Below are 54,451 nucleotides of genomic sequence, written 5' to 3'. Positions count from 1 at the left end.
TGCAACAGACTCCATCACTGGAGTATCATCCAGTTAATCCGCAGTCTAATCTGCAAATAAGATTGACTCCGCGGACCTTTTTTACCCACTGTGGGCTCTATTGGTTGTAACACCGATTTTCCGATAGTCAAGGTGACCGGGCAGTCGGAGTTGAAAACGTTCATAACCGCCCCCACCACTGTATTTGCACAACTGACGAACCTTTCTTTCCATGCATGCAATCAGCCAGATTCGACTAACATTCAATCAGGATCGCCCTGATTTACACGACGACGATTCCGCAGGCATTGCTGTTCAGGAGGCTAAGCCTGCTTTACAGGCGCCACCGATGTACAAGGTGGTTTTGTTCAACGATGACTACACACCGATGGATTTCGTCGTCGAAGTGCTCGAGGTGTTTTTTAACCTGAATCGCGAGCTGGCGACCAAGGTCATGCTGGCCGTCCACACAGAAGGACGGGCAGTATGTGGAGTGTTTACCCGCGACATCGCCGAGACCAAGGCCATGCAGGTCAACCAGTACGCCAGGGAAAGCCAGCATCCGCTACTCTGTGAAATCGAGAAGGACGGTTAATCGCCGACCACTTGGGTATGAGGTGAAGCTATGTTAAACCGCGAGCTCGAAGTCACCCTCAATCTTGCCTTCAAGGAGGCTCGTTCGAAGCGTCATGAATTCATGACCGTCGAGCACCTTCTGCTGGCCCTATTGGATAATGAGGCTGCCGCCACCGTTTTGCGTGCCTGCGGCGCAAACCTCGACAAACTCAAGCATGATCTGCAGGAGTTCATCGACTCCACCACGCCATTGATCCCTCTTCATGACGAGGATCGTGAAACCCAGCCAACCCTGGGCTTCCAGCGTGTACTGCAACGTGCTGTCTTTCACGTACAGAGCTCGGGCAAACGCGAAGTGACTGGCGCTAACGTGCTGGTTGCAATCTTCAGTGAGCAAGAGAGTCAGGCAGTGTTTCTGCTGAAACAGCAGAGCGTTGCGCGCATCGATGTCGTCAACTACATCGCCCATGGCATTTCCAAAGTGCCGGGGCATGGCGATCACTCTGAAGGTGAACAAGATATGCAGGACGACGAGGGCGGTGAGTCTTCCTCTTCAGGCAATCCTCTGGATGCTTATGCCAGCAACCTCAACGAACTCGCGCGCCAGGGTCGTATCGATCCGTTGGTAGGCCGTGAGCTGGAAGTCGAGCGCGTCGCGCAGATCCTCGCGCGTCGTCGCAAAAACAATCCGCTGCTGGTGGGCGAGGCGGGCGTGGGTAAAACCGCGATTGCCGAAGGCCTGGCCAAACGCATTGTCGACAATCAGGTGCCGGATCTGCTGGCCAACAGCGTGGTGTATTCCCTCGATCTGGGGGCTTTGCTGGCCGGGACCAAATACCGCGGCGATTTCGAGAAGCGTTTCAAGGCGCTGCTCAATGAGCTGAAGAAACGTCCGCAGGCGATCCTGTTCATCGACGAGATCCACACCATCATTGGTGCGGGCGCTGCGTCCGGTGGCGTCATGGATGCTTCGAACCTGCTCAAGCCATTGCTGTCTTCGGGCGACATTCGCTGCATCGGTTCGACCACGTTCCAGGAATTCCGTGGGATCTTCGAGAAGGACCGTGCTCTGGCTCGGCGCTTCCAGAAGGTCGATGTGTCGGAACCTTCGGTGGAAGACACCATTGGCATCCTGCGTGGCCTGAAAGGGCGTTTCGAAGCGCACCACAACATCGAATACAGCGATGAAGCGCTGCGTGCCGCTGCTGAACTGGCCTCGCGTTACATCAATGACCGGCACATGCCGGACAAGGCCATCGACGTTATCGACGAGGCGGGCGCCTATCAGCGTCTGCAACCGATCGAGAAGCGGGTGAAGCGCATCGAAGTGGCTCAGGTCGAGGACATCGTCGCGAAAATCGCGCGAATTCCGCCAAAGCACGTCACCAGTTCCGACAAAGAGCTGCTGCGTAACCTTGAGCGTGACCTGAAACTCACGGTATTTGGCCAGGATGCGGCGATCGATTCTCTGTCGACCGCGATCAAACTGTCCCGTGCCGGCCTCAAGTCGCCTGACAAGCCCGTCGGTTCGTTCCTGTTCGCAGGGCCGACCGGTGTGGGTAAAACCGAGGCCGCGCGGCAATTGGCCAAGGCGTTGGGGGTCGAACTGGTTCGCTTCGACATGTCCGAGTACATGGAGCGCCACACCGTATCGCGTCTGATCGGTGCCCCTCCAGGCTATGTCGGGTTCGATCAGGGCGGTCTGCTGACCGAAGCCATCACCAAGCAGCCTCACTGCGTGCTGCTGCTCGATGAAATCGAGAAGGCGCATCCGGAAGTCTTCAACCTGCTGTTGCAGGTCATGGACCACGGTACGCTGACCGATAACAACGGGCGCAAGGCGGACTTCCGTAACGTGATCGTCATCATGACGACCAACGCCGGTGCCGAGACTGCAGCGCGTGCTTCGATCGGTTTCACCTATCAGGACCACTCGTCCGATGCGATGGAAGTGATCAAGAAGAGCTTCACGCCGGAATTCCGTAACCGTCTGGACACCATTATCCAGTTTGGTCGCCTCAGCCATGAGGTCATCAAAAGCGTGGTGGACAAGTTCCTCACCGAACTTCAGGCGCAGCTGGAAGACAAGCGTGTGCTGCTGGAAGTCACCGACGCGGCTCGCAGCTGGCTGGCGGCCGGTGGCTACGACTCGGCAATGGGCGCTCGTCCAATGGCGCGTTTGATCCAGGACAAGATCAAGCGTCCACTGGCCGAAGAGATCCTCTTTGGCGAACTGGCCGAACATGGCGGTGTGGTACACATCGACATCAAGGACGGCGAGCTGACCTTCGAGTTCGAGACCACGGCTGAAATGGCCTGACGTTAACGCGATAAAGCAAAAGGCGCCGAAAGGCGCCTTTTTGCTGTCTTGAAGAAACACACCAAACCCCTGTGGGAGCGGGCTTGCTCGCGAAAGCGGTGGGTCAGCTTGCATCAATGTTGAATGTGCCGCCGTCTTCGCGAGCAAGCCCGCTCCCACATTGGATTTAGGGTGGTCATCAAATTCCACACAAACAAAAACGCCCGGCATAGCCGGGCGTTTTGTATTGACTTGATTAGCGAGCGCGGTAGGTGATGCGCCCTTTGCTCAAGTCATAGGGCGTCAGCTCGACGCGCACTTTGTCGCCGGTAAGAATACGGATGTAGTTCTTGCGCATCTTGCCGGAGATATGCGCGGTTACGACGTGCCCATTTTCCAACTCCACACGAAACATGGTGTTGGGCAGGGTGTCGACGACAGTGCCTTCCATTTCGAAGCTGTCTTCTTTCGACATGCAGTAAAGCCCTCGGTGTCCAATGAATGGCCCGGTGCAACTGCGCCAGGCAAAAGCGGCGTGCATTGTGCCCGAAAAATGGGGTTTAAGCCAAGGGGTTCTAGCTCAGGATGACCCAACGCTGATTAATCAGCAGTTCGATAGGGCGATATTGGGTCTTGTAGCTCATTTTTTTGCAGTTTTTGATCCAGTAGCCGAGATAGACCGCTTCCAGCCCCAGGCGCCGGGCTTCGGTGATCTGCCAGAGAATCGCATAACGCCCCAGGCTGCGACGCTCCTCGCCGGGCTCGTAGAAGGTGTAGACCGCCGATAAACCGTTGGGCAGCAAGTCGGTGACGGCCACTGCCAGCAGTCGGCCTTCGAGACGAAATTCGTAGAAGCGGGAGAACGGCAAGTCACGCACCAGGAAGGTCGAAAACTGGTCGCGGCTTGGCGGATACATATCGCCATCGGCGTGACGTTGTTCGATGTAGCGCTGATAGAGGCAGAAGTACTCTTCGCTGAACTTTGGCCTGGCCGGACGCACCTGCAAGTCGGCATTGCGTTTGACGATGCGTTTCTGCTGACGGTTGGGGGTAAATTGCCCCACAGGAATGCGCGCCGGTACACACGCATTGCAATGCTGGCAATGGGGCCGGTAGAGATGATCGCCACTGCGACGAAAACCCATTTCCGACAGGTCTGCATAGACATGCACATCCATGGGCTGGCTAGGGTCGAGAAACAGCGTCGTGGCCTGCTCCTCGGGCAGATAACTGCAAGAGTGGGGCTGAGTGGCATAGAACTTCAAACGCGCCAACTCGGTCATGATCAACCCTCGGGATAAGCTTTTTGATTAGGGGGCGTTCTCAATTCGTTTCCCCGCATTAAGTGTAAGCCACGCGCGCAAAAGTCGCTCAGCAAACCCAAGTGGCACTGCTGGGGTGATCCAGGTGCCGCGCAAGGTAGCCGGCAAATTCACGGCGGGGAATCGCTCGAGCACCCAAACTGTGCAGATGATCGGTAGGCATCTGGCAGTCGATCAGCACAAAGCCTGAGTCTTTCAGGTGTCGCACCAGTGTGGCGAAGCCATATTTGGAGGCGTTGTCGGCGCGGCTGAACATCGACTCGCCGAAAAACAACTGCCCCATAGCCAGGCCGTAGAGCCCGCCGACCAGCACGCCATCGTCCCAGACCTCCACCGAGTGGGCGTAACCACGCCTGTGCAGTTCGACATAGGCGTCCTGCATCGCTTGGGTGATCCAGGTGCCGTCAGCGTACTCGCGCGGCGCGGCGCAGGCGCGGATGACCGCGGCAAAATCCCGATCGAAGGTCACTTGATAGCGCTGTTGGCGCAGCAGTTTGTTCAAGCTGCGGGAGACATGCAGTTCGTCGGGAAACAGTACCGTGCGCGGATCCGGCGACCACCAGAGAATCGGCTGGCCCTCCGAAAACCACGGAAAGCAGCCGTGACGATAGGCTTGAATCAAACGATCGGCGGACAAATCGCCACCCGCGGCCAGGAGCCCGTTGGGGTCGCGCATGGCTTTTTCCAGCGGCGGGAAGGTCAGGGTGTTGCGTTGTAACCAAGTCAGCATGGCATCCGGGCTTGCAGAAGGGGAGGGCGGTAGCGGGCCGTTGAACCCGCCTTGTAGGAGGTTAACCGTCAAACGGTGGGGATGTCATCGAGATACTTCTCGGCATCCAGCGCGGCCATGCAGCCGGCCCCGGCGGACGTCACCGCCTGGCGGTAAATATGATCGGCCACATCACCGGCGGCGAACACGCCTTCGATGTCGGTGGCAGTGGCGTCACCTTCGCTGCCGCCCTTGACCAGCAAGTAGCCGTCACGCATTTTCAGTTGGCCCTGAAACAGATCGGTGTTGGGTTTGTGGCCGATGGCAATGAATACACCGGCCAGCGGCAATTCATTGGTTTCGCCCGTATGGCTGTGCCGCAGGCGGGCGCCGGTCACACCGCTGGCGTCGCCCAGCACTTCGTCCAGATTCTGGTTCCAGTGCAGGCGGATATTGCCGTTGGCGGCTTTTTCGAAGAGCTTGTCCTGGAGGATCTTCTCCGAGCGCAGTTTGTCGCGACGGTGAATCAGGTGGACTTCCTTGGCAATGTTCGACAGGTACAGCGCTTCTTCCACGGCCGTGTTACCGCCGCCGACCACCGCGACCACCTGGTTGCGGTAGAAGAAGCCATCACAGGTGGCACAGGCCGAAACTCCTTTGCCGGCAAAGGCTTCTTCCGATGGCAGCCCCAGATATTGGGCCGAAGCGCCGGTGGCGATAATCAGCGCATCGCAGGTGTAGGTGCCGCTGTCGCCGATGAGTTCGAACGGGCGCTGTTGCAACTTGGCCGTATGGATGTGGTCGTAAACGATCTCTGTGTCGAAGCGTTCGGCGTGTTTTTGCATGCGTTCCATCAGTACCGGGCCGGTCAGGCCTTCGACGTCGCCAGGCCAGTTGTCGACTTCGACGGTGGTGGTCAGCTGGCCACCTGCCTGTATACCGGTGATGACAACGGGTTTGAGGTTGGCGCGAGCGGCATAAACGGCTGCGCTGTAACCGGCAGGGCCGGAACCCAGAATGATCAGGCGGGAATGCTTCGCTTCACTCATAAAAACACCTCATAAGCCTTTGTCACAAAAGAGAATGCATGCTCAAATTGGACTGCGCGTACTGTGCTGTTGGCTATGCTGCACCCAAGGGTCTCAAGCATGGCATCGGGCGAACAAACCCGTACAATGCCCGCTTGTAACAGTGTTTGTATCAAAAAAGCGGTGCGTGCCGTATTTCGAAAAACCGGGGCGCAGTGTTAAAAGTAGTCCCAGTTGCGCCTGTTAACTTTTTTACCTGCCTGGATTGGGCAGTTTTTATAGTCATTCAACAGATGGACGCGCCATGGGCGCAGGAAAAGAAGCGTTTTGAAGAAATCCACCGCAGCACCTAAAACAGTCGTCCCGCTCTGGCGCCAGCAATTGCACTACCGGCTCAAGGAAGGTGCATTGATCGCCATCGGCGCCTTGTGCCTGTTCCTGATGATGGCTTTGTTGACCTACGGCAAAGACGATCCGGGCTGGAGCCATAACAGCAAGATCGACGATGTGCAGAACTTCGGCGGGCCTGCCGGCTCTTACAGCGCCGACATCCTGTTCATGGTCCTGGGTTACTTCGCCTACATTTTCCCGTTGCTGCTGGCGATCAAGGCGTATCAGATCTTCCGCCAGCGCCACGAGCCGTGGCAGTGGAGCGGCTGGCTGTTCTCCTGGCGCCTGATCGGCCTGGTGTTTCTGGTGCTGTCGGGTGCAGCGCTGGCCCACATCCATTTCCATGCGGCGACCGGTCTGCCGGCCGGCGCTGGTGGTGCTTTGGGCGAAAGCCTCGGCGATCTGGCCCGGAACGCGCTGAACATCCAGGGCAGCACGTTGTTATTCATCGCGCTGTTCCTGTTCGGCCTGACAGTGTTCACCGACCTGTCGTGGTTCAAGGTGATGGACGTCACCGGCAAGATAACCCTTGATCTGTTCGAACTGTTTCAGGGCGCGGCCAATCGCTGGTGGGCGGCCCGTGTCGAGCGCAAGCAACTGGTCGCCCAACTGCGTGAAGTCGACGATCGCGTGCATGACGTGGTCGCGCCGACCGTCACCGACAAACGCGAGCAGGCCAAGGTCAAGGAGCGCCTGATCGAGCGCGAGCAGGCCCTGAGCAAGCACATGTCCGAGCGTGAGAAACAGGTGCCGCCGGTAATTGCCCCGGCTCCGCCCAAACCCGCAGCGCCCAGCAAACGCGTGGAAAAAGAGAAACAGGCGCCGTTGTTCGTCGACAGCGCCGTGGAAGGCACCTTGCCGCCGATCTCGATTCTCGACCCTGCGGAAAAGAAACAACTCAATTATTCGCCTGAATCCCTGGCGGCCGTCGGCCACTTGCTGGAAATCAAGCTCAAGGAATTCGGCGTCGAAGTCTCGGTGGATTCGATTCACCCGGGCCCGGTCATTACCCGTTACGAAATCCAGCCTGCAGCCGGCGTCAAAGTCAGCCGCATCTCCAACCTGGCGAAAGACCTGGCCCGTTCCCTGGCCGTGACCAGTGTGCGTGTCGTGGAGGTAATTCCGGGCAAGACCACGGTCGGTATCGAGATCCCGAACGAAGACCGGCAGATCGTGCGCTTCTCCGAGGTCTTGTCGACCCCCGAGTACGATAACTTCAAGTCCCCGGTCACCCTGGCCCTGGGTCATGATATCGGCGGCAAACCGGTCATCACCGACCTGGCGAAAATGCCGCACTTGCTGGTGGCCGGTACGACCGGTTCCGGTAAGTCGGTGGGTGTGAACGCGATGATCCTGTCGATTCTGTTCAAATCTGGCCCTGAAGACGCCAAACTGATCATGATCGACCCGAAAATGCTTGAGCTGTCGATCTACGAAGGCATTCCGCACCTCCTGTGCCCGGTGGTCACCGACATGAAGGACGCTGCCAACGCCTTGCGCTGGAGCGTCGCCGAGATGGAACGGCGCTACAAGCTGATGGCGAAGATGGGCGTGCGTAACCTGTCGGGCTTCAACGCCAAGGTCAAGGAAGCCCAGGACGCCGGCGAGCCGTTGAGCGATCCGCTGTACAAGCGCGAAAGCATCCACGACGAAGCGCCACTGCTGCAAAAACTGCCGACCATTGTCGTGGTCGTCGACGAATTCGCCGACATGATGATGATCGTCGGCAAAAAGGTTGAGGAACTGATCGCCCGTATCGCCCAGAAGGCCCGTGCGGCCGGTATCCACTTGATCCTCGCGACCCAGCGTCCGTCGGTGGACGTGATCACCGGTCTGATCAAGGCGAACATTCCGACCCGTATGGCGTTCCAGGTATCGAGCAAGATCGATTCGCGGACCATCATCGACCAGGGCGGCGCCGAACAACTGCTGGGCCACGGTGATATGTTGTACATGCCGCCGGGCACCAGTCTGCCGATTCGTGTTCACGGCGCGTTCGTGTCCGATGACGAGGTTCACCGGGTGGTTGAGGCCTGGAAACTGCGCGGTGCACCTGAATACAACGATGACATCCTAGCCGGTGTCGAAGAACCCGGTAGCGGCTTTGAAAACGGCGGTGGTGGCGGTGACGATGATGCTGAAACCGATGCGCTCTACGACGAAGCGGTGCAGTTCGTACTGGAAAGCCGTCGCGCGTCCATCTCCGCGGTTCAGCGCAAGCTGAAAATCGGCTACAACCGCGCGGCGCGCATGATCGAAGCCATGGAGATGGCTGGGGTCGTGACGTCCATGAACACCAACGGTTCGCGTGAAGTCCTGGCCCCTGGCCCGGTGCGCGACTGATCCGGTTTTGAAAGGGGCGGTGTCTTGAGACGCCGCCCGCACTCCCACGAATGTTTATGAGGACTCCCATGCGTCTTATCCGCATGCTGTTGCTGCCGGTACTGGCTTTGACCACGCTCTCGGCCCACGCCGATGACAAGGACGTGGCACGTCTGACTCAACTGCTGGAAAAATCCCAGACCCTGACCGCGCGTTTCTCCCAGCTGACCCTCGATGGCAGTGGCACCCAGTTGCAGGAAACCGCCGGTCAAATGTCCTTGCAGCGCCCGGGCCTGTTCTACTGGCACACCGATGCGCCGCAAGAGCAGTTGATGGTGTCCGACGGCAAGAAGGTTTCCCTGTGGGACCCGGACCTGGAGCAGGTGACCATCAAGACCCTCGACCAGCGTCTGACCCAGACTCCGGCCCTGCTGTTGTCCGGTGACGTGTCCAAGATCAGCCAGAGCTTCGACATCAGCGCCAAGGAAGCCGGCGGCGTGATCGACTTCACCCTGAAGCCGAAAACCAAAGACACTTTGTTCGACAGCCTGCGTCTGTCGTTCCGCAATGGTCTGGTCAATGACATGCAGCTGATTGACAGCGTCGGTCAGCGCACCAATATCCTGTTTACTGGCGTGAAGGCCAACGAGCCGATTCCTGCGTCCAAATTCAAGTTCGACATCCCCAAGGGTGCCGACGTGATCCAGGAATAAAACGCAGGACCTGTGGGAGCGGGCTTGCTCACGAAGAGGGAGTGTCAGTCACCATCAATGTTGTCTGACACACCGCATTCGCGAGCAAGCCCGCTCCCACAGGGATCAGCGGTGTTCAAATTATTGACTGACAGGCAGTGAGGTTTCGCAAGTAGTGATGGACCTGTTTCGCAGCGCCCCGATTGCTCAGCCCTTGGCCGCACGCCTGCGCGCGACCAATCTGGACGAGTACGTTGGTCAGGAACACCTGCTCGCTCGCGGCAAGCCTTTGCGCGAAGCGCTGGAGCAGGGTGCCCTGCATTCGATGATTTTCTGGGGGCCGCCGGGGGTGGGTAAAACCACGTTGGCGCGGCTGCTCGCGGAAGTCTCCGATGCGCATTTTGAAACGGTTTCGGCGGTACTGGCCGGCGTAAAGGAAATCCGCCAGGCGGTGGAAGTCGCCAAGCAACAGGCCGGGCAGTACGGTAAACGCACCATCCTGTTCGTCGATGAAGTGCATCGCTTCAACAAGTCCCAGCAGGATGCGTTCCTGCCGTACGTTGAAGACGGCACGCTGATTTTCATCGGCGCGACCACCGAAAACCCCTCGTTCGAACTCAATAACGCGCTCCTGTCCCGGGCGCGCGTCTATGTGCTCAAAAGCCTCGACGAAGCGGCCCTGCGCAAGCTGGTGCATCGCGCGCTGACCGAAGAGCGAGGGTTGGGCAAGCGGCAACTGACCCTCAGCGATGAGGGTTTCCAGATGCTGTTGTCCGCCGCCGATGGCGATGGCCGGCGTCTGCTCAATCTGCTGGAAAACGCCTCTGACCTGGCCGAAGACAACAGCGAAATCGGCGTCGATCTGCTGCAAAGTCTGCTCGGTGATACCCGTCGACGCTTCGACAAGGGCGGCGAAGCCTTCTACGACCAGATCTCCGCGCTGCATAAATCGGTGCGCGGCTCCAATCCCGATGGCGCGCTGTATTGGTTTGCGCGGATGATCGACGGCGGTTGCGACCCGCTGTACCTGGCCCGGCGCGTGGTGCGCATGGCCAGCGAAGACATCGGCAACGCCGACCCTCGCGCTCTCAGCCTGTGCCTGGCGGCGTGGGAAGTGCAGGAGCGCCTCGGCAGCCCCGAAGGTGAATTGGCGGTGGCCCAGGCCATTACCTATCTGGCCTGCGCGCCGAAAAGCAATGCGGTGTACATGGGCTTCAAAGCCGCGATGCGCAGCGCCACCGAACACGGTTCGCTCGAAGTGCCGCTGCACTTGCGCAACGCGCCGACCAAGTTGATGAAGCAATTGGGCTATGGTGACGAGTACCGTTATGCCCACGATGAACCAGATGCCTACGCTGCGGGCGAAGACTACTTCCCGGACGAGCTCGAACCGCAACGGTTTTATCAACCAGTGCCCCGTGGCCTGGAGCTGAAGATCGGCGAAAAGCTTAACCACCTCGCGCAGCTTGATCGTCTAAGTCCACGGCAGCGGAGAAAATAGTGATTCCATTGATCGTTGCCGTTTCTGTCGGCGGTGTCGCCGGTACGCTATTGCGCTTCGCCACCGGTAACTGGATCAACGCGAATTGGCCGCGGCACTTCTATACCGCGACGCTGGCCGTTAATATCGTGGGCTGTTTGCTGATCGGCGTTTTGTACGGTCTGTTTTTGATGCGCCCGGAAGTACCGATAGAGGTGCGCGCCGGGTTGATGATCGGCTTCCTCGGGGGGCTGACGACTTTTTCATCCTTTTCACTGGATACGGTGCGCCTGCTGGAAACCGGGCAAGTGCCGCTGGCCCTGGGCTATGCGGCCATCAGCGTATTCGGCGGGCTGCTCGCCACCTGGGCTGGCCTGTCCTTGACCAAACTTTGATAACGAGAAACCGACATGCTCGATTCCAAACTGTTACGTAGCAACCTTCAGGACGTAGCGGACCGCCTGGCATCCCGTGGCTACACGCTGGATGTTGCGCGCATCGAAGCGCTGGAAGAACAGCGCAAGACCGTCCAGACCCGTACCGAGGCACTGCAGGCTGAACGTAACGCGCGCTCCAAGTCCATCGGTCAGGCCAAGCAGCGCGGCGAAGACATCGCGCCGTTGATGGCGGACGTCGAGCGCATGGCGGGTGAGTTGAGCGCCGGTAAAGTCGAGCTGGACGCGATCCAGACCGAGCTGGATTCGATCCTGCTGGGCATCCCGAACCTGCCGCACGAATCGGTGCCGGTCGGCGATGACGAAGAAGGCAACGTTGAAGTGCGCCGCTGGGGCACGCCTAAGGCCTTCGATTTCCCGGTTCAGGACCACGTGGCCCTGGGCGAGAAGTTCGGCTGGCTGGACTTCGAAACCGCCGCCAAGTTGTCCGGCGCCCGTTTCGCCCTGCTGCGCGGCCCGATCGCCCGTCTGCACCGCGCGCTGGCACAGTTCATGATCAACCTGCACATCAACGAACACGGTTACGAAGAGGCTTACACCCCGTACCTGGTGCAGGCGCCTGCGTTGCAGGGCACCGGGCAGTTGCCTAAGTTCGAAGAAGACCTGTTCAAGATCAGCCGCGAAGGCGAAGCCGATCTGTACCTGATCCCGACCGCTGAAGTGTCGCTGACCAACATCGTTGCTGGCGAGATCGTCGATTCGAAACTGCTGCCGATCAAATTCGTGGCACACACGCCGTGTTTCCGCAGCGAGGCCGGTGCATCGGGTCGCGACACTCGCGGCATGATCCGTCAGCACCAGTTCGACAAGGTCGAGATGGTCCAGATCGTTGAACCATCGACCTCGATGGAAGCGCTGGAAGGCCTGACCGCCAACGCCGAGAAAGTCCTGCAACTGCTGGAACTGCCGTATCGCACCCTGGCGCTGTGCACGGGCGACATGGGCTTCAGCGCGGTCAAGACCTACGACCTGGAAGTGTGGATTCCGAGCCAGGACAAATACCGCGAAATTTCGTCGTGCTCCAACTGCGGCGACTTCCAGGCCCGCCGCATGCAAGCGCGTTTCCGCAACCCGGAAACCGGCAAGCCTGAGCTGGTTCACACCCTGAACGGTTCCGGCCTGGCGGTCGGTCGTACCCTGGTGGCGGTGCTTGAGAACTACCAGCAGGCCGACGGTTCGATCCGTGTGCCTGAGGTGCTCAAGCCGTACATGGGTGGCCTTGAGGTCATCGGCTAAATGGACTATCTGCCGCTGTTTCATAACCTCCGCGGCAGTCGTGTATTGGTCGTCGGCGGTGGGGAGATTGCGTTGCGTAAATCCCGCCTGCTGGCCGAAGCCGGTGCGCTGCTGCGGGTGGTCGCGCCTGAAATCGAACCGCAACTGCGCGAGCTAGTGGTTGGCAGCGGTGGCGAGTGCCTGTTGCGTGGCTACGCCGAAACGGACCTGGACGGTTGCGGGCTGATTATCGCCGCCACCGACGACGAACCGCTGAACGCGCAAGTCTCCGCCGATGCCCATCGGCGTTGTGTGCCGGTCAACGTGGTGGACGCGCCGGCCCTGTGCAGCGTGATCTTCCCGGCGATCGTCGACCGTTCCCCATTGATCATTGCGGTGTCCAGCGGCGGCGATGCGCCGGTGCTGGCGCGGTTGATTCGCGCCAAGCTGGAAACCTGGATTCCTTCCACCTACGGCCAACTGGCCGGTCTGGCGGCGCGTTTCCGCACTCAGGTCAAAGGCCTGTTTCCGGATGTGCAGCAGCGCCGGGCGTTCTGGGAGGATGTATTCCAGGGCCCGATTGCCGACCGGCACCTGGCCGGGCAGGGCGCCGAGGCCGAGCGCTTGATGCTGGCGAAAATCAATGGCGAAGCACCCGTCGCTACCGGCGAAGTTTATCTGGTGGGCGCCGGGCCGGGTGACCCCGACCTGTTGACCTTCCGCGCCTTGCGTCTAATGCAGCAAGCCGATGTGGTGCTGTATGACCGTCTGGTGGCGCCGGCGATTCTGGATTTGTGCCGTCGCGATGCCGAGCGGGTCTACGTCGGCAAGCGCCGCGCCGATCACGCCGTGCCTCAGGAACAGATCAACCAGCATCTGGTGGATCTGGCCAAGGCCGGCAAACGCGTGGTGCGTTTGAAGGGCGGCGATCCGTTTATCTTCGGGCGTGGCGGTGAAGAGATCGAAGAACTGGCGGCCCATGGCATTCCGTTTCAGGTGGTGCCGGGCATTACTGCAGCCAGCGGTTGCGCGGCGTATGCCGGGATTCCGCTGACTCACCGCGATTACGCGCAGTCGGTGCGGTTCGTCACCGGGCACCTCAAGGACGGTTCCACCGATTTGCCGTGGGCCGACCTGGTCGCGCCGGCGCAAACCCTGGTGTTTTACATGGGGCTGGTGGGCTTGCCGATCATCTGCGAGCAGTTGATCAAACACGGTCGCGCAGCCGATACCCCGGCGGCGTTGATCCAGCAGGGCACCACGGTCAATCAGCGGGTGTTTACCGGCACCCTGGCCGACCTTCCACGGCTGGTGGCGGAGCATGAAGTGCATGCGCCGACGCTGGTGATCGTCGGGGAAGTGGTGCAACTGCGCGAGAAATTGGCGTGGTTTGAAGGGGCTCAGGCGCAGGTCTGAATACCGAGTGGCCTCCTTCGCGAGCAAGCCCGCTCCCACATTAGAGCGTGTTCAGCCACAGATTCATGGCCAGACACAGATCAAATGTGGGAGCGAGCTTGCTCGCGAAGAGGCCCTCAAAACCACCTCCATGCTCAGATCAGACCTCAGCTTTACGCCAAACCCCTTTCCCATTCAACCTTGCCCGATCATGAGCCGAAGTGAAATCCTGAGCCGGCCCTTTAGGCACGATCCCGGTCGGATTGATGGTCTTGTGGCTGCCGTAGTAGTGATTCTTGATGTGCTCAAAACTCACCGTTTCGGCTATCCCCGGCCACTGATAAATCTCCCGTAGCCAGTTCGACAGATTCGGATAATCGGCAATCCGTCGCAGGTTGCACTTGAAGTGCCCGAAGTACACCGCATCGAAACGAATCATCGTAGTGAACAGCCGAATATCCGCTTCCGTCAGGTATTCACCCGTCAGGTACCGATTCGCGCCCAGCAATTGCTCCAGCCGATCCAGCTCACCAAACAGTTCGTCGAACGCTTCTTCATAAGCCTGCTGCGACGTAGCAAACCCGGCGCGATAGACGCCGTTATTCACCGCTGGATAAATCCGCTCGTTCAACGCATCGATCTCGGCCCGCAATGGCGCCGGGTAGAAATCCAGGTCATTGCCGGTCAGCTTATCAAAAGCACTATTGAACATGCGGATGATCTCCGCCGATTCATTATTGACGATGCGATTTGTCTGTTTGTCCCAGAGCACCGGCACAGTGACGCGACCGGTGTAGTTAGCGGTATCGGCGGTGTAGCGTTGGTGCATGAAATTGAAGTGATCAAGCTTGTCGCCGGTCGAGCCCAGGCTCTTGTCAAAGGTCCAGCCGTTTTCCAGCATCAACCAACTGACCACCGACACATCGATCAGGTTTTCCAAGCCTTTGAGCTTACGCAGGATCAGCGTGCGATGAGCCCACGGGCAGGCGAGGGATACGTAGAGGTGATAGCGACCAGCGTCGGCGGCAAAACCACCGACACCGGTCGGGCCTGGCTTGCCGTCGGCGGTCAGCCAGTTGCGACGTTGTGCCTGTTCACGCTGGAACGTGCCGTCCTTGCTGCTTTCGTACCATTGATCCTGCCAGCGTCCTTCGACTAACAAACCCATGTTCAAAACTCCTCAACCGATAAGCGTTGGAGAGGAGTCTATGCGCATAGGTTCGAACAAAAAGCGCAAAGGTTAGGCAGTTATGATCGGTTAAATCGATCGGTCCCTTGCATCCCAATACTGCTGGGCGGTTTCGAACGCTTGCTCGCGGGTCTGGCCGAGGCCGCGCAACGCCAGGGCCATGGTCGAGATCAACGCCATTTGTGGATAGCTGTCGACTACATCGCCACGCCATACGGCTTTCAGGTGCTCCGGATCAAGGGTCGCCGGTTTGACGTGGCGCTGGGTCGACAGCTGTGGCCATTCTTCATCCCAGCTTTCGCCGCCGGTGGTGCCATACAGGTGGCTGTCGGCGTCCGGATTGATCTCGATTTCACCACCATCGCCCTTGATCACGATGGCGGTATCGCCCAGCAAACCGCTGGCATCGCGATGTACGGCCTGATAGCCGGGGTGGAAAATGCTTTGCAGACCGCAGCGAGCGCCCAACGGATTGAGAATCCGCGCCAGGGAATGGATCGGGGAGCGCAGGCCCAAGGTGTTGCGCAGGTCGATCATTCGCTGAAGTTGCGGGGCCCAGTCCACCAGTGGCATGAACGCCAGACCGCTCTTATCGAGCGCAGCGCCGACCTGCTGCCAGTTGCGGCACAGTGGAATGTTCAGCGTCTCGAGCAGTTGTTCGCTGTACAGCCGACCGGCCGTGTGTGCGCCGCCGCCATGCATGAAGATGCGCACGCCGTTCTGTGCCAGGCACTTGGCCGCCAGCAGGTACCACGGCAGGTGACGCTTCTTGCCGGCATACGTCGGCCAGTCCAGATCAACTGCCAGCGCCGGTGGATTCAGGCGTTCACGCAAGGCTTCGGTGAACCCGGCCATTTCCTCGGCGCTTTCTTCCTTATGCCGCAACAGCATCAGGAACGCGCCGAGCTGGGTGTCCTCGACCTTGTCGTCGAACACCATGCCCATGGCCTCGCGGGCTTCCTCTCGGGTCAGGTCGCGGGCGCCGCGTTTGCCTTTGCCAAGGATCCGCACGAACTGGGCGAACGGGTGCTCGGCGGGCGTTTCGAGGGTCAGTGCTGGATAGTCGGTCATAAGCAATTCGTCGGTTTGGGCAGGCCCGCCAGTTTTGCGGCGAGTTTGGCAGGGGTGCCTTTGAACAGTCGGTTCAGGTGCAGGCTGTTGCCCTTGTCGGGGCCGAGTTTCAATGCGGTGTACTTGATCAGCGGGCGGGTCGCCGGGGACAGCTGGAATTCGTCGTAGAAACTGCGCAGCAATTCGAGGATCTCCCAGTGTTCCGGGCTCAACTCGATGTCTTCTGCAGCGGCGAGGGCGGCGGCCACTTCGGCAGACCAGTCACTCAGTTCGACCAGGAAACCGTCCTTGTCCAGTTCAATGGCGCGGGCGCCGACCGTCAGGGATTTCATAGCCAACTGTTGACCTTGTCGTAGTGAATCGACAGTTCGACGAAGGCCGGGTAATCGATGGCCTTGGCCCAATCCGGGACTTCCAGAGCCCGAGCTTGAGCATCTTCGCCCAGCACGAACAGTTTCAGGCTGCGAGCCTGCAGCGTGGTGAATGGTGCGGTGCCTGGCTGCAAGGCATAAGCCGCATCGCCACTCAGCAGCAGCGCATCGTTGGCACCGATCACGCGCAGGCAACTGCTCAGGCGGTCGTTGCCGAAAGGGGAATGAGACAACACATGCAAAGTCGACATCAGAGGGTGATCACCTGGTCGTAACGGTCAATAAGGGCGGTGATTTCCTGGGCGGCCAACACCTGGGCTTCTTCAAGCGACAGACCTTTTGGGGCCAGACCACGGGCCGCGGCGCTTTCACCGCACACGAACAGGTCTTCGACACCAAACATCGGCAAGGCTTGCAGGTTGGCGCTCAGGTCTTTCTGTTGCAGCGCCTTGGCGTCCTGTTTCGCGGCGAGCTGGAACACGCCGTCATCGAGAAATAGCAGGCCGATCGGCAGATCGAAGGCACCGCCGGCCAGTACGATGTCCAACGCTTCCCGCGCATTCGGCCCGGACCACGGTGCCTGACGGCTGATAATCAGTAAGGATTTAGCCATCTCACGCGCCTCCGAAACAGATCAAGCGGTCAGCGTCCTGCACCGCATCATGCAACTGGCCGAGGCCGGACAATTCCCATGGCGCGCCTACTGCTACCGCTTCACGCTGATAGCGCTGGGCTTCTTCCTCGTTCAACACCCCACGGCGCAGGGCGGCGGCGATGCAGACCACGCCATCGAGTTGATGCTCGCTGACAAAGTTGCGCCATTGCTTGGGCAAGTCCTGCTCATCCTGAGGCGTGACCACGCTGCCGGAGGCGTTGTAGACGCCATCCTGATAGAAAAACAGCCGGACAATCTCATGCCCGCCAGCCAGCGCGGCCTGGGCGAACAGCAAGGCACGGCGCGAGGAGGGCGCATGGGCGGCGGAAAACAGCGCAATGGCAAACTTCATGACGGACTCGATCAGCAAAACTGCGGCCATGATAAAGCTTTATCGGCGGGGCGGCGAAGGGCGTTTACTCGTAGACCGAGTCGCTGCCTTCGCGAGCAAGCCCGCTCCCACACTCGATGTCTGTCGATCACAAAATCGTGATCCGCCGCAGATCCAGTATGGGAGCGGGCTTGCTCGCGAAGACGGACTTCCCGGCAACATAAATTCAGGATCTGATCACCTGATCAGCGTGGCATATACCCCAACTGCCAACGCCGCGGAATCTTCAACGACAGCAATCCCAGCACCCCCGCCAGCAGCCCGCTGACAAACAGCGCCCCGAGCCCAAGGTGATGTTCCAGCAAAGCCCCAATCACCGCGCCGGCAAACATCCCGGCCCACGGGATTAATTGCACCCGCCAGCCGTTGCGCCGTTCGCCAAGCATCCATCGCCCCAGACCACGGCCAAACCGCGACAACGCGCCGGTGACGTAAGTCAGCCCGACCGGCAGGCCATTCACTTCTTCCACGGCGGCATTGAGCATGCCCATGGCGATGATCGTCGCCAGCAGCGCCGGCAATTGCGTTTCGTAGGGCCAAGCCGCAGCGCCGCAGAGCAGGGTGGCGATGCACAGCAGCAACGGCAACGCCCGCCGGCCACCGAAACGGCTGACGATAATGCCCAGGGCGTTGCCGGCGACAAATGTGGCCACGAGGATTACCAGGCGCAGGGTCAGCCCGAGGTCGCCATCGCTGATCGCCACGGCCAGACGAGTGGTGTTGCCGCTCATGAAGGACACGAAGTCGCCGCTGGCCATGAAGCCGATGGCATCGGTCATGCCGGCGAGCACCGACAAACTGGCGACCATCGACAGGCCGATGCGGCCGCGCCATTTATGGGTATGCAAATGGCCCGGTGTGGCCCGGGTACTTAAGGGCGAAGGCAGCATCGACGAAAGCTTCCTTGAGCAGCGATGATTACTTGGTTAACCCATATAACTCGCAATACTCCAGCCAGTCCATGCCGGCCATCTCCGCGACTTCCTTATGCACCTCCAGGCGTTGGGCCTGGTAGTCCTCAGGCGTGGCGGCAGTCAGTTGCAGCGTCAGCTCCCAGGCAAACAAACCCAGGCGCTCAGCTTCGGCTTCGAACGCTTCATGCAAGCGCTCGTCGCGGTACTGCACCACTGTCACACCCTTGGCCTGGGCCAGCAGTGGATTCAGATTGTCCAGTTCGATGCGCAGTTCAGGACGCTCATCGAGAAACTTTTTCAGCGCCTGCTCGTGTTGCTGTTCGGTTGCCGCCATGGTCACTCCTTAGAAGACTGCTTTTTGCTCGCCTTGGCGGCCGCGGCCAGACACTCCAGAGCAAATTGCTCGGGGTAGGTCATCTGGATCGGCGTGGTTTCGCCTTTGACGGTTCTTTCGCCATCGAGAATGTAACGAATCCGCTTGTCGGTGACGCCAATACGTTTGGCGATCCAGGAAGGCGTCTGACCGATCTGGCTGATCAGCTTGTCGGCGTATTCAGCGGTCGGTTTGTAGTATTCGGCGTTGGGTGTCATGACCTTTCCAGAAAAATGCGCCCGGAAAAATGGGCGATGCGGCGTTAATGGCGCGACAGGGTGCGCGAATCGTTGCGCGGTGTCGCGGTATAAATGAAGTAAAGCAGAACGATACGCCGCGCCGCGGTGATACAGTCCGCTTTTTCTTGATGAGCGAACGCAATGCGAATTCTGATGGTGGCGCTGGCCGCAACCTTGCTGGCGGGCTGCGCCGGATCGGCGATGAATGACGCCCGCACCAAAACTCCGTACAAAACCCTGACCTCGGACAAACCGGAAAAAGTCGTCGCCCAGTGCGTGCAATTTGCCTGGCAGGACGAAGCGGTATTCGGTGTTGATGCGGGCGCGTATTTGCAGCCGGGCAAGAAGGGTGGCTCGACGGTCTACACCCGTTCGGCCGAGTCCTTCGTGGACGTGACCACCGACGCCTCGGGTACAGCATTGAGCTACTACGCGCAGCATGACGATTTTGTCGCCAAGCGCCGTTTGGCGGCGTTGGCGACCTGTCTCTGAGCAGTCTGCAGTTTGAGGCTCAATCCCCAGACGATCGGCCGAGGGCCATTCCAATGTGGGAGCGGGCTTGCTCGCGAAGGGGCCTTCAGGGGCGCCAAAAGCTTCGCGAGCAAGCCCGCTCCCACAGGTTGCGCGTCTTAATCAGTGTTAATGAGGCGCTTCTGGAAAAAGAAGCGCTTGTGGCCCGGCGGATAATCGGCAATGTGCCCCAACTCGCTGTAGCCGTGCTTCTTGTAAAACTCCGGCGCCTGGAAGTCGAAGGTGTCCAGCCAGATCCCCACGCATTCCTTTTCCCGCGCCAGGTCTTCGGCCATCTGCATCAGCTTCGAGCCCATCCCTTGTCCTCGGGCCAGCTCCGGCACCGACAACAACTCAATGAAAAACCACTGGTAAAACACTCGGCCATAAAGCCCGCCGAGAATCTCGTCGCTGTCATTGCGTACCAGCAAAGCAATCTGTTCCGACACCGTGGCCCCGGCCTTTGCGGCGTTGTAGGCGCGCAGTGGTGTGAGGATCGCCTCGCGCTCCTCCGGAGTGGCATTTTTCGACAATTCGATTCGCAGAGTCATAGGCAACACATCCTTATGGCAGTGAACACGGAGCCTATCCCGGTTGCGGCGATTGTTCTATCCCCCCGAAGCCCAAGGAACCCCCGGGGCTCCGGGAATGTCTAGCGTGAACAGCATCGTTGTTGAAAGCAGTCATTGAGGGCAGCCCGTGAACATTTTTGAAGCCTTGCGCGAAAGCCACGACCGTCAGCGCCGCTATGCCGATGCACTGATTCAAACCAGTGGCGACACCCCGGAACGGGTCGAGGCTTACAAACGGCTCAAATCCGAGCTTCAGGCCCACGCAACCGCTGAAGAACGCCATTTCTACATGCCGCTGATGGAGTTCGACAACGGCGTGGATCTTAGCCGCCACGCTATCTCCGAACACCACGAAATGGACGAGATGATGGAAGCGCTGGATGCGACCGAAATGTCCAGTCCATCCTGGTTGGCAACGGCGAAAAAGCTCTCGGAGAAGGTCCATCACCACCTCAAAGAGGAGGAGCAGAAGTTCTTTCAGATGGCCGGCAAGTTACTCGACGAACAACAGAAAGAAACCCTCGCCGGGCAGTATCAGAAAGAATACAAGGCGCAACTTTCCTGAGGATGAAAGCGCCGCAATGCGGTTCACTCAAGAGAGTCTTGAGTCAGTAAGAACTTGTGGCGAGGGAGCCAACACACCTTGCCGGCAAGGTGAAATGATTTGAATCCAATGCGCTCCTTGTAGAGAATCGCCATCTTTGCCTCGAAAGGATGCGCGCGATGAAGTTCGAAGGGACTTTCCAATACATGGGCACTCACAGGATCGTCTTCAACGTCTCGCAGATCACCCTCACCGACAGCGAGCGCGGACGCCTGCGCGAGCTGCATTTTGGCGAGGCGAAAAGCGCCCACTATGAGGTCAACAGCAAGGTCGTCGAGGTGTACGAATAGATGCAGGCCAAGAGCCTGGCGTGCGTGATGATGATAGGCATCTCCAAGCCGCTGACCCGGCAACAGGGCGATGCCCTCAATGCCCAACGCACCAAGGTCGCCAACCTTGCCGCCTCCGCCTTCGGTGGCGCTGCCGGTACTGTGGGCGGTTTAGCCGGACCTGCAGGCAGTGTCGCCGCAGGTACTGTTGTAACGGCGGGTGTGCGCTCGTACGTCAATGACGCTCTGCCCACCTACCATGCTGGCGACGTAATCGTCAACATCCAGGCGCAGGTCAATGGTGGGATTGGCCCACAGCGCTCTTCCGAATCCCTGATCATCAAGACCTGAGTGGGGCTGCACATGTCCGAAATTACCCAGACGGTCATCGTTGTGGCGCTGGCCTTTCTACTTGATCGGTTTCTTAAGCCGTACCCGCTGCGCAAGTGGCTAGGGGTGACGCTGGTGGTGGCAGGCGCAATCGGCTGCGTTGCAGTGAGCCAGACCCAGTTGCTGGGCTTTGACTTGGGATTGATGTCGGTTCTTGCCGTGCCGGTGGGCGCGGGGCTGTTCGTGACCAGGCGGCGGTTCGAGCAGATTGGCTGAAGGTCAGGAAGGTGTGTTGACCGGGCGGATACCTTGCTCCCGCTTGAGTGCGTAGCGCTCACAAAAATCGCAATGGTTGTCAGATTTTTGGGGCCGCTACGCAGCCCAGCGGGAGCAAGCTCCCTCGCCACAGGTTTCTCTGGCTCAAGGTTCTCTTGAGTGCACAGCATTACGACAGTCGCCGGGCTTTTCTGTTTTCGCCTAATATGGACGCTTTCTGACGAACATAAGGATGGATTGTCATGTCGAACACAGCCGAGCGGGTCAACATCATCGAGTCCCGGGTGCTGTCCCACGACTGGTATCTGCTGAAAAAAATCACCTTCGATTACTTGCGCAACAACGGCGACTGGCAGCGTCAGACTCGCGAGGTCTATGACCGCGGCAATGGCGCGGCGATTCTGCTGTTCAATCGCGAGAAGAAAACCGTCGTACTGACCCGCCAGTTCAGGCTGCCGGTGTTCGTCAACGGCCACGATGGTTTGCTGATTGAAGTGGCCGCCGGGCTGCTGGAAGGCGCTGCGCCTGAAGAGCGCATTCGTGCTGAGGCCGAAGAGGAAACCGGCTATCGCGTCCACCATGTGCAGAAGGTTTTCGAGGCTTACATGAGCCCCGGTTCAGTGACTGAAAAGCTGCATTTCTTCATCGCCGAGTACGACGCCTCTTCGAAGGTCAGTGATGGCGGCGGGCTGGAGGAAGAAACCGAAGAACTGGAAGTGCTGGAGTGGAAGTTCGACGATGCGCTGGCGGCGTTCTATCGCGGGGAGATCTGCGATGCCAAGACCATCATGCTGCTGCAGTATGCGGCGATGAAGGATGTCTTCGGAGCGGTTTGAGCTGCGGGCGGCGATTTAGGTTCCCTGTCTTTTTGTAGGGGCCGTCAGATAAACAAATCATCCATTCTGCCGGCTCCGCGACACTCGTATCCCTCCAGCGTCAGCAACTGCTCTTTCGCCTCAAGCCCACCGGCAAACCCCGTCAGTTTCCCCGAAGCACCGATCACTCGATGACACGGCGCGACAATCGAAATCGGATTCTTGCCATTAGCCGCCCCTACCGCACGAACCGCGCTGGGATTGCCGATCTGCCGGGCAATCTCGCTGTAGCTGCGAGTCTCGCCAAACGGAATGGTCAGCAACGCCTGCCACACCTTCTGCTGAAATTCCGTCCCGGCAAAATCCAGCTCCAGCTCGAAACGGTTACGTGTGCCGGCGAAGTATTCCTGCAACTGCTGTGCGGTGCGCACCAGGATCGGGTTGTCCGCTGCTTCAGTCATCGGCCCCAGCCTTACCCGACCCGGTTTGTCGTTTTCCCAGAGGATGGCCGCCAGTCGCGCGCCTTTCGCCACCAGTTTCAATTCGCCGACCGGAGACGCCAGGGTGGTGAAGGTATAGGACATGCCGGCGGACTCCGTAAAAGTACTGAACAGGGGGCCCAGCATACTGCCTCGTCGGGGAGGCGCAATACGCAATCGCAGCCATACTTGCCTACTGCTCTTGAACCGTTCCCTCTGTTTTTGAACAGAACCTAAAAACAAAAAGAGACCGACTCATGAAGTTCGAACCTTTTACCAAATCGCTCGTGGCAACCACATTGGCGCTGAGTTGCCTGACCGCCCATGCGGCCTCCGTCGCCCCGGTCGCGGCCGAAAACGGCATGGTCGTCACCGCCCAGCATCTGGCCAGCCACGTCGGCGTCGATGTGCTCAAGAATGGCGGCAACGCCGTCGATGCCGCCGTTGCGGTGGGTTATGCGCTGGCGGTGGTGTACCCCGCGGCGGGTAACTTGGGCGGCGGTGGTTTCATGACGATTCAATTGGCGGACGGGCGCAAGACCTTCCTCGACTTCCGTGAAAAAGCCCCGCTGGCCGCGACACCCGACATGTACCTCGACAAAGAGGGCAACGTCATCCCGGAGCTGAGCACCCGCGGCCACCTTGCCGTTGGCGTGCCGGGCACCGTTTCGGGCATGGAACTGGCTCTGAAGAAATACGGTACCAAACCCCGCAAGGAAGTGATCGCCCCGGCGATCAAGCTTGCCGAAGACGGTTTTGTGCTGGAGCAGGGCGATGTCGACTTGCTGGAGTACGCCACCGACGTCTTCAAGAAAGACATGCGCGACTCGGGCTCGATCTTCCTGAGCAATGGCGAGCCGATGCAGGTCGGCCAGAAACTCGTACAAAAAGACTTGAGCAAAACCCTGCGGGAAATTTCCGAGAAGGGCGCCGACGGTTTCTATAAAGGCTGGGTGGCCGACGCCATCGTCACCTCCAGTCAGGCCAACAAGGGCATCATAACTCAGGCTGACCTCGACAAATACCAGACCCGCGAACTGGCGCCGATCGAGTGCGATTACCGCGGCTATCACGTGGTCTCGGCGCCACCGCCAAGCTCCGGTGGCGTGGTGATCTGCGAGATCATGAACATCCTCGACGGCTACCCGATGAAAGACCTGGGCTTCCGCTCGGCTCAGGCGATGCACTACCAGATCGAAGCGATGCGCCACGCGTATGTGGACCGCAACAGCTACCTCGGCGACCCGGACTTCGTGAAAAATCCGATCGCTCATCTGCTGGATAAAAACTACGCGACCAAAATCCGCGAAGTCATCGATCCGCAGAAGGCCGGCGTATCCCGCGAGATCAAACCTGGCGTAGCGCCTCACGAAGGCAGCAACACCACCCATTACTCGATCGTCGACAAATGGGGCAATGCGGTGTCGGTGACTTACACCCTCAACGATTGGTTCGGCGCCGGCGTCATGGCGAGCAAAACCGGGGTCATCCTCAACGATGAAATGGACGATTTCACCTCGAAAATCGGCGTGCCGAACATGTACGGCCTGGTGCAGGGCGAAGCCAACGCCATCGCCCCCGGCAAAGCGCCGCTGTCGTCCATGAGCCCGACCATCGTCACCAAGGACGGCAAGGTCGTCATGGTCGTCGGCACGCCCGGTGGCAGCCGCATCATCACCGCAACCTTGCTGACCATCCTCAACGTGATCGACTACGGCATGAACATCCAGGAAGCGGTGGATGCGCCGCGTTTCCACCAGCAATGGCTGCCGGAAGAAACCAACCTGGAGAACTTCGCCACCAGCCCGGACACCAAGAAGATGCTCGAAAGCTGGGGGCACAAATTTGCCGGGCCGCAGGACCCGAACCATATCGCAGCTATTCTGGTAGGTGCGCCTTCGCTGGAAGGCAAGCCAGTGGGCAAGAACCGCTTCTACGGAGCGAACGATCCACGGCGTAATACCGGGTTGTCACTCGGTTACTGAAACAGGCGATCAGCGGCCACCTGAACTCCCCGGGTGGCCCCGATCTCCGATCCTCGAACGCAGCCTCGACAGCTGCTACAGACCAGAACGGGAGTTGTAATCCATCGTTTTACCGACCTATCTAAGGAAGGAAGCCATGAGCACCGCACTCCTGATCATTGATGTCCAACGCGCGCTGTGCACCGGCGAGTATGAATGCTTCGACATCAAGCGCGTCATCGATACCATCAACGATCTCAGCACCAAAGCCCGGGCCGCCGACATCCCGGTCATCCTGATCCAGCACGAAGAAGAGGGCGACCTGCTGCAATACGGCAGCGAAGGCTGGCAACTGGCCGATGGTCTGAAGACTTCACCCCAAGACCTGCGGCTGCGCAAAACCACCCCGGATTCGTTCTACCAGACCCGCTTGCATGAACATCTGCAAGAACTGGAAGCCGACCGCCTGATCATCTGCGGTCTGCAAACCGACTACTGCGTCAACGCCACCGTCCGCCAGGCGCATCAATTGGGCTACGACGTCGTGCTGGTGGCCGACGCCCATTCCACCATCGACAACGGCATGATGAGCGCCGAAGACATCATCGCCGAACACAATAAGGATCTGGCGCACCTGACCGGCTCCGTGGCGCGGATCGATGTAATGCCGGCCAGTGAAATCAAAGTCTGAAAACAATGCCAGTCCCGTGGCGAGCGAGCTTGCGCGCCTGGGGCTGGACGCAATCGCTGCGCCTATGGCATGGTCAAAAAGATAATACGCCATGCAGCGAACGGGATCAGAACGATGGAGGAGGGTGATGAGGTCGGCGCCAAGGCGTCGATGGCAACGCTGCAAGCGTTCAATCTTTGCGTATTGCACCTGGGGCGTCTTGCCCGGGATCGTGGTGCATCCCGGTTCATCACCGACGGCCTGCAGGCATTCAGCCAACTGGTGCCCTTCACTTCGGCCTGGTGGGGGGAGATGTCTGCATTAGGTGTCGATGTTTCGCCCAGAAACTGGATGCACGGGCGAATCAACCTGCCCGAGTCGTTTGCCGCCGAGTGGCACACGTGTGCGCGCAACGACAAATTCTCCCATGACACCATGAGTCGACCCGGTGAGGTCGTGCGCGACAGTGGCTTCACCGACCCCAATGAAGAAGTGAACGCCTTCGCTCGGCGCCACGATCTCTACTACCTGATGTGCATCACCTTCGAGTTACCCGAAAGCGGTTTGATGTTCTTTGTCTGTCTCTACCGAGGCGTTGATGCCTCGGCTTTCAACGACAGTGAGGCCGATCTGTTTTCGGCCTTCTGCGACCACCTGTTGCAGCTGTGGCGATTCCAGGTGCAGGACATGATCCGTTTCGACACCGGCAGCGGGGCGTCGGACTTTGGCGTCGCGCGCATGGACGGCAGCTTGCTGTACGTGGGGGCAACGCTGTGTGCCGCCATTGAGCGTGAGTTACCCGGCTGGAACGGTTCAACGCTTCCCGCGCAGGTGATCGCGCAACTGCAAAAGGCACCCTGCGTTATGCGCCTGGGCCGCTGCGCCCTGACACTGAGCCCAAACGCCGAGCACGTCATCCTGTCGCTCGAAGCCCAGTCACGCGGGGCGATGCTTGCGCCACGCGAGCGAACGGCAGCCATGCTGTTCGCCGCCGGCCATTCCTACAAGGAAATTGCAAAAATCCTGGAGTTGAGTCCTGCGACAGTGCGCACCTATCTGCGCAACTGTTACTTGCAACTGGGTGTGAAGAGCAAGGTGGAACTGGGTTCGGTGCTGCGTTCAGCGATGCCAGTCAGTTGAGCGCAATCCCTGTGGGAGCGGGCTTGCTCGCGAAAGCGGTGGGTCAGGCAACATCAATGTTGACCGTGCCGCCGTCTTCGCGAGCAAGCCCGCTCCCACAGGTTCCGCGGCTTAACTGACTGGCATGGAGGCTTGCCCGCGAAGGCACCTTTAAGACGAAGGCTTATTAAGCCGCCCATCAAGGGCAAAAGGCTCTTGCAACACCAACTCGTACAACCCATTAGCCAATTGCGGGTTCATCAACAAATTCCAGCTATGCGGCGAGACACTAGAAGGGACCAACACAAAGGGGTACACACTTAACAGGTCCGCACCGAACTGTTGCTGGCTGCGACTTGGGGTGCCCGGTACCAGCCAATTAGAGTTTGCAATGCTGTCGGGCTGCACCACATAAATCCTGGACGGGTTCAGCACTCGGGCCTGCGTAAGACGATGGGGCTTGCAATCCAGCGCGTCGAAATTTTTATGCACCGCAACTTCAAGGATGGCCGTAGAGGCATCCAGGGCTGCATAAACCGTGGCCATACCTTTAGGGTTCCAGCGCCCACCGACTTTTTCAGCCCCTACGCCCGAATTCCAGGTGGGGGCATGCTCAGCAGGATCAAGGCGCCAGAAGTGAATCTCACTGCTCAAAGGGTCTTTAGCCATCAATAGACCCCGTACTCAATGCGCGTCAGAAAGTCAGTCACCAACTCATACCCGACCGAATTTGAAATCAGGTCGATGGGCACCTCACCATCCAGACCCCGAGCAGGTTTGACCATCCACTGCTCGGCAAGCTCACGCGAACCCAGCACATCCGTTGCCTTTTCCAAGACCTCTGCATAGTTGAGCGCTCGCGTGCTTTGCTCCGCGGTCAACGCTTCATTGGGCGTTTTCAACCGCCGCGCAAGCGTGCGATCAGATGCACCAACGATTTTCGACAGCACGCCACGTTGCTTATACACCTCGCTGTTTTCGATCATGTCGAGCACCGACTGCAGCGGAAAACCGTTTTTAACGGCCCTGTAAATCTCCATACGATCATCGCTATTTTTTCCAGAAAGCAAGACCGCAACCATTGGGGGCACGCGACTCGACCCCGGCATTTTCACCTTCACCGCACGCTCGCCATTACTCAAGACGGTTACGGCAACATTGGATTCGCGTGGTTTAACCTTTCTTTTTGGGCTGGCATCTTTGACAGCCTCGTCGACTACAACATCTTTTTTCTTGGCGCTCATGGCAGCCTCCGCTGCTTTGTCATCTGGCATGAACTATAGTGCCAAATGGCAGAAAAGACCTAATCCAGCTACAACGCACCCCCTGTAGGATCGCCGCACCGCTCGCTCCTACAGAGGAATGGAGCTCACGTTTCTAAGGGGTATCGATTTTATCCAGCACCCGGTTCGCCGTGATCTCCGCCACCATGATGCTGTTTGAAATGCCCAGCAGGGCGTAGCGCGATTCACCCTCCAGATGATCCACCAACTGATGGACCATCACATCGACCGAGGCCAGCGTCTCGACCAAAAAAACCGCCAGGGTTTCGGCTGTGGCTTCTGGGTTCACGGAAAGCATAGTGCTGGGTGTACGCGCGGTAGCTTTGATGTCGGCATTCGACGGGAAGTGGAAGTTGAGGGCGCGTTCGGCGGCCTCATTGAGTTTTTTTGAGTCGAGAGATTCGTAGGGGGACGCCGGGTCTGTGACCGGCGGGTTGGGCGTTGCCTTGAACATGGGGACTAACCTCTAGTGAGGCCGCAACCATCTCGCTGCTATACGAAAGGGTGGCAGCTGTGCGCAAGTTAGCAGACCGGTAGTCACCCAAAACCCGGCGCACCCGAAGGTGCCATGCGCACAGCCACCATCAAGTGCAGGCGAAAGCCTGACTGGATAAGACATGTGCAACCGTGAATGACTAGCCGGGCTGCTAAACCCGATCACTGGGAATCAGTGATGCGAATCAAGTTACCGGCGGGGCTCCAGGCGCACAAGCCGGCGGATTCTGGTGCAGCCGTAGGCAACGGCGCAAGGTTTTGTAGCTTTCAGGACGTAACTTTGAGGTCTTTTAAACAAGCCTCTTCGATCAATGTTGACTGTGCCGCCGCCTTCGCGAGCAAGCCCGCTCCCACAGGTTCCGCCGCTACACCCGATCGGCCCCCTGTCATTTAATTACCTCACCCCTCCTCATTTGTAGAGGTCCATCCGACGCCCGCGCCCTATAGGGTATGCCTGCATATCAGAGGCTTGCGGCCGTCTGTTCGGGCCACTTCCAAAACTATAAAAATAGAGGTGAGGCAGTTGAAATTTTCCAGGCTGTTTATCGCCGTTGCGTCGACAACGGCATTTTCCTGCATGGCGCTGGTGGGGTGTCAGACACAGGGGTCGACACCGGCTGACATGGTGATGCGCAACGGCTATGTCTACACCGTCGATGGCAAGAATTCCGTGCAGCAGGCGATCGCCGTCACGGGCGGGAAAATCGTCTATGTCGGCAGCGATGAAGGCGTTGCTTCGTACATCGGCACGCAGACCCAGCTGATCGATCTGGCGGGGCGCATGTTGATGCCCGGCTTCGTCGATGCGCACATGCATCCGGGGGACGGCGGTCGCGCCATGACGTTGTGCGACCTGAAATACCAGACGATGACCCGCAAGGTTTTCCAGGAAACCATTCAGGCGTGTCTGGATGCCGACAAGGGTAAGGGCCCGGATGTCTGGCTTGAAGTGGGCAGTTGGGACCGCATGGGCATGACCGGGCTCGACGGCGATCCCGACAAGTCGACGCTGGATGCGCTCAAGACCACTCGCCCGATTCAGGTCCGTTCCACCGACTTCCATACCGTGCTGACAAACTCTCGCGGCCTGGCAGTCGCTGGCGTCAACAAGCACACGGTCAATCCGGGGGATGGCAAGTACATCCGCGACAGCGCCGGCAACCCGACCGGTATCTGTGAAGACGGTGCCGCCGATGCCATGGCCGCCGTGGTGCCGCCGGCCAGCGACGCAGAAAAACTCAAGCAGACCCGCGCGGCGCTCGACGCCATGCGTCAGCAAGGCATCACCAGTTTCTTCGATGCCTTGTCGGGGCCTGAAAATGGCAAAGCATTTACCACCCTGCAACAGTCGGGCGAACTGACTGCACGGGCCTTGCTGGCGATCAAACTCGACCCTGCCGCCGCCGCTGCAGACCCGGCGAAAACCATTGCCGAGGCCAAGGCACTGGCCAACACCTACGACCAGGGCGAAGCCAAAGTCGCGCCGGGTGTGAGCATGCGTCACGTCAAATTGTTCATGGACGGCATCATCAACGCTCCAGCGGATACCGGGGCAATGTTGGCGCCGTACTTGCGCAATGCCGGCACCGATGCCGCGCCCAAGTGGACGCCTGGCAAGAATGCCGGTGAGCTGTACTTCCCGCCGCAAGTGCTCAATCCGCTGCTGTTGCAAGCGGTGCAGGTCGGCCTCGATCCGCACCTTCACGCCACCGGGGATCGAGCGGTGCGTGACTCGTTGAACGGTATCGAATACGTGCGCCAGCAACTGCCGGGTAACGGTTTTCGTCCGGCCATTACTCACGCCGAATCGGTGGACCCCGCCGACTATTCACGCTTCAAGGCGCTCGACGTGACCGCCAACATGTCGTTTCAGTGGGCCCAGCAGGCGCCGTCCACGGTCGACGGCACCAGCGATCATCTCGGCCCGGCGCGTTTTGCCCGCATGGAGCCATCGGGCAGCATCAGCCGCGCTGGCGGTCGGGTTGCTTATGGCAGCGACTGGCCTGTCGACCCGCTTGATGAATTCCTGGCGCTGAAGATCGGTGTCACCCGTTCAGGCGATCCGCTGAACCCGCACAGCTATGGCCCCAAGTATGCCGGCAGGTTGAATGCCGAGCCGGCGCTGTCGCGCACTGATGTGCTGCGCACCATCACCATGAACGCCGCTGAACAGCTGAAACTGGACGCTGTTGTCGGTTCGGTCGAAGTGGGCAAGTTCGCCGACTTGATCGTATTGGACAAGAACTTCATGCAGGTGCCGGAGGATGAGCTGGGCCGAAACGAGGTGCTGCTGACGGTAGTCGGCGGCAAGGTCGTGTGGGCCAAGGCGCCGTTCGTTGGACTTGACCCGAAGGCGTTGTCACAAGCTTCCACATCCCGAATCGCCCAATAAAAACAAGAGAGTGTTCCGATGCAACTATTCATTCCCAACCTGTTGGCCGCAGCCCTGGCCCTTTCCTCGGTGCAGGCCATGGCCGCCGCTGATCTTGTGCTGTTCAACGGCAAGGTCTTTACCGCCGAACCCGGTCAAGCACTGGTTCAGGCAGTGGCGGTGCAAGACGGCAAGATTCTAAAAGTGGGCAGCGATGCCGAGATCAACGCCCTGGCCGATGCCCAGACGCAACGAATCGATCTGGCGGGCAAAGTATTGATGCCTGGAATGATTGATACCCATAGTCACCCGGTCGTTGCGGCCTTCAACAGCCAGGGGGCCAATCTGCTGGATGAAGTAAAGCCATTGCCGGAACTCGAGCAATGGGTGATCGAGCAGGATGAAGCGGGGCGTGCACGGGCCGGTGACGTGATCAGTATTGCCGGGGTGAGTTCGGCCTATTGGGAGAAAAGCCGCGAGCTCGGTCAGCGCTTCAATCAGGGACGCTGGGCGGACCAACCGGTGGTCCTCAGCGGGATTGACGGGCATACCGGCTGGGCCAACAACGCGATGCTCAAGCGTCTGAAGATCGACGCGGCATTGGTAAAAGGTCTGTCGGAACAGGACCGCAGCTTCGTGGGGCACGCAGCGGACTTCACCCCCAATGGTTTGTTCGCCGAGTCGCGCTGGGACAAGGTACGCAGTCAGATTCCCGCGCCCGGCAACGAGGTCATGTTGAAGGCTGCCCGTGAGGCGGTGAAGGTCAATAATCAATATGGCGTTACCGCCTGGATGGACGCGGCAGCGAATGCCGGAAGTGGTGATTCGCTGTTCGATTTCCAGGCCACCGAGCAGAGTTACGGTGTTCTACCGCTTTACCGCGAACTCGCAGAGAAGGGCGAGCTCAACGCCCACGTCGCGGCTCTGCTGCTGGCCAACCCAAAAAGCCGGTCGGCCGATCTGGAAGTGCTGGCCAAGGTGATGAAGAAATTCGAGGGCGTGCCCAACCTGAGCTTCCCTGGCATCAAGGTCTTCGCTGACGGCGTTCTGGAGTTTCCGGGGCAGACGGCAGCGGTGATTGTTCCGTTCACCAACAGTCACAAAAACGGTCAGCTGCTGATCGACCCGGCACACTTTGGTGAATTGGTAGTCGCGGCGGAGAAGCGTGACTGGATTGTGCACACGCATGCGGTCGGCGACCGTGCCGTACGTGAGTCACTCAATGGCTTTGAATACGCACGCAAGCTCAACCCGACACCGATGGCCCACAGCATCACTCACCTGCAACTGGTCAATCCAAAGGAATTCCCGCGCTTCAAGCAGCTTGGCGTGCTCGCTTCCATGCAACTGCTGTGGGCTACCGGCGAGTCTTACACGGTGGAGTTGGTCAAACCGTATATCAGCGCGTTCGCTTACGGATATCAGTATCCCGCCAGGTCCCTGCATAACGCCGGAGCGGTCATCGCCGGTGGCAGTGACTGGCCGGTGTCCAGCCCCAACCCGTGGAATGCCATCGCTCAGGCCAGCACTCGCAAAGGGCCGCTGGGTGTGTTGAATGCCAATGAACGCATTGATCGCCAGACCATGTTCTACGCCTACACCCTCAATGCCGCCAAAGTCCTGCGGCTGGATCAACAGATTGGCTCGCTGGCGCCCGGCAAACAGGCCGATCTGATCATCCTCGACCGCGATGTGTTCAAGGTCAGCGACGACGAACTGTTCGACACCAAAGTGCTGAAGACTTTCTTCGCCGGCAAGCAGGTTTACGCGCCCGCGTCCTGACGACCGACCATTCGCCGGCAGCAGCCAAAAAATGCTCCTGCTCCTCGATGGCGAGGGGCTGGGCAACGCCATGCCCGAAATCACCCGCTGATCCATAAAAATAAGAGATTTGTATGAACGTACGCTCAGCATTGACCCTTGTCAGCCTTGTATTGGCTCCCCTGACCAGCCAGGCATTGACACTTAACGACAACTTCAGCCTGGACATGACCCTGGACGTTGTCAGTGACTACCGCACTCGTGGCATTTCGCAAACCCTGGGGGATCCGGCGGTTCAGGCCGGCGCCACGCTGGTGCACAGCAGCGGCTTGTACATGGGCGCCTGGACCTCGAATGTCGATTTCGGCGGCCCCTACAAGACCCGGCAGGAACTCGAGTACTACGCGGGCTACTACTGGCAGGCGACCGAAGCAATCAGTCTCGATCTGGGGTACCTCAAGTACGACTATCCAAAGGAAGGCCAATTCAACATGAGTGAGGTCTACGCCATCCTTGACGTTTATGGCGTGAAGCTCGGCGCCAACTACTCAAACGATACGCCGAACTTCTTTGGCGAGGACCAGGACACCCTTTACACCTACCTCAGCTACACAATCGAATTGCCGGCCGAGTTCGGCCTGGACCTGCGCGTGGGTCGCAACGACGTCAAAGACCCGGCTTTCTGGTCCACCAACGGTGAAAGCCGCGATGCCTACACCGAGTGGGAAGCCAAACTGACCCGTGATTTCGTCGGCGTGACCTGGGGCCTCAGTTACGTCGATACCGACCTGTCGAAAAGCGAATGCGCGAGCTGGTACGGCTATGACGATCTATGCAATGCCACCGTGGTAGCCAGTGCCAGCAAGGCCTTCTAAGCGGGCGCGCCAATAACTGCCTTGTGTTCAAGCGTCTCCTATACTGATCCGCGTTGACAGGTTCAACGCAGATCCTGAAGGCCGTTGGAACAGCAGTCAGCGGCTTCCCTACGACTCAACAGTAAGGAGAACGAACATGGCAATCCGTATTGGCGACGAAGCACCGGACTTTACCGTCGAAAGCACCGAAGGCCCGCTGCATTTCCACGAGTGGATCGGCGACAAGTGGGCGATCCTGTTTTCGCATCCCAAGGACTTCACCCCGGTGTGCACTACTGAGCTCGGCTACATGGCGGGGCTCAAGCCAGAGTTCGATAAACGCAACACCAAGATCGTCGGGCTCAGCGTCGACCCTGTCAGTAACCACCAGACCTGGGCCAAAGATATCGAAGAGACCCAGGGGCATGCGGTCAACTATCCGATGATCGGGGACGAGAACCTGGTGGTGGCGAAGCTCTACGACATGATTCATCCGAATGCCAGTGGCGGCGCACGGACTGCGGTGGACAACGCTACGGTGCGTTCAGTGTTCATCATCGGGCCGGACAAAAAGGTCAAGGCGATGCTGATCTACCCGATGAGTGCCGGACGCAACTTCGATGAAGTGCTGCGTCTGCTCGATTCTTTGCAATTGAATGCCAAGCACACCGTTGCCACCCCAGTGAACTGGCGTCCGGGCGAGGACGTGATCATTCCCACTTCGGTCTCCGACGAGGATGCCAGGAAGAAATATCCGGATGGCTTCAAAACGGTGAAACCTTATTTGCGCACGGTGGCGCAACCGAAGTAACCGATCCGTTGGGAGACCCAATGCCAGTCAATTAGGCGAAATCCATGTGGGAGCGGGCTTGCTCGCGAAAGCGGTGTGTCAGGCGACATCAATGTTGACTATGCCGCCGCTTTCGCGAGCAAGCCCGCTCCCACAACCCGCCTGCGGCGGGGCTACTCGCCCTCAAGCGCGAGTTCGCTCGGATCAGCCCCACACATCTGGGCCAACACCTGAACCACCAAAGCATGATCCTCACGCTGGGGCAGCCCTGAAACGGTGACGGCGCCAATGCACCCCACGCCCTTGACCGACACCGGGAAGCTGCCGCCATGGTCGGCGTAATCACGCAGCGGCAACCCCATCAAACCTTCGAGTGAATCGCCCTGAAGCTTAAAGGACAGGCCTACGCGGTATGAGCTGAGTTCCATCAGTTCTACGACATTTCGCTTGCGTCGTGCCCAGTCGGCATTGCTGGCGGAGGTTCCTGGCATCGAGTAGAAAAACACCGTGTCTCGCGCCAGCCTGACCTCAATCGTGGCGGACACGCCTTGCTCTTCGCAGGCGGTTTTCAAACGGGTGCCCAAGTCCCAGGCCGTCGCTTTGTCGAAGCGCTCAAACTTCAGGGTTTCTTCCTGGAGCGCGATACGTTGCAGGTCGGTTTTGATGTCCATGATTTCTCCCTCATCCCTTTCGGGCGGTCGTACTGTTACGCACGGTTAATGTGAACGGCAGCACCATATGGCGGTCCGGGATGGGCTTTTTTTCGATGAGGGCGATCAGCATTTCAACGGCCTTTTGGCCAAAGATTTCGGCGGGTTGTGCAATGGTCGTCAACGCCGGATCACAGTAGGCCGCGAACGGAATGTCATCGAAACCGACCAACGAAATATCGTCGGGTACCCGCAAACCCTGTTGTTTGATGCGCTTCAATGCACCGATCGCCATTTCATCGTTTTCGCAAAAGAACGCGGTCGGACGGTCGGCCAAATCCAGAAGTATTCCCGCGCCATCAAAACCGGCCTGCAACGTGAAGTCCCCGTGGCAGACCAATTGCGGATCCGACTCGATACCGGCCTGGTGCAATGCATCTTGATAACCGGCCACGCGGTCGCGTGTGAGCGGGCTGCTTTTCGGGCCTTTGATCAGGCCGATCCGGCGATGGCCCAGATCGATCAGATGCTCCGTCATGGCTTTGGCCGCTGCACGATTGTCGAGGCTGATCGTCGGATGCCGTCCGCCTTGAATCACCTCGCAGGCGTTGACCAGCGGCAGTGACTCGCCGTGGGGGAAGGGCGATTCAAAAGGGTCGTAGGCGCGCAACTGAATCACGCCGTCGGCTTGGTGGGCGTACACCAGCGCGGCAAATTCCCGTTCGATTTCCTCGCGGCCCTGGGTGTCGCACAGCAGCAGTCGATATCCGGCCGCCTGCGCGGCCTGTTGGGCACCGCTGATCACCCGGGCGAAAAACGTGTTGGCGATGGCCGGGACCAGAATCACCAGATTGCCGGTTCTGCGCGAACGAAACTGTACCGCCATGAGGTTCGGCCGATAGCCGGCCTGTTCCACGGCTGCGTTGACCTTGTCTCGGGTTTCGGGGAGTACGCGTTCGGGCGACTTCAACGTTCTGGACACGGTGGCCACCGAGACGCCGGCCAGCCGGGCTACTTCACGGATATTGGACAAGACGACCTCGTTATCGAACCGGCAGATGTAAACATGGCCGGCGAGCTTACCGCAGTCCGGCCGTGCGCTGAAATGACCTTCATTTTTAATCCCGGGTTTGACACCTGAACTAACTGAGCTTAAATTTCCGGCATGATGTAACCGGTTACATCATAGTCAAACCTGAGCGCTAATCCGCCCCGAACAAGAGAAAATTCGCGATGAACGTTGCAACGGCAAAAATAAGAATGGGGTTTGTCGGGGGCGGCGAGGGTGCCTTCATCGGCAAAGCCCACCGCCAGGCCGCCGGTCTCGATGGTCGTTTTGAACTGGTGTGCGGTGCATTCAGCCGAGACGCCCGCAACAATCAGGACACCGGTGCCACGCTGGGATTGTCCGCTTCACGCTGCTACAGCGACTGGCAGCAGATGCTGGACAGCGAGCGCGCACTGCCTGCCGATCAGCGCATGGAGCTGTTGGTCATTGTCACGCCCAATCACTTGCACGCGCCGATCGCCAGCCAGGCACTGAGCACGGGTTTTCATGTGTTCAGCGAAAAGCCCGCGGCACTGAATCTGTCCGAGCTGCTGGCGCTCAAGGCCGTGGTAAAAAGCAGCGACCGCCTCTATGGGCTGGCCCACACGTATCTGGGTTATCCGATGGTCTGGCAGGCGCGCAAGATGGTGCGTACCGGCGTGATCGGCGCTGTGCGCAAAGTCATCGTCGAATACCCGCAGGGCTGGCTGAGCCGGGATGTGGCCAAGCAGGGCAACAAGCAGGCGAGTTGGCGCGATCAGCCTGAGCAGTCCGGGCTGGGCGGCTGCATCGGCGACATCGGCACCCATGCCTTTTCACTGGCCGAATTCGTCGCGGACCAACCCATCGAACAGGTGTGCGCAACCTTGGGTTCGCACGTTGCCGGGCGGCAACTGGACGATGACGCGGCGATGCTGTTCAAGATGGCCGCCGGGGCCAGCGGAGTGTTGATCGCCAGCCAGGTCTGCGCCGGCGAAGAGAACCCGTTGAAGATCCGCGTCTATGGCGACAAGGGCGGGCTGGAGTGGCGTCAAGAAGAGCCCGCGAGCCTGATCCATCGCTCCCTCGATCAACCGTTGAGCATCCTTCGTTCCGGTGTCGGCCAGCCCTGGTTATGCGAGGCCGCCAGCCAGCGCATGCGTTTGCCTGCGGGGCATCCCGAAGGTTATCTCGAGGCCATGGCCAATCTCTATGGTGATTTCGCCACCGCGATCCGCAGCAACGTCGAAGGCAACGATGCCCCCGGCGTGCCGGGCATCGACGTCGGGTTGCGTGGCATGGCCTTTATCGAGGCAGTGATCGCCAATCATCGCGGCGACGCGAAGTGGACCGAACTGGTCTGCAACCCATGAATCCGGAGAACGCTCTCGTGAACCACACCTCCCCAACACCGGCAGGCCTGCGCGGCCCGGGTATTTTTCTCGCGCAGTTCATGTCCGGCGAAGCGCCCTTCGACACCCTCGCCAACATTGCTCATTGGGCCGCAGCGCAGGGTTACAAAGCCATTCAATTGCCGACCCTGGGTACGCAATACATCGACTTGGCGCGCGCCGCCGACAGTCAGGATTATTGTGATGAATTGAAAGCCGTCTGCGCCCAGGCAGGCGTCGAAATCAGCGAGCTGTCGACGCATCTGCAGGGCCAACTGGTGGCGGTGCATCCGGCGTTCGATACGTTGTTCGATGATTTCGCCCCTGCGCATTTGCGCGGCCAGCCTCAGGCACGAACCGAGTGGGCCATCGATCAGTTGAAGCTCGCCGCGCGCGCCAGCCAACGCTTGGGGCTGAAGGCGCACGCGACGTTTTCCGGTGCGCTGCTGTGGCCCTATGTCTACCCGTGGCCGCAACGCCCGAGCGGACTGGTCGAGCAGGGTTTTGCCGAGCTCGCCAAGCGCTGGTTGCCTATCCTTGACTGTTTCGAGCAAGCCGGTGTCGACCTCTGCTACGAGATCCATCCCGGCGAAGACCTGCACGACGGCGCCTCGTTCGAGCGTTTCCTTGAGGCCGTCGATCACCATCCGCGCGCCGCGATTCTCTACGACCCGAGCCATCTGCTGCTTCAGCAAATGGACTATCTGGGCTTCATCGATCGCTACCACGAGCGCATCCGCATGTTCCACGTCAAGGACGCCGAGTTCCGGCCCGATGCCCGCTCGGGTGTCTACGGTGGCTATCAAGGTTGGGTCGATCGGCCTGGCCGCTTCCGTTCCTTGGGCGATGGGCAGATCGATTTCAAATCGATTTTCAGCAAATTGACGCAATACGACTTTGCCGGCTGGGCGGTTCTGGAATGGGAGTGTTGCCTGAAGGATTCGGAGCAGGGCGCCGCAGAAGGCGCGGCCTTCATCCGGCAGCACATGATCAGCAAAACCCAAAAGGCATTTGACGATTTCGCCAGCGTGGCGTCCGACGAGCGTTTCAATCGACGGCTATTGGGTTTGCCCGACGCCTGAAAAATCTGTTTGCCCCTCTTTCCAAAAAAAACAATAAGACGGTGACTGATATGACCACGATGACTGCGCGATTAAGCGTAATGATGTTCTTGCAGTTCTTTATCTGGGGCGGGTGGTTCGTGACCCTCGGCACCTTCCTCTCCAGTAATCTTGGGGCCAGTGGCGGGCAGATCGGCATGGCGTTCTCGACGCAGTCCTGGGGCGCGATCATCGCGCCCTTTGTGATCGGTCTGATTGCCGACCGCTACTTCAATGCCGAGCGCATTCTTGCGGTGTTGCATCTGATCGGCGCGGTGCTGCTGTTGCAACTCTATCGAGCGCCTGACTTCAGCACGTTTTACCCCTTTGTGCTGGCCTACATGATGATCTACATGCCGACGCTGGCGTTGGTGAATTCGGTGGCATTCCGGCAGATGCGCGACCCGGCCCTGGAGTTCTCGCGGATCAGAGTGTGGGGCACCATCGGCTGGATCGTGGCGGGTGTGGTGATCAGCTTTGTATTTGCCTGGGATTCGCAACAAGCGATCTCATCCGGTGGCTTGCGCAACACGTTTCTGATGTCGGCCATCGCCTCCCTCGTGCTCGGGATCTACAGCTTCAGCCTGCCGCGCACCGCGCCGCTCAAACCTGAGCCGGGCAGTGTCGGCTTAAAGCAAATACTGGGGCTGGACGCCTTGGGTTTGTTGAAGGACCGCAGTTACCTGGTGTTCTTCATCGCCTCTATTTTGATCTGCATTCCATTGGCGTTTTATTACCAGAATGCCAACCCGTTTCTGGCGGAAATCGGCGTGACCAATCCAACCGCCAAGATGGCGATCGGGCAAGTCTCGGAAGTGCTGTTCATGTTGCTCCTGCCGCTGTTCATTCAGCGTTTCGGCATCAAGATCGCGCTGTTGGTGGGGATGCTGGCGTGGGCGTTGCGCTACCTGTTGTTCGCCTACGGCAACAACGGGGACCTCGCCTTCATGTTGTTCACCGGCATCGCCTTGCACGGCATCTGCTACGACTTCTTCTTTGTTTCGGGGCAGATCTACACCGATGCCAAAGCGTCGGAGCGCTTCAGAAGCTCCGCGCAAGGATTGATCACGCTCGCGACGTACGGCTTGGGCATGCTGATTGGCTTTTGGGTGGCCGGGGCGGTCACCGATCACTATGCGTCGGCTGACGGCCATGACTGGCAAAGCATCTGGCTGTTCCCGGCAGGGTTCGCGTTGGCGATATTTTTCTGTTTTTCGCTGGCCTTCAAAGGGCGGCAAAGCGCGCCAGCGCCGTCGAGCATTTGAATTATGACCCCCAGTCTGAAGAACACCAGTGGAAACCTGTGGGAGCGGGCTTGCTCGCGAATACGGTGTGTCAGGCGACGCCAATGTTGACTGTGCCGCCGTCTTCGCGAGCAAGCCCGCTCCCACAGCATTTGCGATTAACCGACTGGCATTTTAGGGGTTATGGAACGCGTTTCACTCAAGGCGCGCCAAACAGCATCGTCCAATAAACACCCTCATCGCTGCGCGAATCGGCGGCATAGGCCGCGCCCACCTGGGTAAACATCGGGTTCATCAGGTTGGCGCAATGCCCGGGGCTGGCCAGCCATCCGGCCATCGCCTTGCTCGGTGAGCTTTGCCCGGCGGCGATGTTCTCGCCGATCTGCCGGCCTCGGTAACCGGCGGCTCTGGCCCTATCTGCCGGCATATCACCCTCGGGATCGCGGTGGGCGAAGTAATTGCCGTAGGCCATCGCCTTGCTATGGCCTTGCGCGGCGGCGCCCAGGGCGGCATTCCAGGTCAACGGTCGTGCGGCGGCAAAGCGTTGGCGCCCGCACAAGCGTGGCCTGGCCCGCGCCGCATTGACCTCGGCCAACAATGCCTTGCCCGCTGCTCGCGAATCGCCGACACGTCCGTCGAGCACCGGTTGCGCCAGCACCACCTGCCATTCGCTACGGGAGCGAGTGACGCCGATATCGGCGAACTGGGTATCGAGCAGCGCCCCGCAATGGTCGCTCTCAAGCATGTCAAACGCTTCATCGGCATCTTGCGCGCCGACCACGCGAATGGTGCGCACCGTCACCGCTTGATAGCCTTTAGCTTTCAAGGCGTTGCGCAAACCTCCGCCATAGCCGACCGGCAACGCCAGGTTCGATTTCAGCGACAACGGCCGCAATGGCTTGACCGTACGCCCCGCACAACGATCGGGATCGGCGCGGTAGTCGTTGATGACCTCCACCAGCTGCCGCTCCCCACTGGCATGGGCGGGGCTGGCGAGTAGCGGGAGGAAAGGCATCAGGCACAGAGAGATAAAGCGACAGCAGCGGACGGTTGGGCGCATGAACGGACAGCTCTGATGAGATGACGACGAAAGGGGGGATAGGAACGAGCAATGACCGTAGGAGCGCTTCGTTGGGTGAGCTTCTTTTACGGCACGGCTAAGACTGCGGGTCTGAAGACTGGTTCACGAGGGGAAGAGACAAATTTAACGGCGCCACCGTGGGGGCTGATTCAGGCATGCACAGGTCTGTCCGCCGGGGGACATTAGCCCCGCTGGCTGGTACCGTACCGACATCCTTCAGGGGGTACAGGGACATGACGAAAACCAAGGGTGACAAAGACTGGGTAAAGCGCTCGGCTCAGCCGTTGAAGATGGAGCGCATCGAAGCCTTTTTTGGCGGCCATGGGTTTACCCCGCATCGCCACGATACGTACGCCATCGGACGAACGCTGTCGGGTGTACAAAGCTTTCAGTACCGCAACACCAAGCGTCACAGCCTGCCCGGGAAAACCATCGTTTTGCATCCGGACGAGGTGCATGACGGTGAAGCCGGTACCGAAGCGGGTTTTCATTATCGGATGATCTACATCGAACCCGCTTTGATTCAGCAAGTATTAGGCGGCAAGCCCTTGCCCTTCATCGTGGGTGGTATATCCAGCGACCCACGGCTTTATGCCGCGACCCAGGTGCTGTTGCAAAACCTCGACGCTTGCATCGAGCCCCTGGAGGAAGACGATGCCATTTACGATCTCGCGCAAGCGCTGGATGTGCTCTCGGGTCAACGCGGGCGACGCAAGTCGTTTGACTTTGTAGCGGCCGAACGCGCGCGTGCGCTGATTCATGAGTCGCTGGATCGAGTCATTACCCTAGAGGAGTTAGCGCAGGCCAGTGGTCGAGACCGCTGGAGCCTGAGCCGTGATTTTCGTGCGCTGTACGGTACGAGCCCCTATCGATACATGACTCAACGACGTCTCGATCTGGCAAGAGCACTGATGTTCGGGGGCCACTCGATGGCGGAGGCGGCCGTCTCCGCAGGCTTTTTCGATCAAAGCCACATGACGCGCCAGTTCGTCCAGACCTATGGCGTCTCACCCGGCCGGTGGATGAAAAGGCTGGGCCTTGTTTAAGGGCGTTCGACTTGCACAATCATGCAATACGCAGTGCTGATCCTCTCCTAAAGTCAGACCTCGATAACGTGGCTAGTGAGGGCGACTCAAATGCATTCCCAACCCGGCGTGACAACCTGCACCGCGATTAACTTTGCCGAAAAATTTGCGTTGTTCAGTGAGCAATGGGCGCCCAAGGTCGTTGCCGAAATGAACAACTACCAGTTCAAGGTGGTGAAAATCGAAGGCGACTTTATCTGGCATTCCCATGCCGACACCGATGAAACCTTTATCGTCCTCGAAGGCGAGCTTCGCATTGATCTTCCAGAGGGCGCTGTCGTGGTCAGGCAGGGAGAAATGTACGTCGTCCCCAAGGGCGTCGAACACAAGCCTTATGCTGAGCGAGAGGTGAAGATGTTACTGATCGAGCCGCGTGGCGTGCTGAATACCGGCGATCAGGAGGGAGAAAGAACCGCCATCAATGATGTCTGGATTTAGACGTCTTGGTAGTTTCTTCATCTCTGGGTGAGCAGGGCGCCTGAGAGCCTCGCGATAGCTCAGACACATCTATCGCTACATCTGCCAGCGATCATTCAGGAGCGCAGTGTCATTCTCTGAATCAACGAATTAGCGGCGTTTTCGTTGAAAAGGCTCGATGACAGGTGGCGAAGTGCCTCTCGTCGGAAGACAACGCGGCTATTCCGCGCTTTTCAGCTATTCTTGCGGCATCTGGACGGTGGCCATGACGTACTGGCACACGATGCGCAAGGAAGGGAAGACAAAATGGATGAGGTGCATTGCGTGCAAGTTATCGCTGTGACTGGCGGTAAAGGTGGCGTGGGCAAGACAACGGTGGCGGTTAACCTTTCGTTGGCGCTGGCAAAAATGGGGCGGCGCGTCGTATTGCTGGACGCCGATCTGGGCCTGGCGAATATCGATATTCTGTTGGGGCTGACGCCGCGCTACACATTGGCCGATGTCATCGAAGGGCGTTGCGAGCTGTCTGACGCGCTGTTGCCGGGGCCTGGAGGCATTCGTGTTGTCCCGGCCTCTTCGGGCTTGCAGAGCATGATTCATCTGGAGCCGGCGCAATACCGTGCGCTGATCCAGTCCTTTAGCGATATTGGCGATAAGCTGGATGTGCTGGTGATCGATACGGCCGCCGGTATCGGTGGCTCAGTGGTCAACTTCATCCGCGCGGCGCAGGAAGTGATGGTGGTCGTGTGCGATGAACCCACCTCAATCAGCGGCGCCTACGGGCTGATCAAACTGCTCAACCTGAACTACGGTCTGCATCGTTTTCGCATATTGGTCAACATGACGGGAAGTCCGGCAGAAGGCCGCAATCTGTTTGCCAAGCTGGAAAAGATTACCGACATGTTCCTGGATGTCTCGCTGCAATACGTCGGCGCGATACCCAACGACGAATGTGCGCACAAAGCCGTGCAGAAGGGGCGTGCGGTGTTTGAAGCCTTTCCCCGTTCCAAATGCGCTCAAGCCTTCCAGGCCCTGGCTCACAACGTGGACTCCTGGCCATTGCCGACTCATCCGAGAGGGCATGTGGAGTTTTTCGTTGAGCAACTTGTGCAGAATTCGGGTAGGTGAGGGGCAAAGCCCGCCTTGTGCGGGCTTTTCCGTTTACACAGACTCAAATCACAACTTGTAGCCGATCTGCCGCAACAGATTCTTGCGCCACAGAATGTCTTCATCACCTTCAATGTCTTTGGCACAGAAGCCATCCACCACGCCCAGAATCCCGCGTCCCTGTTCCGTCTCGGCAACAATCACTTCGGTGGGATTGGCCGTTGCACAAAAAATACGGCACACCTCTGGAACCAGTTTGACGGCGTTCAACACGTTCAACGGATAGAAACCGTCGCCGAGGAAAATGATGAAGCTATGGCCCGCGGCAATGGTTTGCGCATTTTTCTGTGCAAGTTCGATCATGGCGGTATCGGTGCCGGACCATCGCACCAGGCATTTGCCGGAGGCTTCACAAAAGGCCACGCCAAACTGGATACCTGGCACGGCGTTGACCAACGCTTCGTGGATGTCCTCGACGGACTTGATGAAGTGCGTCTGACCCAAAATGAAATTCGTTGCTTCCGGCTTGTCGATTTTCAACGTGATGAGTTGCATTTCAAACGCCTCCTTTCACGATGCTGCGAACCAGGGGCTGGCCTCTAATCAAGCCGGGACGGTGTCTTGCTCAGCGGGCGGTGTCTCTGTGTAGACGCGAACTTCACCCAGTTTTCTTATCGTCGACTTAGGCAAGGTCGGCGCATCAAGAAGAATCGAATCAATGCGCTTGCGGATGTCAAAAACGATTGGGCCCAGGATAGCCTCGTCCTTGCCGCTGGCGATTTCGTCCTGAATCTCACGAGATATCGCTCCGAGTTTCTCGGCGGTGTCTTTGTGCCCGGCAGCCCGGGTATCAAAGTTCAGGAAGGTCTGAACCGAACTCAACACCAGGGTCAGGAGTGATAGCACGCCGGCTACGTATTGAAGCCATACGGGCGAGGAGTCACTGATTGAGCCAAAGACACTGGCGCTGACGATCGCCGACAGAACAACGCAGGGGATACCCAGTTTCCAGCTGAATTTCTCGAAATCCCGGGCACTGATTTCGTGTTCAATCTGCAACCGAACGATCATGCGATTCCATTTGGTCAGTAGCTCTAGCCGGCTCATGGTTGCAGTCCTTGGCAGGGGATTCAGAGGAATATTAGCTTCTATTTGGCCGCCTGTTAGGGTTCGCAGACAGGATGAAGCTGAGGCGCCAGGCCTTCTTCCTCTCGGAGCTGGCGGCTCATGTCGTCGCAGCTCTGCGACCAGGTTGTCAGCCACGTCGACATCTCGGGTGACTGTTCAGCCAATCCCAGCTCCCGGACAAATTCGGCTGGTGAGACCGTGCCTTTGGCCGCACGGAACAGGCCCCGCATGATGACGACGCCAACTACCCGTCCTTTGCTCACGAAGCGGTGTTCCATAAAGCTCCACTTATCGTCCCAGCCGAGTATTCGGGTATGAATCTCAAACGATTCGAACAGCTTCAGCTCCCGCCGAAACTTGCCCCAGGTATCCCCAACAATCGGCACGGCTCTATGGCGCAGGGCCACTCGATAGGCACCGCTGCGCAGGACGAAGTCCATGCGGCCTATGTCGGCCATAGTGAAATAACGGCCATTGGTGACGTGCCGGTTGAGGTCAAGATCGAGCGGCCAGACGCGCATGCGGATGACGGTAGTGGCCAGCCCATCAACCGGCTTGCGCCAAGGGCGACGAAACAGCATCAGGAACAGTCGAAACCAGAGATTCATAAATACGCCGAGGGCTGAGTAGATCGGTGCACTTTAGGGCGGAGAATGTGAGCGAGATAGGTGCGCAAATGACTTTTTTCATGTGAAAAGCGCAATTGGATCATTTCACGCGCGATGTCAGCCATTTCAGGCACTGCCCGCCAACAGGTATTCCGCTCAGGAATGCCCCCATAAAAATCATGAATTTTCTTTATGGCATTGGATCTCGTAGCGTGTCTGCTCACCATATGGAGATGATCCCGTGAATGATTCCCGCCTGCGCCTGTACGTTGATGCTCAATTCACCAGCCCCTATGCCATGTCGGTTTTCGTGGCCCTTCGCGAAAAGGGCATCGAATTCGAACTGAGCCCGCTGGACCTCGACGCGTTCGAAAACCAGTCAGAAGACTATGCCAGCCTCTCGCTGACCCAGCGCGTACCGACGCTGGTGCATGGCGATTTTGCCTTGTCTGAATCGTCGGCGATCACTGAGTACCTGGAAGACGTTTTCTCTCAGACGCCGGTCTACCCACAAGACCTGATGCAGCGCGCGAAGGCACGACAAGTCCAGGCGTGGCTGCGCAGCGACCTGCTGCCCATTCGGCAGGAACGATCCACACTGGTGGTGTTTTATGGCCTCAAATCCGCGCCCTTGTCGCCGGCTGCCGAGTCGGCCGCGCGCAAACTGATCAGTGCCGCACAAGCGCTGCTGGCTGACGGCCGCGAGTACTTGTTCGGCCAATGGTCGATCGCCGATGTGGACCTGGCCTTGATGCTCAACCGGCTGATACTCAACGGTGACGCCGTGCCATCCGCCCTGGTGGAATACGCGCAGCGTCAATGGCAGCGGCCTACGGTGCAGGAGTGGATCAAATTGCAGCGTCCTGCGCTGTAGCGGTGTGAAGTCAGGTCAACTGCGCTCAATAAATTGCACGATGACCTGATTGACGATCTCCGGATGCGTAATCGGTCCCATATGACCGAGCCCCTCGAGTTCCACCACTTCAACGTTAGGCAGTGCGCCGGTCAGCAGCCGAGCCACTGCCCGTGACGATGCCGGTGAATCCTTGCCGACCATGAAAAGCACCGGCAGGCTGAGCGAGCGGAACGCGTGTAATGGCGTCGGCTCGTTCAACAGTGCGTGAGCCCAGCCCTGCACATTGGCCACCGCGGCGGCGATGGAGGGCTTGCGTTGTTCCGGGGTTTGCTCCCAGGCCCCGGCACCCATCCAGTAGTCAATGAAGTGCTGGGCCGCTGCATCCAGGTTACCCGCCTCAAGCGCGAGCCCGGCGTTTGCGACGACTTCACGGATGGCATCTGCCTCATTGGGTGGAGGTGATTCGGCGTCGAGCAGGGCAAATAATGTGGGCTCATATAAAACCAGGGCGCGCACCCGGCCGGGGTTCTGCAGCGCCGCGATCAACGCCACTGCCCCGCCATAAGAGTGACCGACCAGAATGAGTGGTTCGCCGGCGCGGGCGAGCACCGGCTCGGCGAAGCGCGCTTCTTCACTGAGGGTGACGATTCGATCGGTGGGCCATGCCGGGCTCTTGCCGGCGCCAAACGAATCGAGCGCCAGAACCCGAAACTTTGCGGCCAGATGATCTTGCAGTCCACGCCACTGCACCGAGTGACTTGCATTGGCATGAAAGCAGACAATGCCCGGGCCCACGCCAGCGTCCCGATAAAAGGGTTCGACGGGTTTCATTCTGGCTCTCCTGCAACGACATTAAAGAGACGAAGAGAGTTATAGATTAACTTCAAGGCTTCGGTGTAGCAGCCAGTCATGATGAAATAGCCGCCCGTTTTTGCTGTCAGCAACACCTGATTTGGAGCATCACATGAAAAACGCCGCCATCCTTACCTTCGCCTTGATGCTCAATACGGGGTTATTCAGCATGCAAGCAGAAGCGGCGGGTGATGCTGAAGCCGGTCAGAAACTGTTTAACCGTATTTGCGGCGGCTGTCATCAAGTCGGGACTTCGGCACGGGGTTCTTTTGGTCCGCAACTCAATGCCATCTTCGGACGCCCTGCGGGAAGCACGACGGACTATCAGTACTCAAGCGCGATGAAATCATCAGGCCTCATCTGGACTCGCGAAACACTTACCGCCTACATCGAAGCGCCAAAAGAAGTGGTCCCCGGAACCCGGATGATTTTCTGGGGCCTCAGCGATCCGCAGAAGATTGAAAACCTGCTGGCCTACCTTCAGACCTTTCAGCCGCAATAATCTGTGCCTCATCAAAATGTTTGCCGTGTAAAGGCTGTACAGATGATATCAATGAGCCATTCCATCCGTTAAAGTATGCGCCGCCCGAGAGACGGATCCCGGGTATTTCTAATGGAGTGACACAGTGAATTATCTCAGCAAAGTTGTTGCCGTAGCCCTGTTCGGTCTGGTTCTGGCGGGTTGCACCGGCACCCCGATGAAGACTCAGCAGTACGACAGCAACCAGTACACCGTTGTCGGCCACAGTGAAGCGACCGCCACTGGCCTCCTGCTGTTTGGCCTCATTCCGATCCAGCAGAACAACCGTTTCATCCGCGCTCAGAACGCCGCGATCAAGGCCCGTGGCGGCGACGCCATGATCAACACCCAGGTTCAGGAAAACTGGTTCTGGGCTTGGGCTCTGACCGGTTACACCACCACAATCTCCGGTGATGTGATCAAGCTGAAAACCGTTCAGTAAGCGACAGGCTCTGCCTTTGTGGCGAGGGAGCAAGCTCCCTCGCCACAGGTTTCTCACTTATTGATCGCACCTCACCCCCAGGCTTTTCCGAGCTCATCCAGACCCGCGTCTTGCAGGTTCTGCGCACTCATGACCACTCGGAATTTGCAGTTGGCCTGGAAGTTGAGAAAGAAGGGTTCCGCATATCCGGGAATTTCGGAAGGGTCCTCAATATCGATCAGAAAAATCCCGCTTCGCATTCCATCCTGCTCAGTGAAATAAGTCGCCTCCGGCTTAATGGTTTCCAGCACGCGGTTCATGATTTCGCCGATTTTCCCGGACCTGACATGCGCGTTGAAAGGCTCATGGGGAAACTCGACCATCAGTAGCATTTTCATTATTCGATACTCTGTTGAGGTGGCGTGCTCCTTACCCGGATCCTTACTCCTGACGATGATGCCGCAAGCCGTGCGTTCAGCCGTGCCAGCGGTGGTGTGTGGTTAAGAATAGCGAAGGGTGAGAGGCTGCCGGGGCAGAGTTACGGACGGTCATTCTGGATGATTCAGCGGCGAGGTCTGGCAGCGTCAGGGTGTCTGTTCTTTTGAAAAGGCTAGAGGGTGTCATCACGGTGTCATCGAACGAATGGCAAGCTCCTCGCAAACCGTCTTGAGCGCTCAGACGGAACTCCGTCTGCGGGCTGATGAATTTGCCAGGAATCCCCCTTATGAAAGGAGACGCCTCCCTGTTTGCGGCCATTGACTTGGGGTCCAATGCGTTTCGCATGATGATCGGCCAGTCAGTCAGGCGCAATCAGGGGTTCATGATCCAGGAAGTGAAAACCTTGCGAGAGCCTGTCCGTTTGACGGAGGGGTTTCAGGGCGGGGCGCTGGACGAGTTAGCGCTGGATCGGGGATGGCAAGCGCTCGCGCGATTTGGCAAAAAACTGCGCGGCTTTGAGGCCGGTCGTGTGCGGGCAGTGGCGACCAGTGCCGTCCGCGAAGCCGATAATGCCCAACTGTTTCTGGCCAGCGCGGAGCGGCACCTGGGCTTTCGTATAGATGTCATCTCTGGGCATGAAGAGGCGCGACTGGTGTACGCCGGTGTTGCCCATACGATACCCAGTACAGAAAGCATGCGCCTGGTCGTGGATATCGGCGGCGGCTCTACGGAATTGATTCTGGGGCAGGGCACTCAGCCTCTTTTGACCGAGAGCATTGCCATTGGCAGCGGCACTTTTGGCGCGCGTTACTTTCAGGGCGGCTGTATATCGGCGAAGGCGCTCCTGGAGGCCGAGCGCGTGGCCACTCTGCAGTTTGAAAAAGTTACCCGACGTTATCGCGCGCTGGGTTGGCAGCAGACTATTGGTTCTTCAGGTACTGCACGGATGCTGGCCAAAGTGCTCAAGGCCAATGGCTTGAATGACGATGGTCAAAGCGGTATCACCTACGGCGGTCTGTTGCGCTTGTCGTTGCGTCTGCTGGAAGTGGGGCATGTTAAACAACTCAAATTGGCGGGCTTACCACCCCATCGGCTGAATATCTTGCCCGGTGGCCTGGTGCTCATGCTGGCGGCGTTCAAGGTGTTCGGCATCTCGCACATGAGTCCTTCCGAGCCGGGTTTAAGGTTGGGTGTTCTTCATGGCCTTATGTCCAAACACTAAATGACGCCGCTGTTGTAAGAAAAGAATTGTTATTTAGATCAGAAAGAATGTGAGGACGTGATGGCTGAGAAACTCCGGGTTCTGTTCGTTTGCGCAAAAAATGACGTTCGCTCACTGATGGCGCAAGCGCTACTTCGGCACACTGATTCCGAACACTTCGAAGCCTTTAGCGCGGGTCTTGTGGCCAGTGAAGTTGACCCCCGCACGCTGGAGTCTCTCGATCACGTAGGTATCGACACCACGGGGTTGCGCAGTAAAGCCATCGATGAGTTTGAGGGGCAGCCGTTCCATTATGTGATTACGCTGTGTGACAAGTCGTCCGAAGAGGCTTCGCGGATGCCCACCGCCGGAGAAGTGATCGTGTGGAATTTCGAGGATCCCGTCACCAGTGAAAAACATGATCCGTTCCGTCATGCCATTCAGGAAATCCACGATCGCCTCAAAATGTTCATCACTGTGAAGACCCGGTAGTGATGCTCGAGTGCTAGCGCTGATCATCTTTGACGACCCAGTCGGGCACTAAAAACGCATGAAAAAACCCGGCTGATGAGGCCGGGTTTTTTGGTTGAGTGTTGCGGTAAAACCATTCATTCATGCCACACGATTCTGAATCAGACGATCCGAACCACCTTCAGCGACGCGGTTCTCGATCAGACGATCCGAACCACCTTCAGCCACACGATTCTCGATCAGACGGTCCGAACCACCTTCGGCCACGCGGTTCTCGATCAGACGATCCGAACCACCTTCAGCGACGCGATTCTCGATCAGGCGATCCGAACCACCTTCAGCGACGCGGTTTTCGATCAGACGATCCGAACCACCTTCAGCGACGCGGTTTTCGATCAGACGATCCGAACCACCTTCAGCAACGCGGTTCTCGATCAGACGATCCGAGCCACCTTCAGCCAAACGGCTTTCAATCAAACGATCCGAACCGCCTTCGGCGACGACCGGGTGAGCAGAGGAAGCAGCGAAAGCGTTAACTGCAAAAACCGAGAAAGCGATGCTGAGGAGGATTTGGCGTTTCATGATGGTGTGCTCCGGGGTGTTATTGGTTGGGTATGGAGCGGATGTTACGCCGAGGATTTTTTATGAGAACTTCATTGACGTGATGGTGACTATCGATGCCAGCAATGGTTGAAACGTAGTGGGTAAATGCCGTGTATACGCGTCTTTCCCCTGGTTTACAGGAACAGGTCGTAGGACAGTTTGCCGATCAGGATCACCAGCAACACCAGGAACAGAGCCCGGACAAAGGGCACGCCTTTATGAACCGCCAGCCAAGTGCCGGTCAGCGCGCCCAGGATGTTGAATGCCGCCATGGGGATTGCAATCAGGTAGAGCACATTTCCCGTCGGAATGAAGAATATTAGCGCCGCTACGTTGGTCGCGATGTTCACCAGCTTGGCCGATGCCGAGGCATGAAGAAAGTCGAAGGCGAAGCAGCGGATAAACAGGAAGATCAGGAAGCTGCCAGTGCCGGGACCGAACAGTCCGTCGTAGAAACCGATCGCACCGCCGATGACGATCGCCAGCAGTTTTTCCTTGGTGCCGATGCGCATGGGCTTGTGCAGGGCGCCGAAGTCCTTTTTCCAGAAGGTGTAGATCGCCATCAGCACGATCAACACCAGCACCGCCGGCCGGATCATCGACTGGGGCACGAACGACACCGTGGCCGCTCCGAAGAACGCCATGACAAAGGCTGAACAGGCGGCGGGGATCACCAGACCCCAGTCGATCACCACCTTGCGCACGAAGGACCGGGCCGCGAATGCGGTGCCACAGGCTGCCGCGACCTTGTTGGTACCCAGCAGCGCCGCCGGTTGTGCCGTGGGCAGCACGTTGAACAACGCGGGTATCTGGATCAGTCCGCCGCCGCCCACCGCCGCATCGATCAGGCCGGCGGCGAAGGCGAACACGCAAAGGATGACAATATCGACCATAAAATCAGGCTCTGACGATGAAGGGTTGATGAGGGGCTGCGGATCTCCCGACTATTTCATCCAGCTTCGGGTTGAACGGGAGGTTAACGGACGGGCCTTTTTTGTGTTGCAATGCCACGTTGTGAAAAGTGCAATGAGGTGGTCCGTGGCATTGAATATGTTGGGGGAGCTTGAAGCCTTCGCGACGGTGGCTCGCAAGCGCAGCTTCATCGCGGCGGCACGTACTCTGGGGCGCTCCCCCAGCGCGCTGACCCGTGCCGTTCAAGCCCTGGAGGAAAGCATCGGGGTCAAGTTGTTCAATCGCTCGTCCAATGCCGTGAGCTTGACCGAGGCGGGTGAACGCTTGTTGCCTCACGCTTACAAAATGCTGGATCTGCAACGTGAGGCGGATGAAGACCTGGCCGGTCTCAGCGGCCTGGCCTACGGCTGGATCCGCTTTTCCGCCCCCGAGTTTCTCGGACACGGGGTATTGCCCCAGTTGATCGCGCAGTACAGCGAGCGCTATCCAGACGTGAACGTCGATGTGATTTTTACCGATGAGATCATCGACCCGGTCAAGAGCAAGCTGGACTTCTCGATTCGCGGGGCGTTTGCGCAATCCAGTGAGCTGATCGGCTATCCGCTCTGGAACTACTCACGTTATCTGTATGCCAGCCCCGGGTATCTGGAGCGGCGCGGGATGCCCGACTCCATCGAGGCGCTGGAATCGCACTCGCTGATCCTGCATACGGCGCCGCGGATTCTCAAGGAGTGGAATTTTCGCAGTGAAGAGCAAGCCATCAGCTTTCGGGTTCATCCAAAGTTTCGTTTCAGCTCCGGTTTGGCGGTGTTCCAGGCGGCCCTGGCGGGCGTCGGGATCGCCCGTCTGGCGGACTGGATGGCAGAGCCCGAAGTGCAAGCGGGGCGCCTGCTGCGGGTCTGTCCCGAGTACAAACTCACCTCCAGCAGCGGTGAAAGCCCACAGATGCACGCGGTATACCCCGCCGGGAATCTGCCGCTGCGGGTGAAATCGTTGTTGGAAGTGATCCGTGGCTTTGGCGACAGCCTTAGTCGAAAGCATGCGGTGACGCTTTAGGTGGCTGGACGTTGATCCTCAATCAGTGTGAGGCGACCTTAGGCTGAGTCACCAATGAGCGTTTGTTCGCAGTTTCGCAATCGCCTCGCGGCACAAGCCTTGGCTTTACGCACATCACTCACTGGTTGAATCAATCAGCCCCTTTTCGTCATTGCGATCTGTGGGCAGCACGGTAGTGGCTGCATTGTCCCACGTCAGCAATATCTGGGTGATGGCCGCATCAATGATCTCATACGGCGTGTTATCCCGAGCGAGGATGGAAATGCCCTGCAGGAAACTGTCGAACACCGTAGCCATCGCGGGCGCGTGAATATTGCCCGGCAACTGACCGGCACTGACACCTCGCTCAACACACGCAAAAATCCCCGCGCGAGTGTGGGCGCGAGATTGGGTCAGGGCGTCGACTACCCGCGCATTCTCCGGGCTGGGCGCGCTCATCACGCCGAGGGACACCATGCAGCCCTTGGGATGGCCGTCTTCACACTGCATGCGCGCTGACTGGCGCAGCGCGGTCTCGATGGCTTGGCGTGGCGGCAGGCTCTCGTCCCACAGGCATTCGGTGACTTGGGCGAACGTCGCCAGGTAACGTTGCACACACTCATCAAACAACGCTTCCTTGGAACCGAACGCCGCGTAAAAACTCGGCGCGGAAATTCCGCCACCCAGTCTGGCTTTCAACTGAGCGAGGGAGGTCGCGTCGTAGCCGTGTTGCCAGAACAGGTGCAAGGCCTGTTCCACCGCGTGGTCGCGGTCGAAAGTGCGAGGGCGGCCCATTTGCGCCATTTCAAAACTCCTCAGGATGACGAGATAAATACTAGTCGATACATAAGTCGTTGACAACGAGCGCTGCCTACCCTCAACATTTATATCGATCGGTATTTAAGTCTGAAATCCTCACTCAAGGAGTCTTCCGTGACACCCTCAATCACCTTATCGGTAGCGCCCGACCGCCTGCCCATCGGAGCCTTGCTCGCCTTGGCCATGACCGGTTTTATCTGCATCGTCACCGAAACCCTGCCCGCCGGCCTGTTGCCGCTGATCAGCGCAGGGCTGAAGATTTCCCCTTCCATGGCTGGCCAGATGGTCACCGCCTACGCCCTGGGTTCGGTGCTGGCGGTCATCCCCATGACCATCGCCACCCGCGGCTGGCGCCGTCGTAACGTGCTGCTGCTGACCATCGTCGGTTTCCTGCTGTTCAACTCCATTACCGCACTGTCATCCCACTACGGCGTGATCCTGGTGGCGCGCTTCTTCGCCGGCGTCGCGGCGGGGCTGGCCTGGAGCCTGCTGGCCGGTTACGCCCGACGCATGGTCGCGCCTCATCAACAGGGCAAGGCGCTGGCGCTGGCCATGGTCGGCACGCCGATTGCCCTGTCTCTGGGCGTGCCTCTTGGCACTTGGTTGGGCAGCCTGGTGGGTTGGCGCACCACCTTCGGCATCATGTCGGCCCTGACCCTGGTGCTGATCGCCTGGGTACTGGTGAAAGTCCCTGACTACCCACCCCAAGCCGCGCATCAGCGCATGTCGCTGCGCACAGTACTGACCACGCCGGGCGTGCGCCCTGTGCTGGCGGTGGTGATCAGCTGGATGCTGGCACACAACGTTCTCTACACCTACATCGCACCGTTCGTGGCGCCGGCGGGGTTGGGGGATCGGGTGGATTTGGTGTTGTTGGTGTTTGGCATTGCGGCGTTGGTAGGGATTTGGGTGACTGCCAAACTGGTTGAGCCGTTGTTGCGCAAGACTGTGTTGGTGAGCTTGGCGGCGTTTGCGGCGGTTTCCGTGGTGTTTGGCTTTTTGAGTAGCGTGCCTGAGGTGATCTACATCGGCATGCTGGTTTGGGGGTTGAGCTTCGGCGGGGCTGCGACGTTGCTGCAAACGGCTCTGGCGGACGCGGCGGGGGATGGGGCGGATGTGGCGTTGTCGTTGAATGTGGTGGCTTGGAATAGTGCGATTGCGGGGAGTGGGGTGTTGGGTGGGGTGCTGCTGGACAGGTGGGGCGTCGCCTCTTTTCCGTGGGCAATGGTGGTGTTGGTGGCGGTGGGGTTTGTGATTG

61 protein-coding genes and 1 pseudogene (1 of these 62 cut by a window edge) are annotated in these 54,451 nt (G+C 58.8%); 33 read left to right on the top strand and 29 right to left on the bottom strand.

Annotation, left to right across the window (positions count from 1 at the left end; translation table 11 throughout):
* The first annotated feature begins 211 nt into the window (after positions 1–211).
* Both clpS and clpA read left to right on the top strand, forming a co-directional pair.
* Positions 212–574, top strand: coding sequence for an ATP-dependent Clp protease adapter ClpS (gene clpS / locus KVG95_RS16275; RefSeq protein ID WP_015094394.1), 363 nt, complete (start codon positions 212–214; stop codon positions 572–574).
* A 30-nt stretch (positions 575–604) separates the two neighbouring features.
* A complete protein-coding gene (gene clpA, locus KVG95_RS16270; RefSeq protein ID WP_052967012.1) occupies positions 605–2,875 on the top strand; it encodes an ATP-dependent Clp protease ATP-binding subunit ClpA in 2,271 nt (756 codons plus the stop codon).
* Positions 2,876–3,110: 235 nt separating this feature from the next.
* Here clpA and infA read toward each other — a convergent pair whose 3' ends face one another.
* From infA to trxB, 4 genes are all read right to left on the bottom strand, one after another.
* The gene (gene infA / locus KVG95_RS16265) at positions 3,111–3,329 is read right to left on the bottom strand and encodes a translation initiation factor IF-1 (RefSeq protein WP_002553999.1); all 219 of its coding nucleotides are present in this window, start codon (positions 3,327–3,329) and stop codon (positions 3,111–3,113) included.
* 100 nt (positions 3,330–3,429) lie between these two features.
* The gene (locus tag KVG95_RS16260) at positions 3,430–4,137 is read right to left on the bottom strand and encodes an arginyltransferase (protein ID WP_217857146.1); all 708 of its coding nucleotides are present in this window, start codon (positions 4,135–4,137) and stop codon (positions 3,430–3,432) included.
* A gap of 88 nt (positions 4,138–4,225) precedes the next feature.
* Positions 4,226–4,906, bottom strand: a complete 681-nt coding sequence (gene aat, locus KVG95_RS16255) for a leucyl/phenylalanyl-tRNA--protein transferase (protein ID WP_217857145.1) — start codon at positions 4,904–4,906, stop codon at positions 4,226–4,228.
* Positions 4,907–4,974: 68 nt separating this feature from the next.
* On the bottom strand, positions 4,975–5,934 hold the full coding sequence (gene trxB, locus KVG95_RS16250) for a thioredoxin-disulfide reductase (RefSeq protein ID WP_052967898.1): 960 nt from the start codon (positions 5,932–5,934) through the stop codon (positions 4,975–4,977).
* Positions 5,935–6,240: 306 nt separating this feature from the next.
* Here trxB and KVG95_RS16245 point away from each other — a divergent pair, with 306 nt between their 5' ends.
* The 6 genes from KVG95_RS16245 to cysG all read left to right on the top strand — a co-directional run bounded on the left by KVG95_RS16245 (position 6,241) and on the right by cysG (position 13,883).
* Positions 6,241–8,646: a DNA translocase FtsK gene (locus tag KVG95_RS16245; protein WP_032830114.1), complete on the top strand. Its 2,406-nt coding sequence runs from the start codon at positions 6,241–6,243 to the stop codon at positions 8,644–8,646.
* Between the two features lie 68 nt (positions 8,647–8,714).
* Positions 8,715–9,338 carry an outer membrane lipoprotein periplasmic chaperone LolA gene (lolA, locus tag KVG95_RS16240; protein WP_007904916.1) on the top strand — a complete coding sequence of 208 codons (624 nt, stop codon included), beginning with the start codon at positions 8,715–8,717 and terminating at the stop codon, positions 9,336–9,338.
* Positions 9,339–9,495: 157 nt separating this feature from the next.
* Positions 9,496–10,818, top strand: a complete 1,323-nt coding sequence (locus KVG95_RS16235; RefSeq protein WP_008008559.1) for a replication-associated recombination protein A — start codon at positions 9,496–9,498, stop codon at positions 10,816–10,818.
* Positions 10,818–11,192, top strand: a complete 375-nt coding sequence (gene crcB / locus KVG95_RS16230; RefSeq protein WP_217857144.1) for a fluoride efflux transporter CrcB — start codon at positions 10,818–10,820, stop codon at positions 11,190–11,192. The genes KVG95_RS16235 and crcB overlap by 1 nt, the downstream gene beginning before the upstream one ends.
* Before the next feature lie 15 nt (positions 11,193–11,207).
* Positions 11,208–12,488: a serine--tRNA ligase gene (serS, locus tag KVG95_RS16225; protein WP_050682726.1), complete on the top strand. Its 1,281-nt coding sequence runs from the start codon at positions 11,208–11,210 to the stop codon at positions 12,486–12,488.
* The gene (gene cysG / locus KVG95_RS16220) at positions 12,489–13,883 is read left to right on the top strand and encodes a siroheme synthase CysG (RefSeq protein ID WP_217857143.1); all 1,395 of its coding nucleotides are present in this window, start codon (positions 12,489–12,491) and stop codon (positions 13,881–13,883) included. It begins immediately after the preceding gene.
* Positions 13,884–14,022: 139 nt separating this feature from the next.
* Here cysG and KVG95_RS16215 read toward each other — a convergent pair whose 3' ends face one another.
* The 9 genes from KVG95_RS16215 to KVG95_RS16175 form a co-directional block, all read right to left on the bottom strand.
* Entirely contained in the window at positions 14,023–15,030 is a 1,008-nt protein-coding gene (locus KVG95_RS16215) for a glutathione S-transferase family protein (protein WP_217857142.1), read from the bottom strand.
* 90 nt (positions 15,031–15,120) lie between these two features.
* Positions 15,121–16,122: a glycosyl transferase family protein gene (locus KVG95_RS16210; protein ID WP_217857141.1), complete on the bottom strand. Its 1,002-nt coding sequence runs from the start codon at positions 16,120–16,122 to the stop codon at positions 15,121–15,123.
* Positions 16,119–16,454 (bottom strand): TusE/DsrC/DsvC family sulfur relay protein, encoded by a 336-nt coding sequence (locus tag KVG95_RS16205; RefSeq protein ID WP_048396941.1) that lies wholly within the window; start codon positions 16,452–16,454, stop codon positions 16,119–16,121. The genes KVG95_RS16210 and KVG95_RS16205 overlap by 4 nt, the downstream gene beginning before the upstream one ends.
* A complete protein-coding gene (tusB, locus tag KVG95_RS16200) occupies positions 16,451–16,744 on the bottom strand; it encodes a sulfurtransferase complex subunit TusB (RefSeq protein WP_050682729.1) in 294 nt (97 codons plus the stop codon). Before tusB ends, KVG95_RS16205 begins: the two co-directional genes overlap by 4 nt.
* Positions 16,744–17,106: a sulfurtransferase complex subunit TusC gene (gene tusC, locus KVG95_RS16195; RefSeq protein WP_217857140.1), complete on the bottom strand. Its 363-nt coding sequence runs from the start codon at positions 17,104–17,106 to the stop codon at positions 16,744–16,746. Before tusC ends, tusB begins: the two co-directional genes overlap by 1 nt.
* A gap of 1 nt (position 17,107) precedes the next feature.
* On the bottom strand, positions 17,108–17,500 hold the full coding sequence (gene tusD, locus KVG95_RS16190) for a sulfurtransferase complex subunit TusD (protein ID WP_064621317.1): 393 nt from the start codon (positions 17,498–17,500) through the stop codon (positions 17,108–17,110).
* A gap of 224 nt (positions 17,501–17,724) precedes the next feature.
* Positions 17,725–18,429 (bottom strand): YoaK family protein, encoded by a 705-nt coding sequence (locus KVG95_RS16185; protein WP_217857139.1) that lies wholly within the window; start codon positions 18,427–18,429, stop codon positions 17,725–17,727.
* Between the two features lie 28 nt (positions 18,430–18,457).
* Positions 18,458–18,787 (bottom strand): DUF6388 family protein, encoded by a 330-nt coding sequence (locus KVG95_RS16180; RefSeq protein ID WP_217857138.1) that lies wholly within the window; start codon positions 18,785–18,787, stop codon positions 18,458–18,460.
* 2 nt (positions 18,788–18,789) lie between these two features.
* Positions 18,790–19,044: a hypothetical protein gene (locus KVG95_RS16175; protein WP_008008546.1), complete on the bottom strand. Its 255-nt coding sequence runs from the start codon at positions 19,042–19,044 to the stop codon at positions 18,790–18,792.
* Positions 19,045–19,206: 162 nt separating this feature from the next.
* Here KVG95_RS16175 and KVG95_RS16170 point away from each other — a divergent pair, with 162 nt between their 5' ends.
* Positions 19,207–19,557 (top strand): hypothetical protein, encoded by a 351-nt coding sequence (locus KVG95_RS16170; protein WP_007904889.1) that lies wholly within the window; start codon positions 19,207–19,209, stop codon positions 19,555–19,557.
* 137 nt (positions 19,558–19,694) lie between these two features.
* Here KVG95_RS16170 and KVG95_RS16165 read toward each other — a convergent pair whose 3' ends face one another.
* On the bottom strand, positions 19,695–20,126 hold the full coding sequence (locus tag KVG95_RS16165; RefSeq protein WP_217857137.1) for a GNAT family N-acetyltransferase: 432 nt from the start codon (positions 20,124–20,126) through the stop codon (positions 19,695–19,697).
* Between the two features lie 148 nt (positions 20,127–20,274).
* Between KVG95_RS16165 and KVG95_RS16160 the strand changes: the two genes are divergently transcribed.
* From KVG95_RS16160 to KVG95_RS16145, 4 genes and pseudogenes are all read left to right on the top strand, one after another.
* Entirely contained in the window at positions 20,275–20,712 is a 438-nt protein-coding gene (locus KVG95_RS16160; protein WP_217857136.1) for a hemerythrin domain-containing protein, read from the top strand.
* Between the two features lie 158 nt (positions 20,713–20,870).
* A pseudogene (locus KVG95_RS16155) lies at positions 20,871–21,371 on the top strand (hypothetical protein).
* Between the two features lie 12 nt (positions 21,372–21,383).
* On the top strand, positions 21,384–21,626 hold the full coding sequence (locus KVG95_RS16150) for a hypothetical protein (protein WP_019580101.1): 243 nt from the start codon (positions 21,384–21,386) through the stop codon (positions 21,624–21,626).
* Between the two features lie 242 nt (positions 21,627–21,868).
* Positions 21,869–22,462 carry an NUDIX domain-containing protein gene (locus tag KVG95_RS16145; RefSeq protein WP_123722043.1) on the top strand — a complete coding sequence of 198 codons (594 nt, stop codon included), beginning with the start codon at positions 21,869–21,871 and terminating at the stop codon, positions 22,460–22,462.
* Between the two features lie 44 nt (positions 22,463–22,506).
* Here KVG95_RS16145 and KVG95_RS16140 read toward each other — a convergent pair whose 3' ends face one another.
* Positions 22,507–23,025: a methylated-DNA--[protein]-cysteine S-methyltransferase gene (locus tag KVG95_RS16140; RefSeq protein WP_217857135.1), complete on the bottom strand. Its 519-nt coding sequence runs from the start codon at positions 23,023–23,025 to the stop codon at positions 22,507–22,509.
* 152 nt (positions 23,026–23,177) lie between these two features.
* Here KVG95_RS16140 and ggt point away from each other — a divergent pair, with 152 nt between their 5' ends.
* The 3 genes from ggt (at position 23,178) to KVG95_RS16125 (ending at position 26,694) form a co-directional block, all read left to right on the top strand.
* Positions 23,178–24,905 carry a gamma-glutamyltransferase gene (gene ggt / locus KVG95_RS16135; protein ID WP_217857134.1) on the top strand — a complete coding sequence of 576 codons (1,728 nt, stop codon included), beginning with the start codon at positions 23,178–23,180 and terminating at the stop codon, positions 24,903–24,905.
* Positions 24,906–25,041: 136 nt separating this feature from the next.
* On the top strand, positions 25,042–25,575 hold the full coding sequence (locus KVG95_RS16130; protein ID WP_217857133.1) for a cysteine hydrolase family protein: 534 nt from the start codon (positions 25,042–25,044) through the stop codon (positions 25,573–25,575).
* Between the two features lie 114 nt (positions 25,576–25,689).
* Positions 25,690–26,694 (top strand): helix-turn-helix transcriptional regulator, encoded by a 1,005-nt coding sequence (locus KVG95_RS16125; protein ID WP_217857132.1) that lies wholly within the window; start codon positions 25,690–25,692, stop codon positions 26,692–26,694.
* 150 nt (positions 26,695–26,844) lie between these two features.
* Here KVG95_RS16125 and KVG95_RS16120 read toward each other — a convergent pair whose 3' ends face one another.
* The 3 genes from KVG95_RS16120 to KVG95_RS16110 all read right to left on the bottom strand — a co-directional run bounded on the left by KVG95_RS16120 (position 26,845) and on the right by KVG95_RS16110 (position 28,410).
* On the bottom strand, positions 26,845–27,342 hold the full coding sequence (locus KVG95_RS16120) for an RES family NAD+ phosphorylase (protein WP_217857131.1): 498 nt from the start codon (positions 27,340–27,342) through the stop codon (positions 26,845–26,847).
* Positions 27,342–27,917 (bottom strand): Xre family toxin-antitoxin system antitoxin, encoded by a 576-nt coding sequence (locus KVG95_RS16115; RefSeq protein WP_217857130.1) that lies wholly within the window; start codon positions 27,915–27,917, stop codon positions 27,342–27,344. Before KVG95_RS16115 ends, KVG95_RS16120 begins: the two co-directional genes overlap by 1 nt.
* Positions 27,918–28,050: 133 nt before the next feature.
* Positions 28,051–28,410, bottom strand: coding sequence for a DUF6124 family protein (locus KVG95_RS16110; RefSeq protein WP_217857129.1), 360 nt, complete (start codon positions 28,408–28,410; stop codon positions 28,051–28,053).
* 564 nt (positions 28,411–28,974) lie between these two features.
* Here KVG95_RS16110 and KVG95_RS16105 point away from each other — a divergent pair.
* From KVG95_RS16105 to KVG95_RS16090, 4 genes are all read left to right on the top strand, one after another.
* Positions 28,975–30,843, top strand: a complete 1,869-nt coding sequence (locus KVG95_RS16105) for an amidohydrolase (protein WP_217857128.1) — start codon at positions 28,975–28,977, stop codon at positions 30,841–30,843.
* Positions 30,844–30,861: 18 nt separating this feature from the next.
* Positions 30,862–32,604, top strand: coding sequence for an amidohydrolase (locus KVG95_RS16100; RefSeq protein WP_217857127.1), 1,743 nt, complete (start codon positions 30,862–30,864; stop codon positions 32,602–32,604).
* Positions 32,605–32,717: 113 nt separating this feature from the next.
* Positions 32,718–33,458: a TorF family putative porin gene (locus KVG95_RS16095; protein ID WP_217857126.1), complete on the top strand. Its 741-nt coding sequence runs from the start codon at positions 32,718–32,720 to the stop codon at positions 33,456–33,458.
* A 136-nt stretch (positions 33,459–33,594) separates the two neighbouring features.
* Positions 33,595–34,248, top strand: a complete 654-nt coding sequence (locus tag KVG95_RS16090; protein ID WP_038982589.1) for a peroxiredoxin — start codon at positions 33,595–33,597, stop codon at positions 34,246–34,248.
* Positions 34,249–34,400: 152 nt separating this feature from the next.
* On the opposite strand, the gene KVG95_RS16085 is transcribed toward KVG95_RS16090, so the two are convergent.
* Together KVG95_RS16085 and KVG95_RS16080 are read right to left on the bottom strand one after the other, a co-directional pair.
* Positions 34,401–34,898 (bottom strand): heme-degrading domain-containing protein, encoded by a 498-nt coding sequence (locus tag KVG95_RS16085; RefSeq protein WP_217857125.1) that lies wholly within the window; start codon positions 34,896–34,898, stop codon positions 34,401–34,403.
* Between the two features lie 10 nt (positions 34,899–34,908).
* On the bottom strand, positions 34,909–35,910 hold the full coding sequence (locus tag KVG95_RS16080; protein WP_217857124.1) for a LacI family DNA-binding transcriptional regulator: 1,002 nt from the start codon (positions 35,908–35,910) through the stop codon (positions 34,909–34,911).
* Positions 35,911–36,110: 200 nt separating this feature from the next.
* Here KVG95_RS16080 and KVG95_RS16075 point away from each other — a divergent pair, with 200 nt between their 5' ends.
* From KVG95_RS16075 to KVG95_RS16065, 3 genes are read left to right on the top strand one after another with little or no spacing between them, the layout of a single operon-like run.
* Positions 36,111–37,277: a Gfo/Idh/MocA family protein gene (locus KVG95_RS16075; protein ID WP_437180797.1), complete on the top strand. Its 1,167-nt coding sequence runs from the start codon at positions 36,111–36,113 to the stop codon at positions 37,275–37,277.
* A complete protein-coding gene (locus KVG95_RS16070; protein ID WP_217857123.1) occupies positions 37,274–38,377 on the top strand; it encodes a sugar phosphate isomerase/epimerase family protein in 1,104 nt (367 codons plus the stop codon). Before KVG95_RS16075 ends, KVG95_RS16070 begins: the two co-directional genes overlap by 4 nt.
* A 50-nt stretch (positions 38,378–38,427) precedes the next feature.
* Positions 38,428–39,660 (top strand): nucleoside permease, encoded by a 1,233-nt coding sequence (locus tag KVG95_RS16065; protein WP_217857122.1) that lies wholly within the window; start codon positions 38,428–38,430, stop codon positions 39,658–39,660.
* Between the two features lie 178 nt (positions 39,661–39,838).
* On the opposite strand, the gene KVG95_RS16060 is transcribed toward KVG95_RS16065, so the two are convergent.
* Positions 39,839–40,699, bottom strand: a complete 861-nt coding sequence (locus KVG95_RS16060) for a CAP domain-containing protein (RefSeq protein ID WP_217857121.1) — start codon at positions 40,697–40,699, stop codon at positions 39,839–39,841.
* A 254-nt stretch (positions 40,700–40,953) separates the two neighbouring features.
* On the opposite strand from KVG95_RS16060, the gene KVG95_RS16055 reads away from it, so the two are divergent.
* The 3 genes from KVG95_RS16055 to KVG95_RS16045 all read left to right on the top strand — a co-directional run bounded on the left by KVG95_RS16055 (position 40,954) and on the right by KVG95_RS16045 (position 43,350).
* Positions 40,954–41,766 carry an AraC family transcriptional regulator gene (locus KVG95_RS16055; protein WP_217857120.1) on the top strand — a complete coding sequence of 271 codons (813 nt, stop codon included), beginning with the start codon at positions 40,954–40,956 and terminating at the stop codon, positions 41,764–41,766.
* Between the two features lie 90 nt (positions 41,767–41,856).
* Positions 41,857–42,243: a cupin domain-containing protein gene (locus KVG95_RS16050; protein WP_217857119.1), complete on the top strand. Its 387-nt coding sequence runs from the start codon at positions 41,857–41,859 to the stop codon at positions 42,241–42,243.
* Positions 42,244–42,528: 285 nt separating this feature from the next.
* Positions 42,529–43,350, top strand: a complete 822-nt coding sequence (locus tag KVG95_RS16045; RefSeq protein WP_217857118.1) for a MinD/ParA family protein — start codon at positions 42,529–42,531, stop codon at positions 43,348–43,350.
* A 48-nt stretch (positions 43,351–43,398) separates the two neighbouring features.
* Here KVG95_RS16045 and KVG95_RS16040 read toward each other — a convergent pair whose 3' ends face one another.
* From KVG95_RS16040 to KVG95_RS16030, 3 genes are read right to left on the bottom strand one after another with little or no spacing between them, the layout of a single operon-like run.
* Entirely contained in the window at positions 43,399–43,884 is a 486-nt protein-coding gene (locus KVG95_RS16040; protein ID WP_217857117.1) for an adenosine-specific kinase, read from the bottom strand.
* 48 nt (positions 43,885–43,932) lie between these two features.
* Positions 43,933–44,436: an SLATT domain-containing protein gene (locus KVG95_RS16035; RefSeq protein ID WP_123722066.1), complete on the bottom strand. Its 504-nt coding sequence runs from the start codon at positions 44,434–44,436 to the stop codon at positions 43,933–43,935.
* Between the two features lie 56 nt (positions 44,437–44,492).
* Positions 44,493–45,065: a thioesterase family protein gene (locus KVG95_RS16030; protein WP_217857116.1), complete on the bottom strand. Its 573-nt coding sequence runs from the start codon at positions 45,063–45,065 to the stop codon at positions 44,493–44,495.
* A gap of 241 nt (positions 45,066–45,306) precedes the next feature.
* Between KVG95_RS16030 and yfcF the strand changes: the two genes are divergently transcribed.
* The gene (gene yfcF, locus KVG95_RS16025; RefSeq protein WP_217857115.1) at positions 45,307–45,939 is read left to right on the top strand and encodes a glutathione transferase; all 633 of its coding nucleotides are present in this window, start codon (positions 45,307–45,309) and stop codon (positions 45,937–45,939) included.
* Positions 45,940–45,954: 15 nt separating this feature from the next.
* Here yfcF and KVG95_RS16020 read toward each other — a convergent pair whose 3' ends face one another.
* Positions 45,955–46,752 (bottom strand): alpha/beta fold hydrolase, encoded by a 798-nt coding sequence (locus tag KVG95_RS16020; protein ID WP_217857114.1) that lies wholly within the window; start codon positions 46,750–46,752, stop codon positions 45,955–45,957.
* Between the two features lie 133 nt (positions 46,753–46,885).
* Here KVG95_RS16020 and KVG95_RS16015 point away from each other — a divergent pair, with 133 nt between their 5' ends.
* Positions 46,886–47,275 carry a c-type cytochrome gene (locus KVG95_RS16015; RefSeq protein WP_217857113.1) on the top strand — a complete coding sequence of 130 codons (390 nt, stop codon included), beginning with the start codon at positions 46,886–46,888 and terminating at the stop codon, positions 47,273–47,275.
* A 124-nt stretch (positions 47,276–47,399) separates the two neighbouring features.
* On the top strand, positions 47,400–47,735 hold the full coding sequence (locus tag KVG95_RS16010; protein ID WP_123722072.1) for a hypothetical protein: 336 nt from the start codon (positions 47,400–47,402) through the stop codon (positions 47,733–47,735).
* 71 nt (positions 47,736–47,806) lie between these two features.
* On the opposite strand, the gene KVG95_RS16005 is transcribed toward KVG95_RS16010, so the two are convergent.
* Positions 47,807–48,112, bottom strand: a complete 306-nt coding sequence (locus tag KVG95_RS16005) for a hypothetical protein (protein WP_052967935.1) — start codon at positions 48,110–48,112, stop codon at positions 47,807–47,809.
* A 326-nt stretch (positions 48,113–48,438) separates the two neighbouring features.
* Between KVG95_RS16005 and KVG95_RS16000 the strand changes: the two genes are divergently transcribed.
* Both KVG95_RS16000 and KVG95_RS15995 read left to right on the top strand, forming a co-directional pair.
* Positions 48,439–49,374, top strand: coding sequence for a Ppx/GppA family phosphatase (locus KVG95_RS16000; protein ID WP_217857325.1), 936 nt, complete (start codon positions 48,439–48,441; stop codon positions 49,372–49,374).
* A 60-nt stretch (positions 49,375–49,434) separates the two neighbouring features.
* Complete coding sequence (locus KVG95_RS15995; RefSeq protein WP_217857112.1) at positions 49,435–49,845, top strand: arsenate reductase ArsC; 411 nt, start codon at positions 49,435–49,437, stop codon at positions 49,843–49,845.
* 120 nt (positions 49,846–49,965) lie between these two features.
* Here KVG95_RS15995 and KVG95_RS15990 read toward each other — a convergent pair whose 3' ends face one another.
* Both KVG95_RS15990 and KVG95_RS15985 read right to left on the bottom strand, forming a co-directional pair.
* Positions 49,966–50,406, bottom strand: coding sequence for a phage infection protein (locus KVG95_RS15990; protein ID WP_217857111.1), 441 nt, complete (start codon positions 50,404–50,406; stop codon positions 49,966–49,968).
* A 155-nt stretch (positions 50,407–50,561) separates the two neighbouring features.
* Positions 50,562–51,320, bottom strand: coding sequence for a sulfite exporter TauE/SafE family protein (locus KVG95_RS15985; RefSeq protein ID WP_217857110.1), 759 nt, complete (start codon positions 51,318–51,320; stop codon positions 50,562–50,564).
* A 145-nt stretch (positions 51,321–51,465) separates the two neighbouring features.
* On the opposite strand from KVG95_RS15985, the gene KVG95_RS15980 reads away from it, so the two are divergent.
* Positions 51,466–52,395, top strand: a complete 930-nt coding sequence (locus KVG95_RS15980; RefSeq protein ID WP_217857109.1) for a LysR family transcriptional regulator — start codon at positions 51,466–51,468, stop codon at positions 52,393–52,395.
* A gap of 114 nt (positions 52,396–52,509) precedes the next feature.
* On the opposite strand, the gene KVG95_RS15975 is transcribed toward KVG95_RS15980, so the two are convergent.
* Complete coding sequence (locus KVG95_RS15975) at positions 52,510–53,178, bottom strand: TetR/AcrR family transcriptional regulator (RefSeq protein ID WP_123722080.1); 669 nt, start codon at positions 53,176–53,178, stop codon at positions 52,510–52,512.
* Positions 53,179–53,307: 129 nt separating this feature from the next.
* Here KVG95_RS15975 and KVG95_RS15970 point away from each other — a divergent pair, with 129 nt between their 5' ends.
* A protein-coding gene (locus KVG95_RS15970; protein WP_217857108.1) for an MFS transporter crosses the window boundary here: on the top strand, positions 53,308–54,451 show its 5' portion. Its footprint extends 74 nt past the window's final position; 1,144 of the gene's 1,218 nt are visible here — the first part of the coding sequence; the start codon lies at positions 53,308–53,310; the stop codon falls past the right edge of the window.

The organism is Pseudomonas farris, from assembly GCF_019145235.1.
Taxonomy (GTDB): Bacteria; Pseudomonadota; Gammaproteobacteria; order Pseudomonadales; family Pseudomonadaceae; genus Aquipseudomonas; species Aquipseudomonas farris.
This window is presented reverse-complemented; position numbering and strand designations above follow the sequence as displayed.

What these genes read in the sequence shown, in the direction of transcription:
- clpS (WP_015094394.1), top strand. Translation starts at nt 212, where the DNA reads ATGCATGCAATCAGCCAGATTCGACTAACATTCAATCAGGATCGCCCT.
- clpA (WP_052967012.1), top strand. Translation starts at nt 605, where the DNA reads ATGTTAAACCGCGAGCTCGAAGTCACCCTCAATCTTGCCTTCAAGGAG.
- infA (WP_002553999.1), bottom strand. Translation starts at nt 3,329, where the DNA reads ATGTCGAAAGAAGACAGCTTCGAAATGGAAGGCACTGTCGTCGACACC.
- KVG95_RS16260 (WP_217857146.1), bottom strand. Translation starts at nt 4,137, where the DNA reads ATGACCGAGTTGGCGCGTTTGAAGTTCTATGCCACTCAGCCCCACTCT.
- aat (WP_217857145.1), bottom strand. Translation starts at nt 4,906, where the DNA reads ATGCTGACTTGGTTACAACGCAACACCCTGACCTTCCCGCCGCTGGAA.
- trxB (WP_052967898.1), bottom strand. Translation starts at nt 5,934, where the DNA reads ATGAGTGAAGCGAAGCATTCCCGCCTGATCATTCTGGGTTCCGGCCCT.
- lolA (WP_007904916.1), top strand. Translation starts at nt 8,715, where the DNA reads ATGCGTCTTATCCGCATGCTGTTGCTGCCGGTACTGGCTTTGACCACG.
- KVG95_RS16235 (WP_008008559.1), top strand. Translation starts at nt 9,496, where the DNA reads ATGGACCTGTTTCGCAGCGCCCCGATTGCTCAGCCCTTGGCCGCACGC.
- serS (WP_050682726.1), top strand. Translation starts at nt 11,208, where the DNA reads ATGCTCGATTCCAAACTGTTACGTAGCAACCTTCAGGACGTAGCGGAC.
- cysG (WP_217857143.1), top strand. Translation starts at nt 12,489, where the DNA reads ATGGACTATCTGCCGCTGTTTCATAACCTCCGCGGCAGTCGTGTATTG.
- KVG95_RS16215 (WP_217857142.1), bottom strand. Translation starts at nt 15,030, where the DNA reads ATGGGTTTGTTAGTCGAAGGACGCTGGCAGGATCAATGGTACGAAAGC.
- KVG95_RS16210 (WP_217857141.1), bottom strand. Translation starts at nt 16,122, where the DNA reads ATGACCGACTATCCAGCACTGACCCTCGAAACGCCCGCCGAGCACCCG.
- KVG95_RS16205 (WP_048396941.1), bottom strand. Translation starts at nt 16,454, where the DNA reads ATGAAATCCCTGACGGTCGGCGCCCGCGCCATTGAACTGGACAAGGAC.
- tusB (WP_050682729.1), bottom strand. Translation starts at nt 16,744, where the DNA reads ATGTCGACTTTGCATGTGTTGTCTCATTCCCCTTTCGGCAACGACCGC.
- tusC (WP_217857140.1), bottom strand. Translation starts at nt 17,106, where the DNA reads ATGGCTAAATCCTTACTGATTATCAGCCGTCAGGCACCGTGGTCCGGG.
- tusD (WP_064621317.1), bottom strand. Translation starts at nt 17,500, where the DNA reads ATGAAGTTTGCCATTGCGCTGTTTTCCGCCGCCCATGCGCCCTCCTCG.
- KVG95_RS16185 (WP_217857139.1), bottom strand. Translation starts at nt 18,429, where the DNA reads ATGCTGCCTTCGCCCTTAAGTACCCGGGCCACACCGGGCCATTTGCAT.
- KVG95_RS16180 (WP_217857138.1), bottom strand. Translation starts at nt 18,787, where the DNA reads ATGGCGGCAACCGAACAGCAACACGAGCAGGCGCTGAAAAAGTTTCTC.
- KVG95_RS16175 (WP_008008546.1), bottom strand. Translation starts at nt 19,044, where the DNA reads ATGACACCCAACGCCGAATACTACAAACCGACCGCTGAATACGCCGAC.
- KVG95_RS16170 (WP_007904889.1), top strand. Translation starts at nt 19,207, where the DNA reads ATGCGAATTCTGATGGTGGCGCTGGCCGCAACCTTGCTGGCGGGCTGC.
- KVG95_RS16165 (WP_217857137.1), bottom strand. Translation starts at nt 20,126, where the DNA reads ATGACTCTGCGAATCGAATTGTCGAAAAATGCCACTCCGGAGGAGCGC.
- KVG95_RS16150 (WP_019580101.1), top strand. Translation starts at nt 21,384, where the DNA reads ATGTCCGAAATTACCCAGACGGTCATCGTTGTGGCGCTGGCCTTTCTA.
- KVG95_RS16145 (WP_123722043.1), top strand. Translation starts at nt 21,869, where the DNA reads ATGTCGAACACAGCCGAGCGGGTCAACATCATCGAGTCCCGGGTGCTG.
- KVG95_RS16140 (WP_217857135.1), bottom strand. Translation starts at nt 23,025, where the DNA reads ATGTCCTATACCTTCACCACCCTGGCGTCTCCGGTCGGCGAATTGAAA.
- ggt (WP_217857134.1), top strand. Translation starts at nt 23,178, where the DNA reads ATGAAGTTCGAACCTTTTACCAAATCGCTCGTGGCAACCACATTGGCG.
- KVG95_RS16130 (WP_217857133.1), top strand. Translation starts at nt 25,042, where the DNA reads ATGAGCACCGCACTCCTGATCATTGATGTCCAACGCGCGCTGTGCACC.
- KVG95_RS16125 (WP_217857132.1), top strand. Translation starts at nt 25,690, where the DNA reads ATGGAGGAGGGTGATGAGGTCGGCGCCAAGGCGTCGATGGCAACGCTG.
- KVG95_RS16120 (WP_217857131.1), bottom strand. Translation starts at nt 27,342, where the DNA reads ATGGCTAAAGACCCTTTGAGCAGTGAGATTCACTTCTGGCGCCTTGAT.
- KVG95_RS16115 (WP_217857130.1), bottom strand. Translation starts at nt 27,917, where the DNA reads ATGAGCGCCAAGAAAAAAGATGTTGTAGTCGACGAGGCTGTCAAAGAT.
- KVG95_RS16110 (WP_217857129.1), bottom strand. Translation starts at nt 28,410, where the DNA reads ATGTTCAAGGCAACGCCCAACCCGCCGGTCACAGACCCGGCGTCCCCC.
- KVG95_RS16100 (WP_217857127.1), top strand. Translation starts at nt 30,862, where the DNA reads ATGCAACTATTCATTCCCAACCTGTTGGCCGCAGCCCTGGCCCTTTCC.
- KVG95_RS16095 (WP_217857126.1), top strand. Translation starts at nt 32,718, where the DNA reads ATGAACGTACGCTCAGCATTGACCCTTGTCAGCCTTGTATTGGCTCCC.
- KVG95_RS16090 (WP_038982589.1), top strand. Translation starts at nt 33,595, where the DNA reads ATGGCAATCCGTATTGGCGACGAAGCACCGGACTTTACCGTCGAAAGC.
- KVG95_RS16085 (WP_217857125.1), bottom strand. Translation starts at nt 34,898, where the DNA reads ATGGACATCAAAACCGACCTGCAACGTATCGCGCTCCAGGAAGAAACC.
- KVG95_RS16075 (WP_437180797.1), top strand. Translation starts at nt 36,111, where the DNA reads ATGAACGTTGCAACGGCAAAAATAAGAATGGGGTTTGTCGGGGGCGGC.
- KVG95_RS16070 (WP_217857123.1), top strand. Translation starts at nt 37,274, where the DNA reads ATGAATCCGGAGAACGCTCTCGTGAACCACACCTCCCCAACACCGGCA.
- KVG95_RS16065 (WP_217857122.1), top strand. Translation starts at nt 38,428, where the DNA reads ATGACCACGATGACTGCGCGATTAAGCGTAATGATGTTCTTGCAGTTC.
- KVG95_RS16060 (WP_217857121.1), bottom strand. Translation starts at nt 40,699, where the DNA reads ATGCGCCCAACCGTCCGCTGCTGTCGCTTTATCTCTCTGTGCCTGATG.
- KVG95_RS16055 (WP_217857120.1), top strand. Translation starts at nt 40,954, where the DNA reads ATGACGAAAACCAAGGGTGACAAAGACTGGGTAAAGCGCTCGGCTCAG.
- KVG95_RS16050 (WP_217857119.1), top strand. Translation starts at nt 41,857, where the DNA reads ATGCATTCCCAACCCGGCGTGACAACCTGCACCGCGATTAACTTTGCC.
- KVG95_RS16045 (WP_217857118.1), top strand. Translation starts at nt 42,529, where the DNA reads ATGGATGAGGTGCATTGCGTGCAAGTTATCGCTGTGACTGGCGGTAAA.
- KVG95_RS16040 (WP_217857117.1), bottom strand. Translation starts at nt 43,884, where the DNA reads ATGCAACTCATCACGTTGAAAATCGACAAGCCGGAAGCAACGAATTTC.
- KVG95_RS16035 (WP_123722066.1), bottom strand. Translation starts at nt 44,436, where the DNA reads ATGAGCCGGCTAGAGCTACTGACCAAATGGAATCGCATGATCGTTCGG.
- KVG95_RS16030 (WP_217857116.1), bottom strand. Translation starts at nt 45,065, where the DNA reads ATGAATCTCTGGTTTCGACTGTTCCTGATGCTGTTTCGTCGCCCTTGG.
- KVG95_RS16020 (WP_217857114.1), bottom strand. Translation starts at nt 46,752, where the DNA reads ATGAAACCCGTCGAACCCTTTTATCGGGACGCTGGCGTGGGCCCGGGC.
- KVG95_RS16015 (WP_217857113.1), top strand. Translation starts at nt 46,886, where the DNA reads ATGAAAAACGCCGCCATCCTTACCTTCGCCTTGATGCTCAATACGGGG.
- KVG95_RS16005 (WP_052967935.1), bottom strand. Translation starts at nt 48,112, where the DNA reads ATGAAAATGCTACTGATGGTCGAGTTTCCCCATGAGCCTTTCAACGCG.
- KVG95_RS16000 (WP_217857325.1), top strand. Translation starts at nt 48,439, where the DNA reads ATGAAAGGAGACGCCTCCCTGTTTGCGGCCATTGACTTGGGGTCCAAT.
- KVG95_RS15995 (WP_217857112.1), top strand. Translation starts at nt 49,435, where the DNA reads ATGGCTGAGAAACTCCGGGTTCTGTTCGTTTGCGCAAAAAATGACGTT.
- KVG95_RS15990 (WP_217857111.1), bottom strand. Translation starts at nt 50,406, where the DNA reads ATGAAACGCCAAATCCTCCTCAGCATCGCTTTCTCGGTTTTTGCAGTT.
- KVG95_RS15985 (WP_217857110.1), bottom strand. Translation starts at nt 51,320, where the DNA reads ATGGTCGATATTGTCATCCTTTGCGTGTTCGCCTTCGCCGCCGGCCTG.
- KVG95_RS15975 (WP_123722080.1), bottom strand. Translation starts at nt 53,178, where the DNA reads ATGGCGCAAATGGGCCGCCCTCGCACTTTCGACCGCGACCACGCGGTG.